Raw genomic sequence first — 49461 nt, 5'->3', positions numbered from 1 at the left:
GGGACGACAGGCATAAGACGGTTCCTGTAAGAAGGCGTTTTTCCTTCTGAAAGGAAACGGCTTATGACCCCGAGTCCCTAGGAGCCGCAACAAGACAAGCTTGTGACCTCGAGGGGGGTAGGCGCTGGAGCTAGACAGTTACCTAAGTTCAAAGTTGTACTTTCTTACAATTTAGAAAAGCGCAAAACGCCCTTATGCGCTTAAAGTTTATTCCTTCTTTTCATTAAAATAACCCCAAAAGCAGGTGCACCGATTAAGGCTGTAATCACACCGATCGGAAGCTCGGCAGGGGCAATGATCGTCCGTGAAACCAGATCGGCAATAATAAGGAAACCTGCTCCCACCAGAATGGATAGCGGCAGCAAATGCCTATGATCCGGCCCCCATAACATCCTGGCCAGATGGGGAATCACAAGTCCGACAAACCCGATCGTTCCAGACACAGCAACAGCCGCACCGGTTAAGATGGAGCCTGCTATCAGGACCATCATCTTTCTCTTCTGAACGTCCACCCCGATATGCCGGGCCTTTTCCTCTCCGAAGCTCATAGCATTAAGCTCTTTGCTGTTCACTAACAGAAGAACCGCACCTATCACAAAGAAGGGAAGGATAATGTTAATATACGCCCAGCCTCTCATCGACACACTTCCAAGAAGCCAGCCGATGATCTGTCTTAGCTCTTCACCAGTCAGAGCAATCATCAGAGAAATTAGAGCGCCAAGAAAAGAACTGAAGATAATGCCCGTTAAAATAATCGTTTCCACTTTCATGGATCTTTCAATATTTCTCGCAAATAGCAGAACGGCAAAAATGGTTAAAAAGGAAAAAAAGATGCTGAATAAAGGCAGCGTAAACATTCCTGCAAAGGGAATGGATAAGCCAAAGAACAAGGTTAAAACTGCACCGAGTGAAGCCCCGGAAGAAACTCCAATGGTATATGGATCTGCCAGCGGGTTTCTTAATAAACCTTGAAAGGCGGCTCCCGCAATGGCAAGAGACGCCCCAACCAAGCCTGCCAGCAATACGCGCGGAAGCCTGATGTCCATAATGATATTTGCATGCATGCTATCTGTGTTTTCCAATGAAACAAAGGGAAAAATCTCAGCGCTTATTACTCTGATGATCGTCATGGGATGAATGGACACTGTTCCAATTGAAATCCCCATCAGCATGGCACAAAGCAGGAAAGCTGCTGCTGTTACATAAGCCAGTAATTTATTATTTAAATACGTCCGGATATACTGCTTTTGCAAGTTCTTCGACTCCTTCAATAATACGAGGGCCAGAGCGGGTTACCATATCGGAATCAACATCGGCAACCTGCTTATTTTTCACTGCGGTAATATCCTGCCAGCCATCCCGGCTTAAGACATTGCCGACAGCATCTTCAGTGTAATAGCCATGAGTTGTGATGATCACGTCCGGATTTCGTTCGATAATCGCTTCCGGATCCATCTTCGGCCATCCTTCTTCCGAAATAATATTTTCCGCGTTGATGGCACTCAGCATTTCGTCCATAAATGTCTCAGTGCCTGCTGCATAGATTTCTGGAGCAGGTGAAACTTCAACCATTACCGATTTGCGGTCCTCTTCTTTTATCCCATTCGCTTTTGTTTTGATTTCCTCAAGCTGGCTCTTCATGTCTGACACAAGTGTTTCTGCTTTTTCTTTCTCTCCCGCTGCCGTTCCAATCATTTCAATGGATTCAAAAACCTGATCAAAGCTCTTCGCGTCATTGACAACAAGGACGGTCACACCCGCATCCTTTAATTGCTGAAGACCTGCTTCCGAACTTTGTGCGCTTGAAGCATGGGCAAGAACAAGGTCGGGGTTTAAAGAGATCACTTTCTCTACATTAAATTCCAAGCCTCCAACCTTTTCCTTTTCTGCGGCTTCTGGCGGGTAGTTATCAAAGTCGGAGACCCCAACCACTTCTTCTCCCAGCCCCAACTCGAATGCTATTTCAGTGTTACTTGGAATCACGGAAACGATTCTTTCAGGCTTGGCTTCAATGACCACTTCATTATCCAGCGCGTCATTTATCGTTACAGGAAATGCAGCATTCTGCCCTTCCTCAGCCTTTTTCTCTTCTTTTGGCTGTTCAGCACTCCCGCCGCAGCCTGCAAGCAATCCTGCAGCAAACAGCATAGTTAATAAAAATGCATAAAACTTTCTCATTCTCAGCAATCCTCCTAGAACTTTCGACAGAATTCGGGTGGTGCCTGTCACCACCGTTTTAAAATAAAAAAACATCCCCTCGAACGGCAAGGAGATGTTGGTATGGTCATTTAAAAAATGCAGAATAGATGGCCGGACCAAACACCTCCCTATCCTCGTAGGTTTATGGGTGCTTAAGAATCAGGCAGGTCTCCTGGCTCATGGTCAATGCGTTCTGCTCCTTCCCATACTTGGGTGTACAGTGGATTTGCAGACAGCTACCATTTACAGTGGCGGGACCGCGCTGGAATTTCACCAGCTTCCCTATTAAGTCTTCAAAAGAGCTTGCTTTAAAGCCCTTTTGAGAAGACACCTGTTCTATTGCGGTTATAAAATTTTCTATTTCCGATTATACACCATCCCGCAGAAAAAGTAATAGAAATTTGCTGAATGTTGTAAAAAAGTTCAGAATTCTAACGCGAGTATATTTTCCATTCCCGTGTCTTCTTATCGAACACAATCTTCGCCTCACATGGCTCTTTCACTATGGCTTCATACTCATCATACATATCATCCATATTCGCAAAATCACCAATAATCCAAATAGGAATCTCAATCCTGACCCGATTCTGTTCAATATCCTTAATGGAAAGGACCGCTCCTTCTTTCATAAGGGGCTTTAATGAAAGCAGGACATCTCTGGTGATTGGAGGATACGTCTTTTTCTTTTTAATGCCAAGGAGCGTTTTTTCTACCTTCATCTGTCCCATTTTCCCGGGGATCACTTCTCCAAGCATACGGTAAAAATCGTTCAGATCGCGGTAATATGTGCGGTTAAACCAGCCATCATCATGAGCAAGGTACACATACCGGTTGCTCAGATAATTGTAAAAAGGCAGCTTAAGATGTTCTTTGACATGGCCGAGATAAAGAAGTTCCGCAATGGTCTGGCCGGGAAGCTCATTCACCGCTTCCTCTTCCTCGAAGTCGATCCAGCAAAAATCGCCATAGCCGTATACATCATCCCCAACCAGCCTGCCCAGCTTGTCCCTTGATACATAATCGAACATCGTGTGAGTATTAAAGTCCCCATGTTCAAAACGATGCTTTAACAGCAGCAGATTATTAATAGAATCTGAAAGAGTCTGGGCAAACTCTGCAAACTCAATTCCATAAGTCATCACATACTGATCCTGTTCATTAAGGTGGATGTAGATGAGATCACGAATAGTTTGATTCCTTCTTTTCAATGACGAAACCCCCGAACCGTAGCCTAATTGATAAAAGACAGCTTCTTATGAAACTGTCTGCCAAACTTCCAGTATTTTATCCTCTTATTGTAGCAAAAATATCTGAAAATATCTTTCCAGATGAGAAAAAATTTTTAATCCGTTTTTTTTGAAAATACAGGAAACCAACATCATAATATATTCGTCTAACTAGTGAAATCTCTTTCTCCATTGTAAGGTTAATTTTTCCTTTGATAGGATAAAGTGAAACTTCAATCAGCAGGGAGTGCTTTTCTCCCGGCTGATTGTTAGTTGAGGCCCACAGGAAGTGGGTCACAAAGACGTTGCCACAGGATGTGGCGTTTTTAGTCTTTGTTCTTCTTTTCGGGCCTTTACGGGCAGTTTGACCCCCACTTATTCTCCCTTGATTCATCTGATTCTAGATGTGGGGTCTTACTGCCCGTTAGACTGCGATAAAAATGTAAAAAGGTAAAGAAACCAGGTGTATATAATGAACCAGAATAATAGATTCTCAGACCGATTCGATTGGACGTTATGCTTTCTTCTGCTGCTGTTTTTTCTCATCAGCTGCATTGCGATTTACAGCGGACAATCCTCCAATCAATATGATGGGAATTTTGTTATCTCACAAATCAAAAATTATATTGTAGGTGCCGTCATTGTAGGGATTGTCATGTATTTTGACAGCGAGCAAATCCGGAGACTCACATGGCTGCTATACGGTTTAGGCATCCTATTGCTTATCGGGCTATTCATTGCACCGGAAAGCATTGCACCAGAGCGCAAAGGGGCTACATTGTGGTATATCATTCCCGGACTCGGTTCAGTGCAGCCTTCAGAATTTGTAAAGGTGTTCCTTATTATTGCCCTCAGCAAAATCATCGCTGACCACCATCTGAAGTATCAGGCTAAGACAGCCGGAACGGACTTTTATCTCCTAATTAAACTAGGGGCAGCCACATTGCCTCCATTAGGATTGATTATTATCGAAGACCTGGGTACTGCCCTTGTCATCATCGCGATATTAGCAGGAATCATCCTGGTATCCGGAATCACCTGGAAAATTCTTGTTCCGATTTATGGAATCCTGGGTGCTTTAGCAGGAACGGTTCTATACCTGGTGATCATAGCACCGGAGATTTTAGAGAAATACCTTGGGATTGACCCCTATCAGTTCAGCAGAATTTATTCCTGGCTTGATCCGGTCAATCATAAGCAGGGGGCCGGTATGCAGCTGTATAATTCCATGCTCGCTATCGGCTCGGGATTAATTTCCGGTAAAGGCTTTACCGACAGGCAGGTATATGTGCCGGATGCCCACACTGATTTTATCTTTAGCGTCATTGGCGAAGAGTATGGCTTCTTCGGCGCCAGTGTCGTAATCAGCCTTTTCTTTCTGCTTATCTATCATTTAACGAAAACCGGCCTTGAGACGTCTGATCCTTTTAATACCTATATTTGCGTAGGGGTCATCAGCATGATCACCTTCCATGTTTTTCAAAATATCGGAATGACCATTCAGGTTCTGCCAATCACCGGCATTCCGCTGCCGTTTATCAGCTACGGCGGAAGCTCACTTATGGGAAACATGATGGCCATGGGACTGATATTCAGCATTCGCTACCATCATAGAACCTATATGTTCTCAACCGATTCAAATTATGTTGCAAAATAATTCCAGCCGCGTATAATAACAGTAATATATTTAGTGTCTATGATGAAGAGAGTAGCAAAGGGCTCTTTCCTATAAGCGAGACAGGGCCGGTGCAAGCCTGTCGGAAATCCTATTTGTGAAGCGCACTTCGGAGATGCATAGCTGAAAGAAAAGTAGGCTGTGCCGGGTAAGGAGTCCCGTTACCAAATCCCTAAAGGAATGTGTTCTACTAATATGAAACGTCCTTTCGCAAGAGGTCCTTTGGACAATCAGAGTGGTACCGCGGGCAGATTCAGCTCGTCTCTATATTTATATAGAGGCGGGCTTTTTTATTTTTCAGGGGGTGTGTGTTTTAAATGATGGATTTCAAAGCAATATTCGCAGCACAGCTGGCATCTGTGCTGAATGGGCATCTTTCTGAGGAAGCCATTTCAGACTTAATCGAAACGCCAAAGAATCCGGTACATGGTGATCTTGCTTTTCCCTGTTTCACACTGGCAAAAGCATTCAGGAAATCCCCTGCCTCCATTGCAGAAGAGACCGCTTTCCAGATAAAAGGATCGTATATTGAAAGAGCTGAAGCTGCCGGGCCATACATTAATATCTTTTTTTCCAAAGGTGCTGCAGGTGCAATCATACTGGAAAAAATCCTGAAAGAAGGAAAGGAATTTGGACTGCTGAAGGATGGTGCAGGCAAAACAGCCGTGCTTGATTTCTCTTCGCCCAACATCGCAAAGCCTTTTTCCATGGGTCATCTGCGATCAACCGTCATTGGAAATGCCCTCGGAAACCTCGCCGAAAAATGCGGTTATACAGCGGTCAGAATTAACCACTTAGGCGACTGGGGCACACAATTCGGCAAGCTGATCACCGCTTATAAAAAGTGGGGGAATCCGGATAAAGTGAAGGAACATCCGATCAGGGAGCTGCTCAGCCTTTATATACGGTTCCATGCAGAAGCAGAGGCAGATCCATCCCTTGAAGATGAGGCACGTTCCTGGTTCAAAGAGCTTGAAAACGGAAATAAAGAAGCACAAGCCCTCTGGAATTGGTTTAGAGATGAATCATTGAAAGAATTTCAGAGGGTTTATGACAGGCTTGGCATCCATTTCAACTCATACAATGGGGAAGCTTTTTATAACGATAAAATGAAACCCGTCATAGATGAGCTGATGGCAAAAGATCTGCTGGCTGAGTCTGATGGTGCAGAGGTCGTTCAGCTGCCTGATGAAGACCTGCCTCCATGCCTAATCAAAAAATCCGACGGAGCGACTCTTTATGCAACACGCGATCTGGCTGCGGCTTTTTACAGAAGGGAAAACTATCAATTTGATCACTCCCTATATATTGTCGGCCAGGAACAAAGCATCCATTTCAGGCAGGTCAAAAGCGTGATCAAAAAGATGGGCTATGAGTGGGCGGACAGTATGAAACATGTTCCGTTCGGCCTCTACTTAAAAGATGGAAAAAAGATGTCTACCAGAAAAGGAAGAGTCATCCTTCTGGAGGAGGTTCTGGATGAAGCAGTTCTTCTCGCAAAGAACAGTATCGAGGCTAAAAATCCCGGTCTGGAAAATAAAAATGAAGTCGCTGAAGCAGTCGGCATCGGAGCCATTTTGTTCCATGATCTGAAAAATGACCGCATGAACAATATTGAATTTTCACTTGAAGATATGCTGACATTTGAAGGAGAGACAGGTCCTTATCTGCAATATACCAATGCACGGGCCTATTCCCTGCTCCGCAAGGCAGATGATATACCATCTGCCGCAAGCGGGCTATCCGATCCTTACAGCTGGGAAATTATTAAGCTGCTCTATCAATATCCTGAGAAAATCAGACAATCTTATCGGCAGCTTTCCCCTTCCGTTTTCGCTAAATTTCTGATTGATGTTGCCCAGGCTTTCAATAAATATTACGGACAGGTAAGAATACTGGAGAAGGATGCCGGCATCCAGGCAAGACTTGCCCTCGTCAAAGCAGTCACCATTGTTCTTACAGATGGAATGCAGACACTCGGCATGAAGGTGCCCCGGCAAATGTAAAAGGAGAAGCCGTTATGGCCTCTCCCTTTTTGCCTTTGTCCGGGCTTTGGCTTTCTGCATTTTCACAAGGCTTCTTACCAGAAATCCGCCGACAAAAATGGCCATCAGCACTAAACCGGTATAATTCAAATGTATTAATTTCAGAATCACACTGGCGACTGTCGCCATATATAAGGCACCAAGCATATAAGTAATCTCTTCGTTCTCAAAATAGGAGGTAAGTTTCGCACCAAACTGTGAGCCAATGAGCCCTCCTCCTACGAGTGAAAGGCCAATCCAATAATCAATGCTGACAGTGGAAACGTAGGACAGGAAGCCTGCGGATACGATTAACATGACAGCAAACAAGCTGGTCCCTACCGCATTTTTCGGCATCATCCCTAAATAGGCGACCGATAAAGGCACCATAATAAAACCGCCGCCCACCCCTAATGTAGTAGAAACAAATCCTGCAAAAAATCCAATCAGCACCATCTTCACAATGGAAGGCGAATGTTCAGAAGAGTGAACAGCATTGGCTGATTTTTCCCTTCTTTTCAGCATGCTCAAAGCAAAATAAGACAGCAATATGATATAAAAAACGGGCACGGCCCACGTGTCCCAGCCTTTATTCTCAAGAAACAGAACAAATGGATGGGCGGCCTGAGTAGCTGCCATTCCGCTTAATCCAAGTATCAGCCCCTGCTTAAGCCTTATATTCTTCAGCCTGATATGAGCGGAGATGCCTGAAAGGGACGTCCCAATCGAAAACAGTAAACTCGTGGTGATCGCTTCTACTGGAGAAAAACCAAAAAGCATAAGCGTTGGAGTAAGAATGAATCCCCCGCCTACCCCAAAAAACCCCGAGAGCACACTGATAAGCGCTCCGAGAATAATAAAGAAAACATATTCCATTTATATTCCTCACTAACTGTCTCTGCTATTAATCCGTACTATATCACTTTACCATAATTGGCAACGGTTATACTGTTGTTCTTTATTTATAATAATTATAAATAAGTATTGATTATAATTTAGTATTTGTTATAATTAGTATATAAATTACTTAGGGGGAATTACGATGGAAAAATTATATGATGCATTAAACGTACAAATAGCTAACTGGAGTGTCCTATATACGAAATTGCACCGCTACCACTGGTTTGTAAAAGGCCCTCTTTTCTTTACCCTTCATGAAAAGTTCGAAGAATTATATAATGAAGCGGCGGAAGTTGTAGATGAGGCAGCGGAACGCCTGCTTGCAATCGGCGGTTTACCTGCAGCAAGCTTGAAGGAATTCCTAAGCATTACGACTCTTGAAGAATCTAATGGGGAAAAGAAAGCAGAAGACATGGTTGCTGCTCTTGCTTCGGATTATAAACATATTAAGGAACAATTAATCTCTTTAGCCCAGCTTGCAGAGGAACGGGAAGATCAAGTGACAGCCGATTTCGCCATCGGGTTAATGGAAAAATTGGATACGCATATTTGGATGCTGCAAGCCTACTTAGGAGAATAATCGATTTTGGCAAGAGAGTCAGTGAGAATGATCACTGGCTCTTATTTTTGTGCTGAAAAAATTTTTGCCCTTTGGACACTCTAAGGTGTTATGATTTATCTGATTGCTTCATTTTTATTTCGGAAAGGAGTCTCCATAATGGCAAACTTAAAATATTCATTCTTTATTTTTCTCGGCGCATGCAGTTACGGCGTTCTGGCATCCATTGTTAAACTGGGACTTCAGGCCGGCCACTCTGTTCCCGAACTGACCGGAAGCCAATATTTAATTGGGCTCCTTTTATTATTGCTTTCTTTCCCATTTATCAAAAGAACGAAAATCACCCTTACACAAGCAGCAGCTTTGTTATTGACCGGTGCCTCCTTAAGCTTAACGGGCATTCTGTATGGAATGAGCCTTGATCGGAACCCGGCCTCCATCGCTGTTGTTCTTTTATTTCAGTTCACCTGGATTGGAATTCTTTTTGAAGCATTATATGAAAGAAAGATGCCCAGCAAAGCAAAAATCATTTCTTCGATCCTGCTTATTATAGGAACGGTATTTGCAAGCAACCTGATTAATTCCGGGTCACATGCTATTCAAGCAGATGGCCTGATTTATGGCTTATTATCTGCGGTTACATTTGCCGTGTTCATTTTTGCAAGCGGTAAAGCAGGCAAAGGAATTCCAACCATACAGAGGAGCATCTTCATCACATTTGGCGGACTTCTTCTGGTTGCAGCTGTTTCAGGTCCCGTCTTAATAAGCGGCGGCATTCAGCTTGGGGGCCTATGGAAATTCGGACTGCTGATGGCATTGTTTGGCGCTATTTTCCCTATTGTCTTCTTTGCAATCGGTTCACCCCACTTAGATTCAGGGCTTGCCACAATTGTAGGCTCTGCCGAACTTCCGGCAGCTGTTGCTGCCGCTATGCTGATCCTTGGGGAAAGGATATCAGAAGCACAGACTTTCGGGATTGTGCTGATCCTGATTGGAATCAGCATACCGCAGTTTTCATTTAGAAAAGCAGCAAAGGATCGTTTGAGCACGTAGGATTTTTTATGGCGGGATTCGCTGGGTACCGCCTGGGGCGGCGACCTGCTTGACGAAAGGAGGCTTTGGATGTCATTCCAGGGTCTTTTTTCTTTGTAAGCCGGTGTTTTGCGGTGGGTTATTGCTGGTGAAGCTGGGTTCGGACTTTGGCTTGGTCTTTTCTGCTTTCTGTGTCTATAGTTGGTCCGGGTTCTGACTCTGGCGCTCCTCTTTCTGCTTTCTGTGTCCGAAGTTGGACCCGGGTTCTGACTCTAACTCGCTCTTTTCTCCTTTCTGTGTCCGAAGTTGGACCGGGTTCTGACTCTGACTGGCTCTTTTCTCCTTTCTGTGTCTGAAGCTGACCCGGGTTCTGACTCTGACTGGCTCTTTTCTCCTTTCTGTGTCCGAAGTTGGGCCGTGTTCTGACTCTAACTGGCTCTTTTCTCCTTTCTGTGTCTGAAGCTGATCCAGGTTCTGACTCTGGCGCTCCTTCTTCTGCTCTCTCTGTCCAAAGTTGAATCGTACTTTTTATTTTCCAGGCTTTTTCTCTTCACAAAATCAAACAACTTCAGTAAACTATTAATACCTATAAAACCAATGAGAAAGGTCGGAAAATAGATGGCAAATACACCCGTTTCGATTCCCCGTCCGCTCGTAAGAACCAATCAATGGTCAATCGTATTAAGTGTTTTAGCTTCGTGGTTTACCGGAGAAGCCTGGATTCTCGCCATTCCCCTGCTTGCAGGTACAATGGGCCTATTGTTCGGTTTCAATCCGATTATGCGTACAGCAAGGTATTTTCTTAGAAAAAGTCCTTCTGAGTACATTCCCGAAGACTGGGAGCAGCAGCAATTTAATCAGGTGATTGCCGTTGCCTGTCTCGCACTTGGGCTGATCAGCTTTCTGCTGGGATGGACAGCTGCAGGGTATGTTTTTACAGCTATGGTCGCTCTTTCAGCATTTATTGCCATTCTGGGATTTTGCATCGGCTGTTTTATCCGCTTTCAGCTTAACCAATATAAATACCGAAAATCGTAAGGCAGCCATCGAGGCTGTCTTTTTCTTTTCCTTTTTCACCCAGCTAGTTTCAAAGGACTTTTTAAGGGGTACATATTTCATAAGTAAAATATTCTGAGGTGAAAAAATGAAAACTGCCAGTAAGTTTCTTTTAACAAAAGAAGATATGACTAACCCCGAAGTTGTGCCTGAGTGGGTTATTCAAGAATATAAAACATTTCATGATACAGTTACAGATAAAACCTTCCCGTGCTATTTTGGAATGACTGCCGAAATGCGCGGCGAATTGAGATATGCCTATATTACAAAGGAAGACTGGTCTAATTTGCCAGGGGCTCTTGAATCCTTTATCGAGCTCTTTGACGCACCAAAGCTTATTCGTCATGGCCTATTTGTATTTGTGGAGCCGGAAAAAGATGAAAAGCCGCTTGAGCATTATAGAGAAAATTTCTGGAATATCCTTCAGTATTTGCATAAGGTTGATACTAAACCGTGGCCGAAGGATTATCCGACAGATCCGGACCATCATTTATGGGCGTTTTCTTTTGCGGAGGAGCCATTCTTTGTGTTTGGCAATGCACCTGCATATAAGCAGAGAAAGACGAGGGATCTGGGCAATAGCCTTGTGCTCGGATTCCAGCCGCGCCGCATTTTTGAAGGTCTCGAAGGCACCACGAAAGGCGGCGTCATGTCCAGGGAAAAAGTAAGGGAACGTGTTGAAAAATGGGATGGCCTCCCTACCCATCCAAACATCAGCCACTATGGGGATCCCGAACACCGTGAGTGGAAACAATACTTCATCGGTGATGACGTTAAGCCAATTGAAGGGAAATGCCCTTTTCATCATAAATAATATGGCAGTCTCGGTGCAAAAACTGCACACATAAACAAGGAACCGTTCTAAGTGAGCGGTTCCTTATTTATGTGTCATATATTGATTAATGCGGCTGCCGATTGCGGACAGTACTTCTTTGCCGGCTGCCTGATTTTGGAGCCTGTCCACAAGTACTGCAGCACAGACTGTTTTTCCTTTATGGGTAAATATGGCGCAATCATGCTCTATGCCGGGAAGTTCTCCTGTTTTATTGGCAACCATAACCTTTTCCTCGTCTATCGTGTTGGCTAGTTTATTTTTAAACTGCTGGTTTTCCAATATATACAGTGCTTTTTCAGTATACTTCCCTGATAAAAGCTTTTGCTCTGCCAATGCCTTTAGCCCATACGCCATATCCCTGGCAGTCGTGGTGTTGTCAATGCCGTTTTTCAGTGCTTCAAAATCCATCATCTTTCTGTTTAATGATGTATGATCAAACCCCAGACTTTTGAAAAGCTGATTGATTTTCTCTATACCGAGCAGCTCAATGATAAGATTAGTCGCTGTATTATCAGACACAATGATCATTAGTGTCATTAGGTCTGTCACCTTGATCATCAAATCTCTGGCCATGGCTTGCAATACACCCGAACCGCCAACCCGGGCTGAAGCAGTAACTTCCACTTCCTCCTCAAGCTGAAGCAGCCCTTTCTCCGCCTGTGAAAGTCCCGCAAGTAAAATCGGCACCTTTATTAAGCTGGCTGAAGAGAAAACGGCATCGGCATCTTTTTCGATGAAACCATCCTCAGTATGGATATATACGGCAACGCGGCCTTCACAGCAGCTGGCCAATGTAAGAATTTCCGCCTTAAGAGTATGAAAGTCCATTTTATTTCGCAGCCGCTACTTGAGGCCGGTTATGGTCGCCAGTTACTTTTTCATTATATAAATGGCAGGCCACAAAGTGATCCTTCTCAATCTCCTGCCACTCAGGCTTCATGGAAGCACAAGCCTCCATCGCATAAGCACACCGCGTGCGGAATACACAGCCGCTTGGCGGATTCATTGGACTTGGGAGCTCCCCTTCCAAAATGATTCTTTCCCGGTTATCCTCGACATCAGGGTCAGGGATGGGAATCGCCGACAGCAAGGCCTGTGTATAGGGGTGAAGCGGATTTTTATATAAGTTTTCGCTTGTGGTTAATTCCACCAGATGCCCTAAGTACATAACGCCGATTCTGTCGCTGATATGCTTAACCATTGAGAGATCATGGGCGATAAATAAGTAGGTCAGCCCTTTTTTCTTCTGAAGCCCCTTAAGCAGGTTCACCACCTGGGCCTGTACCGATACATCCAGTGCTGAGATCGGCTCGTCAGCAATAATGAATTCCGGGTCCAGCGCAAGAGCACGGGCAATTCCAATTCTTTGCCTCTGTCCGCCGCTGAATTCATGCGGATAACGGTTGGCATGATCGCGGTTAAGACCCACATCCTCCAGGAGCTGATAGACCCGCTCAAGCCGTTCCTTCTTATTCGGATATAACCCATGAACCTCCATGGGCTCGGAAATAATCTCCTGTACGGTAGAACGCGGATTCAAGGAGGCATACGGATCCTGAAAAATCATCTGCATCTTCCTGTGAAAAGCAAACCTCTCTTTTTCAGTCATGTTATGGACATTTTTCCCGTCATACAGGACTTCACCTTCTGTACGGTTATATAAACCAATGATGGTACGCCCTGCAGTTGATTTTCCGCAGCCGGATTCACCGACAATCCCGAATGTTTCTCCCTGTTTGATATGAAAGGAGACATCATCAACAGCCTTCAGGGTTTGTCCTTTTCCCATTGAAAAATGCTTTTTAAGATTGTTGACCTGTAAAAGTGCTTCTTTTGCCATGTTTATTCCCCCGTCTCTTGCCAGTAACGTCTAGCTGCACATAGTTCCTTTTCATAGATGGTATCTTTCAAGTCGATAATTTCGATGTTTTTACCGGTATTAGGAGAATGAAGCAGCTTGCCATCACCATAATAGATGCCTACATGATGGAGTTTGCCTTTTCCTTCTTCATAAGCAAAGAATAATAGGTCCCCGGGTTCAATGGCGTCCAGTTCGACCGGTTTCCCTGCTTCCGCCTGATCATGGGCATCACGGGGAATGATCACTCCATTTGCTTTGCACATCGAATAGCTGAACCCTGAACAGTCATATCCATAGCTGCTCATGCCGCCCCATAGATAGGGAAGGCCTATAAATTGTTCACCCGCAGCAATGATGTCTCTGCCGCTGCCTTTCCGTATAGCCCCTATTGATTCAATGACCTTTACGTCAGCAGATTTCAAGAATCCTTCTCCTTCAGGTGTCTGCACCCGGATCCACTCCGCTTCTTCTTGTAAGACCGGAAGTACAGTTTGATAACTTAGAAGTAGTTCGGGCTCTCTGTCAATCGAATAGAGTGTTGCTTTTTTGTTCTGGATGACAGCAGCTTTTTCACTATCAAGCTTCCAATCTTCATTCTGAGTCAGCTGGGCCTTCGGCAACCAGCCGGGGTATCCTTTCTCGTCCTTTGAAGAAGGCTGGCTCGGGACTACAACATGTACCCATCCATCTCTCTCCTCTAATACAATCACTTCTTCTCCGTATAGTACTTGTGATTGCACCAGATTCCCGTCGCAAAGCTCCAGCCGGGGCTCATAGGTTAACTTTTTAAGCCAAGCGTCCAGATTAACTGGATTAGTAATGGCTTCAGTGTCCATTTCTCTTGATGAATCACTTGCTGTCCACAAGGTCGCAGCCGGAACCGAAACCAGCCATTTCTGCTTAGTTGCCAAACCGAATTCCTCCTTTTTAAAATTGTCAGGATGTCAATTCCTGCTTGTTCACTGCCAATGATACATTTCTAATGCCAAGGCCAGGTTCAGATGGCAGGGTAATTTTGCGGCCGGAATAGCGGATTCCGCCTTCCACAATTTCTTTTGCCATCATCAATGGGGCGTCAAAATCAAAGCGGGTTATATTCTTTTTGCTGGCTGCAAAATGGGCTGCGGCCGTAATGCCGATCTTGGTTTCAATCATGCTGCCTACCATGCATTCCATCCCGCATACTTCAGCGAGCTGATTAATGATCTGCGCCTGATAGATGCCCCCTGATTTCATCAGCTTGATATTAATCAGGTCAGCACTTCGCGTTTTAATGACTTCAAATGCCTGCTTCGGAGTAAAGACACTTTCGTCTGCCATAATCGGTGTATCAACCGCATCGGTCACCTGCTTAAGGCCCTCTATATCCCATGCCTTCACAGGCTGTTCGACAAGCTCAATGTTCAAGTCCAGCGCTTCCATTTTCCGGATGGCATAAATAGCATCCTTTGGTTTCCAGCCCTGATTGGCATCCAGGCGGATTTTAATTTTCGATCCTACTCGGGTGCGGATCTCCCGTATTCTCTCTATATCTGTTAAAATATCATCCTTGCCTACCTTTACCTTAAGAACATCGAAGCCTTGCTGAACATAGGAAACGGCATCTTCTCCCATTTCCTCAGGGCCATTGACGCTTACTGTATAATCCGTTTCCACTTCATTCTTATGTCCGCCCAAAAATTGGTAAAGAGGCAGTTTGCATTGCTGTGCAAGACAATCGTATAAAGCCATATCCACCGCTGCCTTTGCACTCGAATTTCCTATTAAAGCGGACTGAATCCCCTGGAAAATCTCCTCATAGTTTAGAAGACTCTTATTGATCAGCATTGGCTTTAATACATGATGAATGGCTGACTCTATGCTTGATAGGCTGTCCCCGGTGATCACCACAGTGGGTGGTGCTTCCCCCCACCCGGCTATCCCGTTATCACATGTTACTTTTACAACAAGCGTTTCCGCTGTCTCAACTGTTCTCAAAGCTGTTTTAAATGGTTTTTTCAGTGGTACTGCAGCTCTAAATGTTTCGATCGTGTTTATTTTCATCTATACCACCCTTTTACTTAACTCCGCTTTCGATTGTCAGCTTTTTACCGGCTGCATCCAATTCTGCCCTTACACCTAATGGCACAGAAATATGCGGAGAGCAATGGCCGATATGAAAGCCTTTAACAGCAGGCTTATTCACCCTTTTGATATACGTATCCAGCACTTCATCCAGTTCCAGGGAAAGCTCTCTTTCCGGAACACAATTATTAAAGTCCCCAATGATAAAGCCGGCCGCATCCGCAAGCTTCCCGGCCATATGCAGCTGGTTTAGCATGCGGTCGACCGCACGGGGCTCTTCGTTAATGTCTTCAATAAGCACAAGTTTATCTTTTGTATCAATTTCAAATGGTGTTCCGATTGTACTGGCCATAAGAGACAGATTTCCGCCCGTTAAGACACCCGCGGCACGCCCGTTCACCATCGTCTCCAATTCTGAAATTCCTTCTGGATAGTCAAGCGTGACCGGCTCAAATAACTGGTTAAAATATTGCTTGGATAGCGGATCCGCATCCTCTTTGCCAATATCAGAGGCGAGCATCGGCCCATGGAAGGTGACCAATCCTGTCTCTTGGCGAATGGCTGTGTGCAGGAATGTTATATCGCTGTATCCCCAGAAAATTTTCGGGTTTTCTTTTATCAGACTGTAGTCGATTTGGGACGCAATTCTCCCGGTTCCATACCCGCCGCCTGCACAAATGATGGCTTTGACTTCCTTATCCGCAAACATGTTATGTAAATCCGCCAGACGGTCTTCATCCTTCCCGGCCAGGTAACCATATTGATCTGTCACATGCTCGCCCATCTTTACCTTTACACCAAGCTTTTCCAAAAAAGAAAGGGATCGTTTCAGGTTCTCCTGATTGGGCGGGCTTGCCGGTGCTATAATTCCAATCGCATCACCTTTTTTCAGGCGCTGAGGTTTGATTGCCATGCTGTCACATCCTTTTCGTTTTATAGCATTATATGCTCCTGCAGCAAAAGCATTATTTGGGAAATGAAATAATTGTCGAGGATATAAGCTAAATTTCGGGAAAATGCATTATTTTTCGGGAAATAATCTCGAAAAGCGCAATTAAAAGACTTTTTCTGTTCACACTTTTACTTTAAAAAAAGGGATGTTCACACGAACACCCCTTTTCCTGTCACTTTCACATCAAGCCGAAGAAGTATTACTTCTTATCTGCCCATTTAAGCTCCAGGTATCCAACCGGATGGCGGACGATTCCTGAAACAGCATCATTATAGAGATATACCTGGTTGTAGAAATGAATAGGGATAATCGGCATTTCTTCGAATAAGATTTTTTCCGCTTCATACATAAGCTCAAAGCGCTTTGCTTCGTCTGCTTCATTCTTCGCATCCTTGATCAGCTGATCGTACTTTTCATTGCTCCAGCCAGTGCGGTTCATGGAATGTCCTGTCTGGAAGTTTTCAAGGAAGTTGATTGGGTCAGCATAGTCAGCAAGGAATGAGCTTCGTGATAATTGGAATTTAAGCGCTTTTTGTTCTTCAGCGAATACATTCCATTCCATGTTGGCAAGCTTCACTTCAACGCCAAGATTTTCCTTGAACATTTGCTGAAGAGCTTCTGCGATCTTTTTGTGAGAATCACTTGTGCTGTACGTTAATGTAACTTCAGGAAGTGTTTCATAGCCTTCCTCTTCCATTCCTTTTTTAAGAAGGGACTTCGCTTCTTCCAGATTCGTTTGGACAAGATCTCCTGCTGTTTCACGGAAATCCTTGCCATCAGCATCCTTAAATCCATAGGATACAAATCCGTATGCAGGCTTTTCTCCATTCTTGGTTACAAAGTCAACAATTTGCTTTTGGTCTACTGCCATTGCGAAAGCTTTACGGATGTTTTCATTCTGGAATGGCTCCATATTTACGTTAAATCGGTAGAAGTAATCACCAGCCTGGTCTTCAACCTTTGCTTCACCTAATAGCTTTTCACTCAGCTCAGATGGAACAGCCGATACATCAAGCTCTCCGGTTTGATACATCTGGTATTCTGTATTGGTATCGTCAATGATCGCCCAATTAATTTTATCCAGTTTTACATTTTCAGCATCCCAGTACTGATCGTTTTTCTCCATTACAAAGTGGCTGTCATGCTCCCACTCTGTCAGGTTGAAAGGACCGTTGCCCACAAAAGATTCTGCTTCAGCAAACCACTGAGGGTTCTCTGTTGCTACTTTTTCATTGATCGGAAAAAATGCAGGGTTTGTGATTACACTTAAGAAATAAGCCTGCGGACTAACTAAAGTCACTTCAAATGTTTTGTCATCAACGGCTTTTACTTTTACATCATCAGCAGAGCCTTCGCCGTTGTTATAAGCTTCTCCGCCTTCAATGAAGTAGCCTAGGAAAGCTGCTGAGGAACCTGTGTCAGGATTTAAAAGACGCTTCCAGGCAAATTCGAAATCACCTGCTGTTACAGGATCGCCATTTGACCATTTTGCACCCTCACGGATATGAAAGGTGTAAGTCTTTCCATCTTCTGAGATATCCCATTTTTCAGCAATGGCTGCTTCTGGCTCATGATTTTGTCCCAGACGTGTCAAACCTTCCATTAAGTTGTTCAGCGCACTCCAGGAAACAGAGTCAAAGCCGATTGGAGGGTCAAACGAAGTCGGCTCCTGGCCATTGTTCAAATAAAGCACTTTTTCAGCACTTTCTTCTTCTTTCTTGCCATCATCCTTGCTGTCTGTTTCTTTGCCGGCATTTTCATTTGCCGTACAGGCTGCCATAACAAATAGCAGCACACCTGCAAGCAGCAGCGATAAAAACTTTTTCATTCCTTTTTCCCCCTCTTAAAATATATTTCTTTATCTATCAGATGCCTGTCAGACAGCTGATAGAATCATAACTTTCACCGTACCGGGTCCGGCACTGCGAAAGGAAGTACCTACTTTACACCTGCAAGCATTTTCTGTGCCCGCTCATCCTGGAGCCAGCAGTCCACATGATGATCCCGGCTTAAATGCGTTTTATAGGGATAAACCCGGTCACATACTTCCATTGCGTAACCGCAGCGGGCAAAAAATGGGCATCCGGCCGGCGGAGCGAATAAATCCGGCGGCGATCCGCCTATGGGAATAAGATCGGCTCCATCCAGGTCAAGACGCGGAACAGAATTCAGCAGGCCCTTCGTATAGGGATGCTGCGGATTATAGAAGATTTCCCTTCGTTCTCCGGCCTCCACTATTTTTCCTGCATACATCACTGCAATGCGGTCTGCTACTTGAGCGACAACCCCGAGGTCATGGGTGATGATAATGATGGATACTCCAGTTTTCTTCTGGATATCTTTAAATAAATCCAAAATTTGGGCTTGGATCGTTACATCCAGTGCTGTAGTGGGTTCATCGGCAATCAGCACTTCCGGCTCACAGACAAGGGCCATGGCAATCACGATCCGCTGCCTCATCCCGCCGCTGAATTGATGCGGATAATGCTTCAATCTTTCGGATGGATTTGGTATTCCAACTAAATTCAGCATTTCCAGCGCCTTTTTACGGGCATCCGGCCGTGAAATGGTTTCATGCTGCATAATTCCTTCTATAATTTGCTCCCCGATGGTAATCGTAGGATTCAAAGCCGTCATAGGATCCTGAAAGATCATCGAAATGTCTGCGCCGCGGATATCCCGCATTTCAGACTCTTTTAATTTTGTCAGGTCCTTCCCTTTAAAGAGAACAGCGCCACCCGCTATTCTCCCGGGTGGGGATGGGATCAGCCGCATGATGCTCTGGGACGTCACGCTTTTCCCGCAGCCGGATTCACCGACAATCGCCAGGGTTTCCCCCTTGAAGAGATCAAATGATACACCCCTTACAGCCTGGACTTCCCCCCCATAAGTGGTAAATGTGACATGCAGGTCTTTTACTTCAAGTACTTTCTCCATGCTGCTACCTCCTTAACTTCGGATCGAGGGCATCCTGCAATCCGTCTCCAAGCACATTAAATGAAAACATGGTCAGGGAGATGAAAAAGGCAGGGAAGAACAGGCGCCACCAGTGACCTGATAGAATAGTAGACAGCCCATCATTGGCCATGGATCCCCAGCTGGCAAAAGGCGGCTGAATGCCTAATCCCAGAAAGCTCAGGAATGCTTCTGCAAAGATGGCCGATGGCACTGTTAATGTCATCTGTACAATGATAGGGCCCATCGTGTTCGGCAGCAGGTTTTTCTTTATAATCCTCGATGTTTTTGTTCCGAAAGTCTTTGATGCCAGTACAAATTCATAGTTCTTGATCTGCAGAACCTGTCCGCGGACAATCCGGGCCATCCCGACCCAGCCTGTTACGGAAAGTGCGAATATAATGGTGAACAAACCAGGCCCCATTACAACACTGATTAAAATAACAACGAGCAAATATGGGAGTCCATACAGAATTTCGACTACCCTCATCATGGCATTATCTGTTCTGCCGCCTTTATAGCCGGCAATCCCGCCGTAAATGACTCCAATTGCAAAATCAATCATGGCTGCCACGATTCCAACGAATAAGGAAATCCTTGCTCCGTACCATGTTCTTGCGAAAACATCCCGGCCCAATTCATCAGTTCCGAACCAATATTTTGAAGATGGCGGAAGATTCTGATTGGCCAATGACTGCTGTGATACATTATGCGGGGAAATCATCGGGCCGAATATGGCCATAAAGGCTAAAGCAATAAGAAAGAATAGCCCTGCCATCGCCAGTTTATTTTTCAAAAGCCGGCGCCATGCATCCTGCCAATAAGAAAGGCTTGGCCTTACAACTGCTTCCGCTGCATCCTCGTCTTTGGCCTTTGGCACAAACCAGTCATCCGGAATATCGGGTGCAAGGTTGCGGTTATCATGCTGTTTGCGCAGTTCCATTAGCTCGCCTCCTTTTTGTGAAGCTTAATTCTTGGATCTAGAACTCCGTATGCAATGTCCACCAGGAACAGCATTATAATCAAAATCGAGCTGTAGAAAACGGTGGTTCCCATTATGACGGGATAATCACGCGTATTGATGCTTTCTACGAAATACTTTCCCATTCCGGGAATGGCAAATATTTTTTCAATAACAAAGGTGCCTGTCAAAATGCTTGCAGCAAGCGACCCCAATACGGTTACAACAGGCAGAAGGGCATTTCTCAGTGCATGTTTAAAAACAATTTTCACCGGGGCCAGGCCTTTTGCTTTAGCCGTTTTGATATAATCCTGCGTCAGCACCTCCAGCATGCTTGAACGTGTCAGACGGGCGATGATCGCCATGGGACCTGTCGCAAGCGCCAGAGTCGGCAGAATCATATGTTTCGGGCTTGACCAGGTAGCCACCGGGAGGATTGCAAGGTTGACAGCAAGCTGCTGAATTAAGAGTGTGGCAAGCACAAAGTTTGGCACTGATATTCCCAGAACTGCTATGGTCATAGCTAAATAGTCTATAAAGCCATTGTGCCGGAGGGCTGCTATAATTCCGAGGGCGATTCCTGAGAAAACAGCCACAATCAATGTGACAATTCCCAGTTCAAACGACACCGGGAACCCCCTTCCAAGCATTTCATTCACCGTCTGGGAGGACTTTTTAATAGATGGTCCAAAGTCGAATGTTGCAACAGATTTCAAGTACATCCCATATTGGACATACAGCGGTTCGTCCAAATGATAGAATTTCTCCATATTCCGCTGGACCGCTTCGCTGGTGTTTCTTTCTTCATTAAAAGGCGACCCGGGTATGGAGTGCATTAAGAAAAACGTCAGAGTGATAATGAACCAAAGTGTGACGACCATTGCGATGAGGCGTTTTATTATGTATCCAGTCATTCATTAACACTTCCTAACAGAATGTAGTTCTCATGGCCAGCTCAGTCATCACGAGCATAGCCTGGTATGCTTCAAGAATATCCTTAGCCTGATAGCGGACAATGGTTGTATTTTCTTCTATCTCTGCCCCAGGCATCAAAGCAGCCCACTCAGCCTGGCCATAGTTGGCAAATTCAATTTTCAATACAGGGTTTTCCGGCGGCACAAGCGGCTTGACAAGCTCCTTTTTGCTAAGCGCCTCTGCCGCTTTTTCTCTTAAAAGCTGGCCGGCTTTCGCGGGAGTAAGCGATTTCACGGCAGACCGTGATATCGTCTCTTTTACAACAGCTGTTGTCACATTCGGGATTAATTTCTCTGCTTCCAATGCCGCCTGGTCATCACCGGCCACCATTAGAATCGGCACGCCATGATAGCCAGCCACATAAGCATTGAAGCCCATTTCTCCAATGGCATGATCATTGATGTACATATGTCTTACACCGAAAATCATAGAGTGGGACATAACCCCTTTCATGGAAGCTCGCGCATGATATCCAACAAACATGGCTCCGCTAAAGCTTGAATCCAGGCCCTGAACCATTGAATATGGCTTAACATCACCCGTAATCAGCTGTGTCTCAGGGTGCATTCTTTCAATGAGCAGGTTGTTCATTTTGGAGTGGCTGTCATTGACAATCACCTCACTGCAGCCTTCTTCAAAGGCAGCTGTCACCACATGGTTTGCCTCATCAGTCATAATCACCCTGCTGCGTTCATAATTGTGCTTAGATGAGCTGACATGAGTATGATCAGCCAGACCCGTAATTCCCTCCATATCAACTGATAAATAAAGCTTCATTTAAAATCCCCCAAAATATTATATTATTATAGTTTTCTATATTGTATATTATTTTGATATTTTCTGTAAATTGGATCAGCAATTTACTTTCCTTTTAAATTGTTATTCGCCTATCAATGTTGCCCGTTGATTTCCGCTCCAGGATGCTCAGCGAACCGCGGGGCAGGACTTTGAATAAGCTTCCTTGAGTAAAACCGCACGAAGAAAATGCGAATGCATTTTCGAGGATCTCGCACCTTCCGCTACAATCAACTCAGTAATTAAATGCTAAATGCAAAAAATCCAGCTATCGGAGATGTTCTCTGATAGCTGGATTTCATCTGCGGAAAACAGAAAAAGCAGCTTTACTTATTCATAATTTGTGTATATTTTATATGGGCATTTTTAAAGGCAACAATCAGGGCCTTTTGCGAGGAGCCGAAGTAGCGGCTTTCGATTTCTTCTGATACTTTGTCTGCTTCCAGTATGGATTTGCCGACAAATATCGATTTAATAAATAATGAGGTTAAATTAATGGTAGATGAACATTCGGCATCTACAATCTTATCTGTTTCCCTGTCGATCACAAGACCGATAAAGAAGCCATTATATTTTTGCATAATCGGATTGTTCAATGATGTTTTGCTGTCCCCGATGATATAGACGGTATTTTGTCTGTACATGAACTTGCCTCCTGCAGACCGGATATTATATGAGGCGTTTATGAGGTTATCATAAACATTCATTATAATGCATGGCCCGTACCAAAATTGTAATACAACAGAAGGTGTATTACAATCATTTTTCAATACTTTTCTAAATATTTTATCAATTAAATCTGTCCATTACATGCGGATTCAATTACTTTTGGCCTGCAATTCTCATTGCATATTCCAGCAGGTCCTCACCGCTCATAAGCTTGTCTCCCCCACCCTGTGCAAATTGAGGATTCCCGCCGCCTTTGCCGTTAATCTTCTGCAGAAGTTCTGCTGAAAGGCTCTTCATATCAGATTCAGAATCTGCTCCCCTGGCACAGACAAATTGGAGTTTATCGGCGGTTTCATTGATCAGGATCACATCGGCCTTTTCAGATTGGGAGGCGATCAAGCGTGCCAGCTTCTGCAGTTCCTGTATGGATCGCCCCTCAAAGACCTTGCTGATGCAATTTCCCTTTCCGGCTGTGTACATTTCTTTCGCTTCATAAGCTAACAGTGCTTCCTTTGCTGCTTCCAGCTGCTTCTCCAGGTCCTTTCCATTTTCAATCAGGCGGCTGGCCGCTGCAGGCAGGTCCTGCTCTGGTGCATTTAGAAGCTGACTCAGATTCCCGGTAATTTCATGTTTCGTCTGAAGCTGCGTGAGAATCCGGCTGCCGCAGATAAATTGAACGCGGATTTTCTTTTTTTGGCGCTCCCAGTCCAATATTTTTACACCGGCTACCTGGCCGGTTGATGTTGGGTGTGTTCCGCCGCATCCGTTATAATCAAACTCCGGAATGATCACAAGCCGGATATCTTCGCTGACAGACAGCTGCTTACGGAGCGGGAATTGGGAAGCTTCCTCTGCACTCACCCACTTGGATTCAATAGGACGATTCTCAAGTATAATGGCATTAGCCAATCTCTCCGCTTCCTCTGCGTGCACGACAGGCAGTTCACTGATTTCCAAATCAATGGTTAAGGTTTCTTTGCCTAAATGAAAGCTGACTGTTTTATAGCCGTAAAGCTCTTCAAATGCAGCCGATAATATATGCTGTCCGGCATGCTGCTGCATATGGTCAAACCGTCTGTTCCAATCTATTTCTCCTGATACTAGGGAAGAAGGATCCAATTCTCTTTCTAAATAATGACGGATTTCCCCTTCCTCTTCTTCGACATCCACCACTTTTATGCCATTGAGTGTCCCCTCATCATGAGGCTGTCCTCCGCCAGTCGGATAAAAGGCCGTTTCTTTCAGGACGGCATATACTCTTTCCTTGTCGTCTGCCGCCTGATATACAAGTTCTGTTTCAAATGTATTGATATATGGGTCTTCATAATAAAGTTTTTTCATAGAGATCAACCTTCCTTGTGCCTGTTCTATTTTTAAAACTACCGATTATGCAGTTACAGGTCAAGCCATCTATCAGTCAAGGGAAAATTATTAGTAATTTTATCCACGCGGTTTATGAGCGTAATGAAAAAGGTATGTACACCAATAGATAAGCAAAAATTATTAAGGAGGATGATGAACATGGCAACAAACAAGCATGTTGTAGGTGCATACGATACAGAGCAGGAAGCTATTCAAGCGGTTGAAAAGTTAAGAGTGGAAGGGTACCGTCCCGAAGATATCTCCGTAATTAGTAAAAATAAAGACGATGTGGATGCTGTTACAGAAGAAACAGGCACAAAAACGGAAGAGGGATTAGCTGCCGGCGCGGCTACTGGCGGTGTTCTGGGAGGATTAACAGGTCTTCTGGCCGGTGTAGGCGCATTGGCGATTCCTGGAATCGGGCCAATTGTGGCAGCCGGACCAATTGCTGCTACATTAACAGGAGCCGCAGTTGGTGCAGGTGCAGGCGGCATTGCCGGAGCACTTATCGGCATGGGCATTCCGGAAGAAGAGGCACATCGCTATGAAGCAGATGTCAAATCAGGAAAAATCCTTGTGTTAGTCGATCCTGATACAAAGTCTGCAGACTTTACTGATGGCTATACAAATTCGGACCGTTCCGTTTTAGATGGAGACCGGACAACGTACACAAGCACTGATCCTTTGAACCCCGGCGAGCTTGATCGCGGAACAAACGCTTTTAAGGATAACACCAGAAACAGCAGCGGTGTTTGGACAGATGAGAATCTGGATCTAAACCGTCCGCTGAGCGGAAACCCTGAAGATCTGAGCACAAATGACCGCACGGTTTCGGCCTATAACGATGATGTCGATACCCGTAATCGAGATGCATATGATTTTAACAATGTCAGGGAAAACCGCAATAACCCTTATAAAGGATAATGGAAAAAGAGCTATTCCCATGCGGGAGTAGCTCTTTTTAGTTAAATTAGCTTGGCCGCAATTTTCCCCTTAACAGCCCGCTCAGATAAGCGCTTCAGAGCAGAAGAAACTTCCTCGAGAGCAATTACTTCTTCAAGAAGCGGACTTATCTTCTTTTCTTGGATTAATTTCAGCATCTCATCCCCCATCACCGAGAGATCTGTCTGTTCAGCCAGGTTATTGGATTGATGAGCACTCCCAAGAGCAACCATATGAAAAGATAGTGGATGGGCAAAGGAAACGGCCTGTGAAAAATCAGGCTGTCCTGCTATAAAAGCCAGCTGGCCATTAAATGCTAAAGCTTTCAGTGACTTAGTGGCATTGTCTCTGCCTACCGTATCCAGGACGGAATGAACACCTTTTCCTTCCGTGATTTCCAGGGTTTTTTCAACAAAGTCATCCCTTTTATAATCTATAGGATAATCAGCTCCAAGGCTTTTCACATATTCATGATTATGGGAAGATGCCGTAGTAAGAACGGTTAAACCTGCAAGTTTGGCCAGCTGAACAGCAAATCCGCCTACACCGCCTGCACCTGCATGAATTAATATGGTTTGTCCTTTTTGAATGCGGAGCTTGCGAAAAAGCGATTGATAAGCTGTATACCCGGCACACGGCAAAGCTGCTGCCTCTTCAAAAGATATAGAGTCAGGAATGCGCGAGACGGTATGTGCGGTCGTTACTGCATATTCTGCAAAGTTTCCCTTTTTGGTTAAATCGCTATGGTAAACAACTCTGTCTCCAGGCTGCCATCCTTGTACGCCTTCGCCGACTTCTTCAATAATACCTGCCGCGTCCACTCCAAGAATATGAGGATATTGCCAATTTGGATTGCCGCCAGTCGCTGTTTTATAATCCACAGGGTTCAAACCAGCCGCATGTACTTTAACCAGAATTTCTCCTTTTTGAGGCTGTGGTTTTTCGGCTTCCCCGATTTTCATCTCTTCCCATAAGCCTTTTCCTTCTAATAATAAAGCTTTCACGTTACTCCTCCTTTAATAAGCACCCTGTGAATAGGTGAGCTCATAACTGTGTGAATAGATTTCCAGCAGGTTTCCAAACGGATCTTCACAGTACACCATTCGATACGGCTTTTCTCCAGGATAGTATTCCCGAATTGGCATTCTCTGTTTTCCGCCATGCTTCACAATTTTCTCAACAAGCCCTTCGACATCCGGGTCTTGCACACAAAAATGAAAAATGCCTGTCTTCCAGAACTCGAAGTTATTTTCAGGGTCCTCATTATTCGGAAATTCAAATAGTTCAATTCCCACTTTATCAGAGGTAGACAGGTGGGCAATTTTAAAGCTTCCCCAGCCTGGACCAAACACATCTGTGCACATCTGGCCGATGGGGCTGTTATCTTCAATTACCTCAGAAGGCTCCATGATGACATACCATCCGAGCACCTCCTGATAAAAATGAACAGCTTTAGTGATATCCGGCACGGAAAGTCCTATATGCGAAAACGAACGAGGATATGGATTCTTCATTTTTTCATCTCCTTATAAAGAATAGTAATTAGTATAGTATCCCTGCTTATGGTTTGTTAAGCAGGCACTTTTAAGTAACCGTTGATTACTCCCTATCCGCCTTTCATAAATTCCATATTTTTCAGGTTTGTCCCTCTTATTTTTCAAAGTTATACTTAAATGTAATGGAATGGAAAATATGAATTCTAGCGGGGGGATATGATAATGAGAAGAGTGTTGCCGGCACAAATTATTTCTCATAGTCAATTTGGTTATAGGAAGCTGCCATCAAGTGTTCGATGCGAGTGCCCAAAATGCAGCAAACCAAGCCTTTTTACGATTAAAGCAAATTATAATCATACAAGCAAATCCAGCATACTTTCCCATGGAAATTGTTCGGCCTGTAAAAAGGAATCCGTTTTTATCATGATACTCAATCAGGATGACCAATCAAGCGACGAGACGATTCTTTATATCTATGATCCTAATTCAGCGAAGGAGCTCCTGACTCAGCTGGAGAAAATAAAGGAAGTGCCGAATGACCTGACACGCGCCTACCGATCAGCTTTAAATGTCAGCTATTCCAAAGATACAATTGCAACAGCTGTTATGTCCAAGCGGGTCCTCGAGAGTATCCTGAAAAATTTTCTTGGTGAAGAGGTCAAAGGGCAAAACCTTTCCAAGCAATTTGAACTGCTGCCAAAACATGTTGATTTAGCAAGGCCCCTGCAGTCTTTAAGCCAGCTGGCACAGCCAGGCAGCGCCTTTTACGAGATGCTTGATCTTGAAAAGGATATTGATCTGGATATGGCCTCCCTATTGATGGAGCTTTTAGAGAGTTTAATAGAGTACTTATTTGTCCTGCCAAATAAAATTGAAATGCTGCAGCAAAAACTAAATCAAAAACTTCACTGATCCCATATTTAACCCCCTTATCTTCGCTGATTAAGGGGGGTCATCTTAATTATTCCACTGTTTTCTTACCTGTTCTTCAGCCTTCTTTAGAATTTCCTCTTCACGTGCTTCTTTATTTGTGATGATATTAGTCTGATACTTCATTCCTTCATAATCGATTGTGACGGTTATCTCTTTCATATTCCATAATCCTTTCTGGCTTTTTTACTATATTAATACCATCAAAAATGCATTTTAAAACTTCTTTGTCTCTGACACCCTAAAATATAGCACTTAAAATACTTTTAAATTTCTGAATATATTTTTTGTGTTACATTGTCATTACTTCAATCCCCTTTCGTGTTGTCTTATAATGTATTTCCGGCTTTTTAACCATTTTTAATAGGCGAATAGGTTCATGTGTCTTCACGTCATCAGCTTTATATTACAAACACTGATGACAAATACCCCCACAACTTTACAAGTCATTAAAATGAAGGACATTTGAATCATTTTGTCTGTTGCATAAAACGCTTTCTCATTCAGCAGTAATCGTTTCCATCCTTTTGTCATAGCAAGGGGCGGGTATTATCCCCCACCTTGATATTCCTGTATATACAAGTATTGACCTTTCTTTCATCAGAGAGCTAAAGTAAATATCGCTATAAAAATAAATGATTGAGGTGTCAATATGAGCAAAGCGTTACAATCGCTAAGAGTGCTATTTATTGCAGCCCTTGCAATGGTTATCGCACTTTCAGCAAGCCTGCCTTCTGCCTTGGCAGCTGTCACACAGCCGGAAGCAGATACTCCGCTTAATAAGGAGAATTTACAGAAACTATCTGTAAAAAATATCAAAAAATTGGATAATGGATTTCAATTTGATTTAGGTGAATTTAACGCCTATATCAGAATTTATTCTAAAGATCTTGTAAAAGTATCTATTCTAAAGGATGGACAGCAAGAAGAAGATTCTCCTGCCATTCAGAAAAAAGACTGGAAAACTCCCCGCTTCACTGCCCAGGATGGAAAAGAATTCACGATCTCAACTGAAGAATTAACCATCAAAATTAAAAAATCTCCTTTCGGAATTAAGTTTCTGGATAAGAAGGGAAATGTCATTAACGAAGATTACTTAGAAAATGGAGCTTCTGCCGGTTATGAAGATGGCAAGCCCTACGTCTTTAAGAAAACTCAAAAAGGCGAAAACTTCTACGGATTTGGCGAGCAAGCTGGATTAAATCTGAACCAGCGCGGAGAAAGCATCGGAATGTGGAATACAGATGCTTACGCCTATACGAAAGATACGAAATATCTTTACACGGCCATTCCTTTCTTTATGGGATTAAAAGATAAAAAAGCATACGGTATTCTTTTTGATAATACATACCGTTCTTACTATGAAATGGCCAGTGAATCGGATGATTACTACTATTTTTATGCAAACGGCGGGCCTCTAACTTATTACTTTATGTATGGGCCTGAAATTTCAAACGTATTGGATGTTTATACAGAATTAACGGGTAAAATGGACCTTCCCGCAAAGTGGACTTTAGGTCTTCATCAAAGTAAATGGGGCTATACAGCAGATGAGATTGTTGATGTAGCATCCACATACCGCGAAAAAAACATCCCGCTCGATACGATGCATTTTGATATTGATTATATGCAGGAGTATCGTGTCTTTACTTGGGATCAGAAGTACAAGGATGCCCTTCAGAAGCTGAAAGCAATGAAAGGATTCCATGCAATTGCAATTAACGACCCTGCAGTCAAACAGGATGAAAACTACCGAATCTATCAAGAAGGTACACAGAATGATTACTGGGGCAAGAATGCCGATGGCACAAACTTTATCGGGCCGGTATGGCCTGGTGATTCCGCATTCCCTGATTTCTCAAAAGAGGAAGTGCGTAATTGGTGGGCAAAAAACCATAACGTTCTTTTTGATGCAGGAATTGACGGCATCTGGAATGATATGAACGAGCCGGCTGTATTTGTAGATGGCGGCGAATATAACCACACAATGCCGCTGGATACTTATTTCGGCTTTGAAAATGATAAACTTCTTCACACAGAGTATCACAACCTATATGGCCATGACGAAGCAGAAGCTACGTATAATGCCTGGGATATGTATAAGCCGAATGAACGTCCATTCGTCCTGACTCGCGATATGTATGCGGGCTCACAGCGTTATGCAGCTCTATGGACTGGTGATAATGTAAGTAACTGGGAACATCTGCAAATGTCTCTTCCAATGAATATGAATATTGGTTTATCCGGTGTTTCTTTTGTCGGAAATGATATCGGCGGATTTGCTTCACGCCCTGACAGTGAGCTATATACCCGCTGGATCCAAGTTGGAGCCTTTCTTCCATTCTCCCGCATCCATTATGATTCAGATGCGAAAGCAGAAGTTAAGCAAGGACAGGAACCATGGGCATTCGGAACTGAAGTGGAGGGCATTGCCAAGAAATATATCGAAATGCGCTATCAGTTAATGCCTTACCTGTATAATGCATTCAAAGATTCTTCCGAAACAGGAAAACCTGTACAGCAGCCATTGGTTTATCAATACCAGCAAGATGAAAACACATACGATATCAGCGACCAATTTATGTTTGGTGATTCCCTGATGCTTGCTCCTGTTGTCACAAAAGGACAAACAAGCCGTCAAGTATACCTTCCGGCAGGTGAAACATGGGTAGACTTCTGGACAAAGGAAGAATTCAAGGGCGGCCAGACCATTACCGTAAATGCACCGCTTGAGCAATTACCGATATTTGTTAAAAAGGATTCTATGATCCCAACACGGGAAGTTCAGCAATATACTGGTGAAAAAGAATTAACAAACCTTGTACTGGACACTTATCTGGATCAAGAAGCAACATACAGCTTTTATGAAGATGATGGCAAATCATTGGACCACCGTGATGGTGAATTTAATGTAACAGACTTTAACATCGTGAAAAAACGAAACAAAATTGAATTCTCTCAAACGATGAGCTCCAATCAATTTGATTCAGCTATTGCACAGTATACTCTTAAGCTTAATAATGAAAAGGCGCCAAAGAAAGTTCATGCTGCCGGCAATAAATACAAGTCAGCAAAATCTCTTGATGAGATGACAAAAACGAAGCGTTCTTTCTTCTATGAAGAAAAAACCAAAACACTCTATGTCAATATTCCTGCAGAGGAAAACAAGAAGGTTCAAGTTAAATTTTAATATCTTTACATGGGGCTAATCAGATTCTGATTAGTCCCTTCCTTATTAATGGAGGTGAACTTGATGTCAAAGATTAAATGGGCTGTGCTGCTGATATTGATTATGCTGACAGCAGCCTCCGTCTTTATATACCTGGAGAGTGCTGACACCGATAAGACCCGTACCAGCATAAACACCGCACCCGGGAATCTTTTCAGCAGCCTCCATACCGACCAGACACGGTACAATCCAGGAGATGAGGTACGCTTCACTCTAAAAATTCAACAATCAAATGGAAAACTAAAGGTCTCTTATTTCCACTTAGATGAAAAGATCGGAGAAGAGGAGATTTCTGCAGCGAAAACAGGCGAGCTATCATGGAGCTGGCAGCCGCCTGATGAGGACTATAAAGGCTATCTGGCAGAAGTTGAAATGGTAAAAGAAGACTATAAACAATCTGAAACGATAGCTGTAGATGTTTCCAGTGACTGGAGCAAGTTTCCCCGCTATGGATTTCTTTCCGATTTTGGCGAGATCCCGATCGAAGAAATGGAAGACGTCATTTCGCGGTTAAATCGATATCATATAAACGGATTGCAGTTTTACGATTGGCACTATGAGCATCAGGAGCCGCTAAAAATGGAAAATGGCTCTCCTGCCGGTCATTGGCAGGACGTCGCTAACCGTGAAGTCTCGTTTAATACCATTAAGCAATATATTGATCTGGCACACCAAAAAAATATGAAAGCGATGAGCTATAATTTGCTTTACGGTTCTTTTGAAAATAGAGGACTTCCGCAGGAATGGCTATTGTTCAAAGATCCCAATCAAACACTAATCGATGCCCATCCCCTTCCAGATGATTGGAAAAGCAATATCATGATAATGAATCCCACAAATCCATGGTGGCAGGATTATATCATCGAGAAGCATCACAATGTATACGAGCATCTTCCTTTTGATGGCTGGCACATTGACCAGCTGGGAAACCGCGGGGAGGTGTACAATGAATGGGGAGATCCTATTTCCATTTCAGACAGCTTTCAGCCTTTTTTGGAAAAAATAAAACAGCAGCTTCCGGAAAAGACGGCTGTCGTGAATGCTGTCAATCAGTATGGCCAGTCATCAATTGCAAGTGCTTCCCCAGCCTTTCTTTATACAGAAGTCTGGGATGAATATAAATACTATGCCGATTTAAAGAAAATACTGGATGAAAATGCTTCGCTCTCAAGCCGCTTTCAAAGCTCAGTGCTGGCCGCTTATATGAATTATGACCATTCCAATCAAACAGGAGAATTTAACGAAGCGGGAATATTGCTCACAAACTCAGTTATTTTTGCTAATGGAGGAGCTCATCTTGAGCTCGGCGAGCATATGCTCTCCAAAGAATATTTCCCTCATAATCAATTGAGTCTATCGGGTAAATTAAAGAGAAAATTAATCCGATATTATGACTTTCTTACAGCCTATGAGAATCTGTTAAGAGATCATGTCAGTTCTTCAAGCATTGACATAACCTCACTTGATGAAATGCCTTTATCGAAAGACGAACCAAAACAAGGGCAGGTTTGGGTGCTGGCAAAACAGGCCGAGAACAGAAAAGTTGTTCATTTTATTAATTTTCTTGAGGCAACATCAATGGAATGGCGGGATACAAATGCCAGTCAGCCCCTTCCCTCCAAAAGGTCCAGCCTCCGCTTTCAAATAAAAAATGAAAGGAATATTGTGAAACTCTGGTTTACCACACCGGACTATCCATCAATAAAACCAATCAGCATTCCATTTAAGAGGGCAGGAGATACCATTACATTTACCCTTCCTTCCCTAACCTACTGGGATATGCTAGTCATAGAATATAAATAGAAAATAAGCTGGCTGTGCTAAAATGCCAGCTTATTTCTCTTTTGCATACTGTTTTACTAATACTGCAAGCCTCTCTTTCATTTCCTCTTCCGTTACAACCAGACTGTGGCTGAACATTTTTGTTTTAAGGATAAGTTCGTAGCCTTCATTTACTTCCGGAGAAAATCCATAGTATTTATGATTTAAATCTATTTTTTTGAACTGGAAGGACTTCAGGTTTTTCCATGGAACAAACCTGCTTCCGCTTATAAAGCCGTCATCATAGACAGCAAAGACATTCAGGAGATCTTTGGCATTGATTAAAGGGATGAACAGAAGATAGAGATAGGTCCAGCTGAAATTCATAGTATATTTACCGACTATAAACATAGCGATTAGAAATGCCAGCATGACAGCATACATAGTGAGCCCCAGCTTGTTTTTGGAGATAACAGGGCTATCCGAAGTTTTTTGGGGGAATTTCCTTACTGCACTCAGGTCTTTCTTATCTGAAGGAATAAGGGCAGTTTTCTTCATTTTGGTTATAAGGATAATGTAGTGATAGCTGAAATAGATAACAATGAACAGAAATATGACCTCGAATAGCAGTTTCATCGCACCCGCCTCCTTAATCATCTTTACGATTCTAAATAGGAAAAGTTTCATCACTGAAAAAATATGATTGTGCAAACAAACTAATTTGAATATAATCTAATTAGATATATATCTAATCGTTAACTTCCGCCGACAAATTAGATAACTATCGAATCACTTTCCACTGAGGTGCATTAACATGACAAATTGGACTGTATGGAAACAGGAGAAAAATTATCAAAAGCTCTTTTGGGCTGGTGTCATTAATGGAATTGGAAATCGATTTACACAGGTTGCACTGCTTGCGCTACTCTACCATGTAACCGGCTCTGGAGTCGCAATCGGCCTTTTATTCGCCATTCGCATGGCACCCTTTTTCTTCATTGCTCCAATAGGGGGCATGCTCGCAGACCGCTTTTCCAAGAAAGCCATTCTGGTGACAGTGGACCTGCTGAGAGTGCCGGCCGTCCTCTGCCTTCTTTTCGTAAGGGAACCCGGGGATCTATGGATTGTTTACACAAGTGCACTCCTGATCTCAATGGGCGAAGCCATCTATTCACCGGCAAGAATGTCTGCGATACCTGCCCTTGTAAAATCAGATAGGCTTATATATGTAAATGCGATTGAACAAATTATGATCGGTTCCGTCCTCATTATTGGATCAAGCACCGGCGGGATCCTCGCCTACTTTCTTGGGAACCATGCTGCTTTTATGATTAACGGCCTTACCTTTCTGTTATCAGCGTATCTGATCTCCAGAATGGTTTTCCCGTCAGTTTCCGAGGAACATAGGAGGAAACCGGGGACATCGGCAGCCATTTCACCAGGGAAACTGATTCTTGGCTCTTCCGCACTGATTGCCTTTTTTATTATGATGCTGACCATGCCGCTCGCCAATGGCATAGACAATATTCTTGTCAGTATATACGGGCTGGAAGTTTTTGATATGGGTGAGTTGGGTGTGGGATTTATGTATGGCGCACTGGGAATTGGCCTTATTCTAAGCTCCTTTTTTTCTCATATGATGAAGCGCGGCCTCCTTGCACTTGCGATCATCTTTATCGCATTAGAAGGCGCCGGCCATGTTTTACTGAGTCTCGCGCCAAGCTTTTACGCAGCCCTTTTCACTGTCGTGCTGATCACCTTTGCGGGCGGAATCGGCAACATCTGCCTGGATACCGTGATGATGAAATTCATACCCCGATCCAGGCAGGGAACCTTTTTCGGTTTAATGGAGATGATCTCCAACCTTTCCCTGGCTGTCTCCATGGGTACAGCAGGATTTCTGCTTGAGATATTTGCTCCAAGGACCCTTAGCCTGATCATTGGCCTGGCATATCTTATTTTTGCTGTTATGTATGTACTTTTATTTGCAAGAGTCGATCTTGTAAAAGAAAAGAGGGAGTTTATCAGGGGGATTTAGCTGAATAAAGAGAAAAGCCCTGCAGGCATTCATCTATCCTGCAGGGCTTTCTATTAGTTTTCTTCGATTTCTCTGCGGTTTTTCTTAAACATTTTCGATAATACTTCATACACAATCGGCACAATGATCAGAGTCAATAGTGTCGAGCTTGCCAGACCGCCGATAACGGTAACCGCAAGGCCTTTGGAGATAAGCCCTCCACCGCCGCCGGAGCCGATGGCCAGTGGAATTAAGGCGCCAATTGTCGCAATGGCTGTCATCAGGATAGGGCGAAGGCGGGTTGCTCCCGCTTCCAGTACGGCTTCCCTCATGACCAGGCCGTCACGTTCCATATGGATGATCCGGTCCACCAGAACGATGGCATTGGTTACGACGATACCAATTAGCATGAGCATTCCCATCATGACCGATACAGAAATGGTTTCACCGGCAATTAATAAGCCAACAAACGAACCAATCACGGCAAATGGAAGGGAGAAGAGAATCGCAAATGGCGCCACTCCTTCACGGAATGTGACAACCAGAATAAAGTACACAATCGCGATCGCAGCAAGCATCGCAGCGCCCAGCTGTGTGAATGTCTCATTCATATCCGCCTGAACGCCGGCTACACCAACTGTTACACCTTTCGGCAGATCCAATTTATCAATCGCGTCATCTGCTGCAGAAGTAGCCTTTGAGATGTCATCGCCTTTCACACTGCCTGATACGGTTGCGTAGTACTCACCTTTACTGCGGGCAAGCGTGTTATGTGTCGTGCCCTCTTCCACTGTGACCAGCTCGGAAAGAGGCATCGTTGTACCCATTGCTGTCGGTACTTGAGTCTTCAGAATATCATCAATGGATTTCGGCTGTTCCGCCTTCTCCTGCTGGACGATGACTTCAAGGGTTTCACCATCTTTTTCAATCGTTGTCAGAACATCCTTGGTGTTTGAAGGATTCAGCATCATGACAATTTGCCCCGCTGTCAGACCGTACTGCAGCAGTTCATCCTGCTCCACATTGAAGGTATACTCAACAAAGGCATCTTCTGCACTTGAAGAAACATCCTCCAATTCTTTATTTTCCTTCAGCACATCTTCGACCATTTTGACAGCATCATTCAGCTTATCTAAATCTTCACTGTAGAATGTGTAGCTGACGTCATTGGTTGAACCGGACATAGAGGTGAAGCTCTGGCTTTTCCACTCACCAGATTGTCCGATATTAAACACATAATCTTCTATTTCTTCACGGACTTCAGGGAAATTATCCATTTCAGGGTCAAAGATCAGGTACATTAAGGCACCGCCTGCACCTCCGCCCATCATGGCAGTCATTTGGTCCGCTTCCTCGGTTACAGATATTTGAACAATGTCAATATCATCACGTTTAAGCATTTTTTCTTCTACTGCTTCAACGTTCTTTAATGTTTCTTCTTTCAATTCTCCAGCTTCAGGTGTGTACGTTAAGTACATCACTTTTTCTTCTTCGCTGCCCATAAAGCTGAATCCGATCAAAGGTGTCAGCGCTAAGCTTCCCGCCAGCAGGACAACGGCAATGATGGAAGTAATAATCTTATGATTAAGAGTCTTCTCAAGTATGCCTTTATACCATTTTGACAGCTTTCCAGCCTCTTTATGGCTTCCTTCCGTTTTTTCACTATATAATTTCTTTTTGAACAAGAAATGAGATAGTGCCGGAACAATGGTAATCGCTACAAGAAGTGAAGCACCAAGCGCGAAAGTCATGGTCAAAGCGAATGGCGTAAACAGCTCGCCGACCATTCCCCCGACAAAAATGAGCGGTGCGAATACAGCAACGGTTACCAATGTCGAGGAGAGGATTGGCTTGAACATTTCAATCGTAGCTTCTCGAATAAGTGCGCGCCCTGTCAGTTTTTCTTCCTTCAGATGAAGGCGGCGGTAAATATTTTCAACGACTACAATTGAGTCATCAATAACACGGCCAATGGCAACCGTAACGGCTCCCAACGTCATTATGTTCAGCGTAATATCCATCCAGTGAAGCAATAGCAGCGCCATAAAAATCGAAACTGGAATCGATACGATCGAGATGATCGTTGATTTAAAATCACGCAGGAACAGCAAAATAATCAAGACTGCAATCAGCCCGCCGAACACGGCCTTTTCAATCATAGTTGAAACGGAATCTTCAATCGGCTTACCTTGGTCAAGTGAAAGATCTATGACAAGGCCATCAATCTTTTCCTTTTCTTCCTTGATTAATTCTTTGACATTGTTGACTACTTCAACAGTGTTAGCCTGCTGTTCTTTGACGATTTGAATGGCAATGGCATCATCACCATTTGTACGTGATACAGATTGCACTCTGCCGACCGTATCAATCTCGGCAATGTCACTAAGCTTCACAAAAGGTGACTGGTTTTGTGCGGTTGGTGTTACCGGGATGAGCATGTTCTTTAATTCATCCTCGGTCATGAACTTGCCGTCCACTGCGACAGCCTGCTCACCTTCTTCAAATTCGTAAAGTCCCAATGATACAGCCATGTTGCTTGCCTGAATCATTTCCTTTACTTTATCTTCGGTGAGCTCAAGCTCAGCCAATTTTTCTTCGTTGTATGTGAGCTGCACTTCTTCCACATGCTGGCCCGTGATGGTCGCTGATGCTACACCATCAATTTTTTCAAGTTTTGGCAGTATGATATCTTCTACTGTTGAAGTTAACTCCACAATATCCTCTGATTTGCTGCTTACACTCAGCGCAGCAACCGGCATCATGTTCATGCTGATGGCCGTAATGGTCGGTTCCTGTGCTCCTTCCGGCAGCTCCACTGCATCCAGAGCCGATTGAAGAGCACGTTTGGCTTCGTCCATATCAATACCATATTCATATTCCACTTGGATATTCGACATGTTAGAATATGAATTTGAGTAAACAGATTTAACATCTTCAAGGCCTTCGACGGCTTTTTCGATTGGGATGGACACATCATCCATCACTTTTTCAGGAGTTGCCCCCGGATATACGTCCATTACCATTAAGTAAGGAATTGAGACATCCGGAATAGTCTCCATATTCATCCGTGTACCTGAATAAATGCCAGATACCGTGATAATAATTGTTAACAGCCAGACTGCAAGTTTATTCTGCAGGACAAAATTCACTAACCCTTTCACTTGTGCACCTACCCTAAATTGACTTATTAGACTCAATTACATATAATAATGACCAGGTGGTCATTTGTCAATCAAAAAGGAGTGACATTCTTACATGAGCAAGAAGCAATTAATTATGGAAAGCGCTTTAGAACTCTTTGCCAAGCAAGGGTTTGAAGCTACCTCTGTTCAGCAGATCACCGTTCACTCCGGTATTTCCAAAGGAGCTTTCTACTTATCATTCAAATCAAAAGATGAATTAATCATGGCTTTGATCGATCAGTTTATGGATCAGTTTGTCTCAGATATTGACCGAATAGTCAAAGATCCGAATAATACAGGCGGAGAGCTTTTAAGGAAGTTTTATTACACCACTTTCCACTCCTTTCAAAAGCATTCTGACTTCGCCAAGATTTTTATTAAGGAACAAGCGCATACGTTTAATGAAGAGCTGCTATCAAAGGGGCGCCACTTTGACCAATTAATTGATGATATCACCCTATCAATGCTGGACCAGCTATATGGTGAGACTGTCCAGCATACAAAATATGATTTAATTTATTGCATCAAAGGCTTCATGCATGTGTACTCTCATTTATTTTTATTTTTCAATATACCTTTGGATTTGGACCTTCTGTGCCGGTCACTCGTTGAAAAAACGGACCTGCTGGCAAAGCACTCAGAAATCCCGTTTATAACAGACGAGCTCTATGACACGTTCAGGAAGGCCGGACATGAAGAGATGACAGACGGTCAAATGATTGAAATCATGGCGCAGAAAATAGAGGAACTAGAAGATTCGATTGAAAAGGAATCCCTCATCCTATTAAAGAAGGATGTACAGGACCGCAGCTTGAGTCCAGCTATTGTACAAGGGCTGATTGCAAATATCCAAAACTGCCCTCAAAGCAGATGGATTGCTTATTTGCTTTTAAATTACTACGATTTATAGACAATAAAAGGCAGAATGCTTCATCGAGCATTCTGCTTTTGTGTTTTGTAAGCCTTTATTTAATTACTTTTGAGATTGTCAGTCCATCACCAATAGGAATAAGCACCGATTCCAATTGAGGATGGTCAGCAACTGTTTTATTAAATTTTTTCATGAATTCAGTATGACGTCCAGGTTCAGCACTCCCGTCTGCTACACTGCCTCTTGCCTCCTCCTCCTCTTCTTAAAATGTAAAGATTAAAGGTCACTTCCGGCTAAAATATGGACCGCACCAGCCTGTTTCATGGGTTACTATATAAGTCCAATTAAACTTTTTATCTACTACGTAAATATCCTCTTCATCTGCAAAGTCCCTGGCTGTTAAAAGTGAAGTATTTTCAAGGATAAGAGCATCATCCGAATGCTGATAAAAAACGTAACAAGACATCTTCACTTCTTTATTAAACGCTATATCAGCCTGTTCCTCCTTTAAGCATTCCCTTCTCTCATAACTAAATAAGTGCCATAAGTAGCCACAAAAGCCATCTTCATCGTCATAAAAATAAATGGACTTCTTTTCTTTATCACTGAGATGGTTAGCAAAACTTTCTTCCCATTGCTTTCTCAGGTATGCTCCCCATTTAGTTATTTCTTTTACTTTTACTTTTTTACTTCTCAGAGAATCTGCAAATTCCATTGTATAATCCAATCTAACACCCACTTGTAATAATGATAATTTCTATAATTATTGATTAAAAAAGCCTAATACACTTAATATTAAACACCAAAATGAATCATGCACTGCTCTTCCTCTATTGCTTGTATGATTTTTGAAGCAAGTTCCTTAAGCTCATCAGATTTCTTAAAATACTCTGCTGACGTGACAATATCATAAAATAATGATAACGACTCAGGTGGAATAAGGGTAATCCCGTAATAGGCTAAACCGAATTCTGAACGACTAAATGAATGATAATAGGTCTTCATGGCAGATAAATAGTTATCAAGACTTTTTATACTATCATCATTAACAGAAACACAATTGTATTTGTGTGGTTCATATTGAATGTAGTCTTTCTGCTTATCTAAATCATCAAGTATCCCAAATTCATGTACACAAGGCATATTATTCTCCCTTCATAATAAAACATATTGTTCAACTAATCTTTCTACTGTCGTTTAATGGGTTGTTCCCTAATTTACTTCTTTATTCTCCTGTTTTTTGTCAGAATCCTGCTTCCCCGCTTTGGACAAAAAAAAACGAGGAAAACTGGAGGCAATCCTCCAATTTCCACTCGTTTTAGGGAACATCTTATTTGATGAAATATCCCCTTACTCCACAGTAACCGACTTAGCCAGGTTACGCGGCTTATCTACGTCACACTCGCGGTGCAGGGCAGCAAAGTAAGAGATTAATTGTAATGGTATTACAGAGATAAGAGGTGTTAATAGCTCGTTCACTTCCGGAATGATAAAGCTGTCTTCTTCTGTTTCCAGCCCTTTCATGGAAATGATGCAAGGGTTTGCTCCGCGGGCAACAACCTCTTTGACGTTGCCGCGAATGCTTAGGTTAACACTTTCTTGAGTTGCCAGGGCAATGATTGGCGTACCGTTCTCGATTAGAGCAATAGTTCCGTGCTTTAATTCTCCGCCTGCAAAGCCTTCAGCTTGAATATATGAGATTTCTTTCAGTTTAAGTGCACCTTCAAGGCCAACATAGAAGTCGATTCCACGGCCAATGAAGAACGCATTGCGAGTAGTGGAAAGGAATTTGCGTGCAATGTCTTCGAACTCTTCCTTCGCATCACAAAGAACTTCCATGGCATTCGCAACGATGCCGAGCTCCTGTACAAGGTTGAAGTCCAGCTCCAATCCGCGGCTCTTCGCAGTTACTTCTGCAAGAATAGATAATACAGCAATCTGGGCTGTATATGCCTTTGTAGAAGCAACGGCAATTTCAGGACCTGCATGAAGCAATAATGTGTAATCCGCTTCACGGGATAGAGTTGAACCTGGAACGTTTGTAATGGTTAACGCCTTATGGCCCATTTCCTTAATATTCACAAGCACGGCACGGCTGTCTGCTGTTTCACCGCTCTGAGAGATAAAGATAAATAACGGCTTCTCTGAAAGCAATGGCATATTGTAGCCAAACTCACTTGAAATGTGAACTTCAACTGGAATTTTTGCGATTTTTTCAATAAACTGCTTTCCAACAAGTCCTGCATGATAAGAAGTACCTGCAGCAATGATATAAATGCGGTCCGCATCGTTCATCGCGTCAACGATTTCCTGATCAATCGTCAGCTCGTCTTGATCATTTTGATACTTCTGGATGATTTTGCGCATCACTAAAGGCTGCTCATCGATCTCTTTCAGCATGTAGTGAGGGTATGTTCCCTTTTCAATGTCGCTTGCATCCAATTCAGCTGTATATGGATCACGGCTGATAGCCTCACCATTCAGTGTCTGAATTTGAACAGCATCTTTTGTGACAATAACGATTTCTTTGTCCATCAGTTCAACATACTGATCTGTAACCTGCAGCATCGCCATTGCATCAGAAGCGACTACATTGAAAGTTTCGCCTAATCCAACCAGAAGCGGGCTCTTGTTTTTCGCTACAAAAATCGTTTCATTGTTTTCTGCATCCAAAAGAGCAATTGCATAAGAGCCTTTTAAAAGTGTCAGCGTTTTACGGAACGCTTCTTCAGTGCTTAATCCCTCGCTCACGAATAAGTCAATCAGCTGAACGATGATTTCTGTATCTGTATCACTTTGAAGAGCTACTCCCTGCAAATATTCGCGCTTTAAGATGTCATAGTTCTCAATTACGCCATTATGAACAAGCGTAAAACGGCCGGAATTGCTTTGATGAGGGTGAGCATTGACTGTGCTTGGCACACCGTGAGTTGCCCAGCGGGTGTGTCCAATTCCCGTGTTTGCCATTACATCTTCATCAACAATACTGCGAAGGTCCGCAATACGGCCTTTTTCCTTGAAAACCTGAACTCCGTTATCGTTCATAACTGCGATTCCTGCTGAATCATAGCCTCTATATTCAAGCTTTTCCAAGCCTTTTAATAAAATTTCCTTTGAATCTAAGTTTCCGATATATCCAACGATTCCACACATACTTCTTTTCCTCCTAATAATGAAGGGGCAAGAAGCCTTTTCGGGGCAGTCCTGCCCCTTATCTCTGTTTTTTTTATATACGCTGCTCTGAGGGGCATAACAGCCTCTTAGAAGAGCGCTTCTTAAATTTAGCATTCCCTTCTCTTTGTCCATTCAGTTGCCTGAATGTTTTAAAGAAGAAATCATCGGTTGTGCTTTCAACCGGGAGGCATCCGCCGAACATTCGATAAACCTCCTCCTCGTCAACTAATCCATACGTCCAGGATCAGTTCAGGCGCTTTAAATTACTATTCTCTCTCACTATCCACCTTTCTCTTCTTGAATAAGGATGTCCTGTATTCTTAAATACAAAAACAGGATTATCATACATCAAAGTCAGACTTCCGTCAACAAATAGGGATATAGAAAAGATGGAAGCTGCCATATATAAAAATATGCATAAGGGAGCTCAGGAGTTCCCTTATGCATATGAATTGTGCTTTTTACTCTTTTAATCCCATTTCACTCTCAACAACAGCAGCAATGCGCTCTACATATGAAGCACATAGTTCACCTGTTGGCGCTTCTGCCATGACACGGACCAGCGGCTCTGTTCCGGAAGGACGGACAAGAATGCGGCCGTTTCCGTTCATTTCTTCTTCAACCTGTGCAATGACTGCTTTCACTTTTTCATTGTCTGTCACATGATGCTTGTCTGTTACACGGATATTCACAAGCTTCTGCGGGAATTTCTTCATTTCGTTTGCAAGCTCAGATAATGGCTTTTTAGTTACCTTCATAATGTTCACAAGCTGAAGCCCAGTCAAAAGTCCATCTCCTGTAGTGATGTAGTCAAGGAAAATAATATGTCCTGACTGTTCTCCGCCAAGGTTATAGCCATTCTTCTTCATTTCTTCCACAACATAGCGGTCACCTACAGCTGTCTGCACACTTTCGACCCCGTTGGCTTCCAGTCCTTTATAGAAACCAAGATTGCTCATGACAGTAGAAACGACTGTGTTCTGCTTAAGTCTTCCCTGTTCTTTCATGTATTTTCCGCAAATATACATGATTTGGTCTCCATCCACAATATCGCCATTTTCATCAATAGCGATCAAACGGTCTCCGTCTCCGTCAAAAGCCAAACCAACATCTGCTTCTCTTTCCTTTACAAAGGCAGATAGTGCCTCAGGATGAGTAGATCCGACTCCTGCATTGATATTTAAGCCATTAGGAGATGCGCCCATCATGGATAGATCTGCATCAAGGTCAGCAAATAAGTGCGTTGCAAGCGGCGAAGTAGCTCCATGCGCGCAATCAAGCGCAATGTGAATGCCGGAGAAATCTTCATCAACTGTCTGCTTTAAGTATTGAAGATATTTCTGTCCGCCTTCAAAGTAATCATTTACCTGCCCCAGGCTTCCTCCGACTGGTCTTGGAAGCTGATCTTCTGCCATATCCATTAATTCCTCAATTTCCGCTTCCTGATCATCGGAAAGCTTAAACCCATCCGGGCCAAAGAACTTGATTCCGTTATCTTCAACCGGATTATGAGAAGCAGAAATCATGACTCCAGCCTCTGCCCCCAATGCTTTTGTTAAATACGCAACACCAGGCGTTGAAATGACTCCAAGGCGCATAACTTCTGCTCCAATTGATAATAGCCCTGCTACAAGTGCGCCTTCCAGCATATGGCCTGATATACGGGTATCCCGGCCGATTAATACTTTCGGACGATCATGGTCTTTCGTTAATACATAACCTCCAAAACGGCCCAGCTTAAAGGCCAGCTCCGGTGTCAATTCACTATTTGCAACTCCGCGTACTCCATCTGTACCGAAATATTTACCCATTTTATAATCGCTCCTTCTAACTTTAAAAACTATACTAAGCTTCTTCTTTTTTTGTTATCGTTATGGTCGCTTTACCTGCATCAGGCTTTATATCCACACCTGAAGGGCCGTCTACATTGATTGGCACCTCATGGTCACCTTCTCCAAGGTCTGCCAGGCTCAAATACAGATTAAAATCGTCCGCTTTGAGATCCTGAACTCTGCTGCTTTTCCCGGTAACCGTAATACTTGTCCTTCCGGAAGCAGGAGTTTTAAGGGCCGCTTCATATTCTTCTGATAAGCCGGCTAAGTTAATGGCAAGGCTGGAAAAGGTCTTGGTTACCTCCTGATCCTGTGCCTGTGCCTGTGTTTCTTCGGCAGGCTCCTCTGTGTTTTCCTCTTCTTCTTTTCCTGCATTTTCCTCAGTGCTGACGTCAATGGACGCCTTCACTGTTTTAGGATCTACTGCTGAAATGCCATCCGGAATAATAACCGGCAGGGTTAGCACAGTATCTTTCTCAATCTTGCTGACATCTACCTCTACCCTGACACTTTCAGTTTCATTCAAAATATCTTCCCGGCCCGTTATAGAAGCCTCATTAACATCAAGTTTAATCGAATTAATGGTTACCCCATCTTGCGTTTCCCCGTTCCGGACGATCGTAACCGGCACCGTCTTGCTTAACTGCTTAACCGGAACTGTTACCCGAATGGCCTGAGGCTCCACAATGACATCAAGCTTATTCATCTCACGGTCCAATACCCTGACTGTTGCATCATCAGCGATTGTCTCGGTTATAGGACCCTTGACATCAAGAGTTGCTTTAACAAAACTGATCCGCTCGATTACTTCTTTGGCTCCCGTGATTTTAACCGTCTTTGGTTCTGCAGATGCCGCTTCAGCCGTATAGCCCTCACCAAGAAGGCTGTTATTAAATTCTGCATCCACTTTAAATTCCTGGGTGACTTTTTCGTGGACGGTCACATCTGCATATTGAGGATTAATGGTCACATCCAGTTTATCTGAGATATCACGAATCTTAATTTCTACTCTTTGCGAGCCAATTTCTGCATCTGTCAAATCTACATATACTTCAAAGTTCTGCTGTTTTTTCGCTGACTCAAGGTGACTTTTTGGGCCCTCCAAACTCAAATCAACTGTATCCGGTGTACCGGTTACGACCAGGTTTTCCGTATCATAATAGCTTTTCACCGGGACATCTTCAATAATGGCTGAATCCTGCTGGCCCGGAACATTTATTTCCTTTAATTCCTTATCTGCATCATACACAGAGTCAAAAAGAAAAAGGGCAAGAATCAAGGCAACAATCTTCATAAACCAGCGGGTGTCTACCATTTTATCAATTAACTTATCCATTCTTTTTCCCCCTCCAGTTCCAAAGACCTGAAGAAGTCTGCTTTATTTTCTGCTGAACAAGCAATTCACTTGAAAGCATATCTTTAAATGCCTCAGCCTTTAAGTCACGGTGCAGCTCCCCGTTTTTGGTTAAGGAAACACTTCCTGTTTCCTCAGAAACGATAATGGTAATGCTGTCAGTTACTTCACTTATGCCTAAAGCAGCCCTATGTCTGGTGCCCAGTTCTTTTGAAATGAAAGGACTTTCTGACAAAGGCAAATAACAGGCTGCTGCCGCCACACAATTCTTTTGAATAATAACGGCCCCATCATGCAGCGGTGTATTCGGTATAAATATATTAATCAGGAGCTCAGATGAAATTCTGGAATCCAGCCCAATACCGGTTTCAATATAATCGTTCAGCCCTGTTTCCCGCTCAACTGAAATTAGCGCACCAATGCGCCGTTTAGCCATATAATCTACAGCCTTCGCAATAGACTCGACCAGTTTCTCCTGATTTTCCTCCTCCTGATTAGCAGTCCTTGAGAAGAACCTTCCTCTTCCCAATTGCTCCAGTGCTCTTCGCAGCTCTGGCTGGAAAATGATTATGATGGCCAGAAATCCCCATAAAAGCACTTGCTCCATCATCCATCCTAATGTTTGCAGATGGAACTTGTCGCTTGCTACTTTAACCAGGATAATGACAAAAATCCCCTTCAGCAATTGGACAGCCTTTGTTCCTTTAACAATCATTATGAGTTTATAGATGACGTACCAGACAAGGAGAATGTCTATTGTATTAGCCAACAATTTCAAAATAGAGAAATCCGCAAACGACATTATCCTTCCTCCAAATATATATTTCAAAAGCAAAAATGCCTAATGTTCCTTTATGTAACTTTCATATTATATCATATTCATCGCTAATTCCAATTTTGAAACAGCATATGCCATCTGGAAAATTCAGCATTGTCATTTGCATACTAAGAATCCCTGCTTTATAGCAGGGATTCTCTATATTATTGACTACTTTTCTTTGTCTGTCTCTCCGGTTTCAAAGACATTTACAGCATCCTTAGCTGCCGTTTTGATGTGATACCACAGCCATTCGAATATGGCATCAACCTCTTCGATTTCTCCAGTAACCTTGCCGGCCGAAGCCATATACTGCTGGCCATTGATGACCGTAACATTCCCCTCGATCTCGCCCTGAATTTCCAAGTCGCCGTTCTTAACCACTACATCACCTTTTACCACTTCACCTTCAGGTACAATCACCTTATCGTTTTGCACCACAAGGTTCGGCTGCTTAGAAACGGATAATTGGTGATCCTGATCCCAGGAAGAGGCGAGGCTTCCCATCATCAGAACAAGAAAGAGTGACGCCGCCGTTAAAAGCGGATGATGCCTGAACCAGCGCTGAACCCCGACTTTCCGTTTTTCTTTTGGCAATTTCGCCATAACATTTGCCGTGAAATTTTCAGGTGCCTGTATATGTGAAGTGCTTTGGACTAAAGCGATCGTTTTCTTTAATTCATGGAAATGAGTTTGACACTCCACGCAGGTTTGCAGATGTGCCCTTAATTCCTTCTCATGTTCGGCTGAGATCTCTTCATCTAGGTACTCGTGCATATAAACAACCATTTCTGCTGGACATTTCAAAGTTCTCACCCTCTTTATTAAACATATCTTAATTGATTTCTAAGAGCTTCCCGGCCCCGGTGAATCCGGGTCTTTACGGTTCCCAATGGAAGATCGAGTGTTTCACTGATCTCGTTCAGCGATAATTCTTCAATATATTTTAAAACAATAACCGAACGATATTTCTCAGGAAGCTTCGAGATTTCTCTTTGGATTGTTTCCTGCAGTTCCAAGCTTTCTACATCATCCTCCGGCAGCCTCGCATCTGAAGCGATTTGAGAATACATGTTCAGTCCATCCGTTCCGGCGACCTCTGCATCCAGATAATAATCAGGTTTCTTTTTTCTGATTCTGTCTATACAAAGGTTAGTGGCAATCCGATAGAGCCATGTGGAAAATTTCAAGTCAATATTAAAGCTGGCAATATTTACATAAGCTCTTAAGAAGGCCTCTTGAGCGATATCCTCCGCCTCATGCCTGTTTCCCAGCATTCTGTAGCAAATCTGAAAAACTTTATCTTTGTATATTTCAACAACTTCAGCATAAGCATCCTGGTCGCCTTTTAATACTTGCTTTATCCTCTTCTTTACGATTGTCTCCATTTTTTTACCTCCGCTCCAGTGCGGCTAATCGATAATACGAATCGATAGCGGAAAAGGTTTCGTTTTAATTAAAAAAACATTCAATTTCTATATTAGCAAATTTTTACTTATTCTGGTTTAATTTTTTTCTTTTAGGGTATAAAAGTACTAAATTTATTGAAAAGGGTTGGTTACGGTGTGTGTTAAGGAATTATTGAGAGATATTGAGGACTGCCGGACAAGAATGATTCAATTAGCAGCTTCCGGATCTTTTACAGATCACATGGTAGTTGATGTCAGCATTAAACTCGATGAACTTCTAAATAAATATTATACACTTACAGCAAAAAAATGAGCAGAACTTGTCTATGTTCTGCTCATTTTTATTTTCCTTTATTATAGAAGCTTCTCGCCAAATAGTGAACCCATAAGCGCAACTGCTACAGTAGCTGTTTTGTTCTTGTCATCCAAAATAGGATTAACCTCTACAAATTCAGCCGATGTAATGATTTGTGCTTCTGCAAGCATCTCCATGGCCAAGTGGCTTTCACGGTAGCTGATGCCGCCAATAACCGGAGTTCCAACACCTGGTGCATCATGCGGATCCAGCCCATCTAAATCAAGAGACAGATGAACACCATCTGCATTTCTCTCTTTTAAATATGTAATAGACTCTTCCATAACCTTTGTCATTCCAAGTCGGTCAATTTCATGCATGGTGTACACTTTAATGCCCTTTTCCTTAATAAGCTCCCGTTCTCCTTCATCCAATGACCTTGCCCCAATAATAACAATATTCTCGGGCTTAACCTTTGGACCATATCCCCCAACATTGGTTAAAAGCGGATGGCCCATACCCAGGCTTACAGCAAGCGGCATGCCATGAATGTTTCCTGAAGGTGACGTCTCAGCAGTATTTAAATCCCCATGGGCATCATACCAGATTACCCCAAGATTCGTATAGTGCTTTGATACCCCTGCCAATGTTCCAATCGCGATGCTATGGTCGCCTCCGAGCACTAATGGAAAAGAACCGTCTTTTATGGCGTGATCAACTTTTTCTGCAAGCATTTCTGTTTTTTCAGCAATAAGGTGTAAGTTTCGAAGATTTGAATTTGGATCGATTTGAACCTCCGGACGGCCGATAGCAATATCGCCTTGATCATGGATTTCTTCAAATAAACATTTTAAACGTTCATTCACTCCGGCATACCGAATCGCACTTGGCCCCATATCCACACCGCGTCTCATCTGGCCAAGATCCATCGGCATCCCAATTATCGATAATTTCTGTCTATTCATAATACAAGTCCTCCCTTTCCCTTCATATATACATTTTAACCGCTTTCAAACACATGACTCAACTCGACAAAATTGTGTATATATATACGGCTGCCTGGGGTGAAGGTCCTATTTTTCCGATATTTATAAAAAAAAAATCCTTAAACCACACGGATTTAAGGATTGGTATATTATGTATGCTGGTGGAGCCTAGCGGGATCGAACCGCTGACCTCCTGCGTGCAAAGCAGGCGCTCTCCCAGCTGAGCTAAGGCCCCATTTGGAGCGGAAGACGGGATTCGAACCCGCGACCCCCACCTTGGCAAGGTGATGTTCTACCACTGAACTACTTCCGCAGCATATTTGTATTTACAAGTAAGACCTTCAGGATTCGATTCCCAAGGTCTCCGTTTTTCTATAAAGTGAGCCATGAAGGACTCGAACCTTCGACCCTCTGATTAAAAGTCAGATGCTCTACCGACTGAGCTAATGGCTCATGATGAGTGATGTTTCCTAAAGCCTGATTCTGCTGAGTCAGATGTTCCAAAACACTGCGTGTTTTGTCACAGATTGCTATTCGGGTGAAGTAACTCACTGATGCTGCAATCTGCTCTACCGACTGAGCTAATGGCTCGTTCTCAAACAAATGGTGCCGGCGAGAGGACTTGAACCCCCAACCTACTGATTACAAGTCAGTTGCTCTACCAATTGAGCTACACCGGCAAATATGGTGGAGGATGACGGGATCGAACCGCCGACCCTCTGCTTGTAAGGCAGATGCTCTCCCAGCTGAGCTAATCCTCCATTATGGTGACCCCTACGGGATTCGAACCCGTGTTACCGCCGTGAAAGGGCGGTGTCTTAACCGCTTGACCAAGGGGCCTAGTATTCTAGTTGTCTACATTAAGAGAGCTTCCAACCGGGCTCGAACCGGTGACCTCTTCCTTACCATGGAAGTGCTCTACCTGCTGAGCTATGGAAGCAGCAGCTCATAATTCCCATAAGGGGCTTTATGAAAATGGCTCCGCAGGCAGGATTCGAACCTGCGACCGTTCGGTTAACAGCCGAATGCTCTACCACTGAGCTACTGCGGAAAAGTGGTATTATAA

Annotated in this window: 43 protein-coding genes, 8 tRNA genes, 1 pseudogene, 1 riboswitch and 1 other annotated feature; of the genes and pseudogenes, 13 read left to right on the top strand and 39 right to left on the bottom strand. The window is 43.4% G+C overall.

The features are described 5' to 3' along the window. Positions 1-200: 200 nt before the first annotated feature. From BK139_RS20875 to BK139_RS24160, 3 genes are all read right to left on the bottom strand, one after another. A complete protein-coding gene (locus tag BK139_RS20875; protein ID WP_076262620.1) occupies positions 201-1253 on the bottom strand; it encodes a FecCD family ABC transporter permease in 1053 nt (350 codons plus the stop codon). Continuing rightward, a complete protein-coding gene (locus BK139_RS20870; RefSeq protein WP_076262618.1) occupies positions 1219-2178 on the bottom strand; it encodes an ABC transporter substrate-binding protein in 960 nt (319 codons plus the stop codon). The genes BK139_RS20875 and BK139_RS20870 overlap by 35 nt, the downstream gene beginning before the upstream one ends. A gap of 166 nt (positions 2179-2344) precedes the next feature. Beyond that, positions 2345-2549: riboswitch (cobalamin riboswitch) on the bottom strand. Between the two features lie 81 nt (positions 2550-2630). Continuing rightward, positions 2631-3407 carry a hypothetical protein gene (locus tag BK139_RS24160; RefSeq protein ID WP_076262616.1) on the bottom strand — a complete coding sequence of 259 codons (777 nt, stop codon included), beginning with the start codon at positions 3405-3407 and terminating at the stop codon, positions 2631-2633. 490 nt (positions 3408-3897) lie between these two features. Between BK139_RS24160 and BK139_RS20860 the strand changes: the two genes are divergently transcribed. Beyond that, complete coding sequence (locus tag BK139_RS20860; RefSeq protein WP_076262614.1) at positions 3898-5082, top strand: FtsW/RodA/SpoVE family cell cycle protein; 1185 nt, start codon at positions 3898-3900, stop codon at positions 5080-5082. 30 nt (positions 5083-5112) lie between these two features. Continuing rightward, positions 5113-5369: a binding site (T-box leader), on the top strand. A gap of 51 nt (positions 5370-5420) precedes the next feature. Further along, complete coding sequence (gene argS, locus BK139_RS20855) at positions 5421-7106, top strand: arginine--tRNA ligase (protein ID WP_076262626.1); 1686 nt, start codon at positions 5421-5423, stop codon at positions 7104-7106. A 12-nt stretch (positions 7107-7118) separates the two neighbouring features. On the opposite strand, the gene BK139_RS20850 is transcribed toward argS, so the two are convergent. After that, positions 7119-8000: a sulfite exporter TauE/SafE family protein gene (locus tag BK139_RS20850; RefSeq protein WP_076262612.1), complete on the bottom strand. Its 882-nt coding sequence runs from the start codon at positions 7998-8000 to the stop codon at positions 7119-7121. Positions 8001-8166: 166 nt separating this feature from the next. On the opposite strand from BK139_RS20850, the gene BK139_RS20845 reads away from it, so the two are divergent. From BK139_RS20845 to BK139_RS20830, 4 genes are all read left to right on the top strand, one after another. Continuing rightward, positions 8167-8604, top strand: coding sequence for a Dps family protein (locus tag BK139_RS20845; RefSeq protein WP_076262610.1), 438 nt, complete (start codon positions 8167-8169; stop codon positions 8602-8604). A gap of 138 nt (positions 8605-8742) precedes the next feature. Next, positions 8743-9636 carry an EamA family transporter gene (locus BK139_RS20840; protein WP_076262608.1) on the top strand — a complete coding sequence of 298 codons (894 nt, stop codon included), beginning with the start codon at positions 8743-8745 and terminating at the stop codon, positions 9634-9636. 597 nt (positions 9637-10233) lie between these two features. Further along, positions 10234-10653, top strand: a complete 420-nt coding sequence (locus BK139_RS20835; protein ID WP_076262606.1) for a DUF4395 domain-containing protein — start codon at positions 10234-10236, stop codon at positions 10651-10653. A 106-nt stretch (positions 10654-10759) separates the two neighbouring features. After that, a complete protein-coding gene (locus BK139_RS20830) occupies positions 10760-11485 on the top strand; it encodes a YqcI/YcgG family protein (protein ID WP_076262604.1) in 726 nt (241 codons plus the stop codon). A gap of 63 nt (positions 11486-11548) precedes the next feature. Here the strand turns inward: BK139_RS20830 and BK139_RS20825 are convergent, their stop codons facing one another. The 12 genes from BK139_RS20825 to BK139_RS20770 form a co-directional block, all read right to left on the bottom strand. Continuing rightward, entirely contained in the window at positions 11549-12334 is a 786-nt protein-coding gene (locus BK139_RS20825; RefSeq protein ID WP_076262602.1) for a serine hydrolase, read from the bottom strand. Between the two features lies 1 nt (position 12335). Further along, a complete protein-coding gene (locus tag BK139_RS20820) occupies positions 12336-13346 on the bottom strand; it encodes an ABC transporter ATP-binding protein (protein WP_076262600.1) in 1011 nt (336 codons plus the stop codon). Positions 13347-13348: 2 nt separating this feature from the next. Beyond that, positions 13349-14278: a C40 family peptidase gene (locus BK139_RS20815; protein ID WP_076262598.1), complete on the bottom strand. Its 930-nt coding sequence runs from the start codon at positions 14276-14278 to the stop codon at positions 13349-13351. A 25-nt stretch (positions 14279-14303) separates the two neighbouring features. Continuing rightward, positions 14304-15410, bottom strand: coding sequence for a dipeptide epimerase (locus BK139_RS20810; RefSeq protein ID WP_035331882.1), 1107 nt, complete (start codon positions 15408-15410; stop codon positions 14304-14306). A 13-nt stretch (positions 15411-15423) separates the two neighbouring features. Next, the gene (locus BK139_RS20805) at positions 15424-16344 is read right to left on the bottom strand and encodes a S66 peptidase family protein (RefSeq protein WP_076262595.1); all 921 of its coding nucleotides are present in this window, start codon (positions 16342-16344) and stop codon (positions 15424-15426) included. 238 nt (positions 16345-16582) lie between these two features. Next, a complete protein-coding gene (locus BK139_RS20800) occupies positions 16583-18211 on the bottom strand; it encodes a peptide ABC transporter substrate-binding protein (RefSeq protein WP_076262593.1) in 1629 nt (542 codons plus the stop codon). A gap of 110 nt (positions 18212-18321) precedes the next feature. Continuing rightward, the gene (locus BK139_RS20795; RefSeq protein ID WP_076262591.1) at positions 18322-19320 is read right to left on the bottom strand and encodes an ABC transporter ATP-binding protein; all 999 of its coding nucleotides are present in this window, start codon (positions 19318-19320) and stop codon (positions 18322-18324) included. A gap of 4 nt (positions 19321-19324) precedes the next feature. Then, positions 19325-20281 carry an ABC transporter permease gene (locus BK139_RS20790; protein WP_076262589.1) on the bottom strand — a complete coding sequence of 319 codons (957 nt, stop codon included), beginning with the start codon at positions 20279-20281 and terminating at the stop codon, positions 19325-19327. Next, entirely contained in the window at positions 20281-21213 is a 933-nt protein-coding gene (locus tag BK139_RS20785; protein WP_076262587.1) for an ABC transporter permease, read from the bottom strand. The genes BK139_RS20790 and BK139_RS20785 overlap by 1 nt, the downstream gene beginning before the upstream one ends. 13 nt (positions 21214-21226) lie before the next feature. Next, positions 21227-22051 (bottom strand): M55 family metallopeptidase, encoded by an 825-nt coding sequence (locus BK139_RS20780; protein WP_076262585.1) that lies wholly within the window; start codon positions 22049-22051, stop codon positions 21227-21229. A 344-nt stretch (positions 22052-22395) separates the two neighbouring features. Then, the gene (locus tag BK139_RS20775) at positions 22396-22713 is read right to left on the bottom strand and encodes a DUF3870 domain-containing protein (protein ID WP_076262583.1); all 318 of its coding nucleotides are present in this window, start codon (positions 22711-22713) and stop codon (positions 22396-22398) included. Between the two features lie 178 nt (positions 22714-22891). Beyond that, positions 22892-24079 carry an alanyl-tRNA editing protein gene (locus BK139_RS20770; protein ID WP_076262581.1) on the bottom strand — a complete coding sequence of 396 codons (1188 nt, stop codon included), beginning with the start codon at positions 24077-24079 and terminating at the stop codon, positions 22892-22894. Positions 24080-24259: 180 nt separating this feature from the next. Between BK139_RS20770 and BK139_RS20765 the strand changes: the two genes are divergently transcribed. After that, positions 24260-25024, top strand: coding sequence for a general stress protein (locus BK139_RS20765; protein WP_076262579.1), 765 nt, complete (start codon positions 24260-24262; stop codon positions 25022-25024). A gap of 41 nt (positions 25025-25065) precedes the next feature. Here the strand turns inward: BK139_RS20765 and BK139_RS20760 are convergent, their stop codons facing one another. Further along, positions 25066-26046 carry a zinc-binding dehydrogenase gene (locus BK139_RS20760; RefSeq protein ID WP_076262577.1) on the bottom strand — a complete coding sequence of 327 codons (981 nt, stop codon included), beginning with the start codon at positions 26044-26046 and terminating at the stop codon, positions 25066-25068. A gap of 12 nt (positions 26047-26058) precedes the next feature. Beyond that, positions 26059-26556: a lactoylglutathione lyase family protein gene (locus BK139_RS20755; RefSeq protein WP_076262575.1), complete on the bottom strand. Its 498-nt coding sequence runs from the start codon at positions 26554-26556 to the stop codon at positions 26059-26061. Between the two features lie 204 nt (positions 26557-26760). Here BK139_RS20755 and BK139_RS20750 point away from each other — a divergent pair, with 204 nt between their 5' ends. Continuing rightward, positions 26761-27450 carry a hypothetical protein gene (locus BK139_RS20750; protein ID WP_076262573.1) on the top strand — a complete coding sequence of 230 codons (690 nt, stop codon included), beginning with the start codon at positions 26761-26763 and terminating at the stop codon, positions 27448-27450. A 45-nt stretch (positions 27451-27495) separates the two neighbouring features. On the opposite strand, the gene BK139_RS20745 is transcribed toward BK139_RS20750, so the two are convergent. Further along, on the bottom strand, positions 27496-27630 hold the full coding sequence (locus BK139_RS20745; protein WP_076262571.1) for a BA3454 family stress response protein: 135 nt from the start codon (positions 27628-27630) through the stop codon (positions 27496-27498). Positions 27631-28120: 490 nt separating this feature from the next. On the opposite strand from BK139_RS20745, the gene BK139_RS20740 reads away from it, so the two are divergent. Next, positions 28121-30658, top strand: coding sequence for a glycoside hydrolase family 31 protein (locus tag BK139_RS20740; protein ID WP_076262569.1), 2538 nt, complete (start codon positions 28121-28123; stop codon positions 30656-30658). Between the two features lie 63 nt (positions 30659-30721). Next, positions 30722-32500 carry a glycoside hydrolase family 66 protein gene (locus BK139_RS20735; RefSeq protein WP_076262567.1) on the top strand — a complete coding sequence of 593 codons (1779 nt, stop codon included), beginning with the start codon at positions 30722-30724 and terminating at the stop codon, positions 32498-32500. Positions 32501-32530: 30 nt separating this feature from the next. Here the strand turns inward: BK139_RS20735 and BK139_RS20730 are convergent, their stop codons facing one another. After that, entirely contained in the window at positions 32531-33094 is a 564-nt protein-coding gene (locus tag BK139_RS20730) for a hypothetical protein (protein WP_076262565.1), read from the bottom strand. Positions 33095-33272: 178 nt separating this feature from the next. Here BK139_RS20730 and BK139_RS20725 point away from each other — a divergent pair, with 178 nt between their 5' ends. Continuing rightward, entirely contained in the window at positions 33273-34496 is a 1224-nt protein-coding gene (locus tag BK139_RS20725; RefSeq protein ID WP_076262563.1) for an MFS transporter, read from the top strand. A 53-nt stretch (positions 34497-34549) separates the two neighbouring features. On the opposite strand, the gene BK139_RS20720 is transcribed toward BK139_RS20725, so the two are convergent. Next, on the bottom strand, positions 34550-37636 hold the full coding sequence (locus BK139_RS20720) for an efflux RND transporter permease subunit (protein WP_076262561.1): 3087 nt from the start codon (positions 37634-37636) through the stop codon (positions 34550-34552). Between the two features lie 94 nt (positions 37637-37730). Between BK139_RS20720 and BK139_RS20715 the strand changes: the two genes are divergently transcribed. Next, the gene (locus BK139_RS20715; RefSeq protein ID WP_076262558.1) at positions 37731-38567 is read left to right on the top strand and encodes a TetR/AcrR family transcriptional regulator; all 837 of its coding nucleotides are present in this window, start codon (positions 37731-37733) and stop codon (positions 38565-38567) included. 55 nt (positions 38568-38622) lie between these two features. Here BK139_RS20715 and BK139_RS20710 read toward each other — a convergent pair. From BK139_RS20710 to sigW, 9 genes and pseudogenes are all read right to left on the bottom strand, one after another. Beyond that, a pseudogene (locus tag BK139_RS20710) lies at positions 38623-38775 on the bottom strand (O-methyltransferase); the annotation flags it as partial. A gap of 36 nt (positions 38776-38811) precedes the next feature. Beyond that, positions 38812-39243: a DUF4275 family protein gene (locus tag BK139_RS20705; protein WP_076262623.1), complete on the bottom strand. Its 432-nt coding sequence runs from the start codon at positions 39241-39243 to the stop codon at positions 38812-38814. A gap of 80 nt (positions 39244-39323) precedes the next feature. Continuing rightward, the gene (locus BK139_RS20700; protein WP_076262555.1) at positions 39324-39671 is read right to left on the bottom strand and encodes a short-chain dehydrogenase; all 348 of its coding nucleotides are present in this window, start codon (positions 39669-39671) and stop codon (positions 39324-39326) included. A gap of 207 nt (positions 39672-39878) precedes the next feature. Continuing rightward, positions 39879-41681, bottom strand: a complete 1803-nt coding sequence (gene glmS, locus BK139_RS20695; protein WP_076262552.1) for a glutamine--fructose-6-phosphate transaminase (isomerizing) — start codon at positions 41679-41681, stop codon at positions 39879-39881. Between the two features lie 482 nt (positions 41682-42163). Then, on the bottom strand, positions 42164-43513 hold the full coding sequence (gene glmM / locus BK139_RS20690) for a phosphoglucosamine mutase (protein ID WP_076262550.1): 1350 nt from the start codon (positions 43511-43513) through the stop codon (positions 42164-42166). Between the two features lie 34 nt (positions 43514-43547). Next, entirely contained in the window at positions 43548-44870 is a 1323-nt protein-coding gene (locus BK139_RS20685) for a CdaR family protein (protein ID WP_076262548.1), read from the bottom strand. Next, complete coding sequence (gene cdaA / locus BK139_RS20680; protein WP_076262545.1) at positions 44863-45690, bottom strand: diadenylate cyclase CdaA; 828 nt, start codon at positions 45688-45690, stop codon at positions 44863-44865. Before cdaA ends, BK139_RS20685 begins: the two co-directional genes overlap by 8 nt. A 186-nt stretch (positions 45691-45876) precedes the next feature. Beyond that, complete coding sequence (locus BK139_RS20675; RefSeq protein ID WP_076262542.1) at positions 45877-46512, bottom strand: anti-sigma factor family protein; 636 nt, start codon at positions 46510-46512, stop codon at positions 45877-45879. Between the two features lie 17 nt (positions 46513-46529). Then, positions 46530-47093, bottom strand: a complete 564-nt coding sequence (gene sigW / locus BK139_RS20670; RefSeq protein ID WP_061794087.1) for an RNA polymerase sigma factor SigW — start codon at positions 47091-47093, stop codon at positions 46530-46532. A gap of 175 nt (positions 47094-47268) precedes the next feature. On the opposite strand from sigW, the gene BK139_RS20665 reads away from it, so the two are divergent. Beyond that, entirely contained in the window at positions 47269-47427 is a 159-nt protein-coding gene (locus BK139_RS20665) for an aspartyl-phosphate phosphatase Spo0E family protein (protein ID WP_076262539.1), read from the top strand. Positions 47428-47468: 41 nt separating this feature from the next. Here BK139_RS20665 and rocF read toward each other — a convergent pair whose 3' ends face one another. The 9 genes from rocF to BK139_RS20620 all read right to left on the bottom strand — a co-directional run bounded on the left by rocF (position 47469) and on the right by BK139_RS20620 (position 49446). Further along, on the bottom strand, positions 47469-48374 hold the full coding sequence (gene rocF, locus BK139_RS20660; RefSeq protein ID WP_076262537.1) for an arginase: 906 nt from the start codon (positions 48372-48374) through the stop codon (positions 47469-47471). A 180-nt stretch (positions 48375-48554) separates the two neighbouring features. Beyond that, a tRNA-Ala gene (locus BK139_RS20655) sits at positions 48555-48630 on the bottom strand. A gap of 3 nt (positions 48631-48633) precedes the next feature. Further along, a tRNA-Gly gene (locus BK139_RS20650) sits at positions 48634-48708 on the bottom strand. A 67-nt stretch (positions 48709-48775) separates the two neighbouring features. Continuing rightward, positions 48776-48848, bottom strand: a tRNA-Lys gene (locus BK139_RS20645). A gap of 151 nt (positions 48849-48999) precedes the next feature. Next, positions 49000-49075: transfer RNA gene (locus BK139_RS20640), tRNA-Thr, on the bottom strand. Between the two features lie 5 nt (positions 49076-49080). Beyond that, positions 49081-49156: transfer RNA gene (locus BK139_RS20635), tRNA-Val, on the bottom strand. 4 nt (positions 49157-49160) lie between these two features. Next, positions 49161-49235: transfer RNA gene (locus tag BK139_RS20630), tRNA-Glu, on the bottom strand. Positions 49236-49262: 27 nt separating this feature from the next. Continuing rightward, positions 49263-49335, bottom strand: a tRNA-Thr gene (locus BK139_RS20625). 36 nt (positions 49336-49371) lie between these two features. Then, positions 49372-49446, bottom strand: a tRNA-Asn gene (locus BK139_RS20620). Positions 49447-49461: the final 15 nt, after the last annotated feature.

This window comes from Paenibacillus sp. FSL R5-0490 (assembly GCF_001956215.1).
Taxonomy (GTDB): Bacteria; Bacillota; Bacilli; order Bacillales; family Cytobacillaceae; genus Cytobacillus.
Note: the sequence above shows the minus strand (reverse complement) of the source record. Positions and strands in the feature narration are given on the sequence as shown.

Coding starts and splice junctions, on each gene's coding strand:
- BK139_RS20835 (WP_076262606.1), top strand. CDS start 10,234: ATGGCAAATACACCCGTTTCGATTCCCCGTCCGCTCGTAAGAACCAAT.
- BK139_RS20805 (WP_076262595.1), bottom strand. CDS start 16,344: ATGGCAATCAAACCTCAGCGCCTGAAAAAAGGTGATGCGATTGGAATT.
- BK139_RS20705 (WP_076262623.1), bottom strand. CDS start 39,243: ATGGAATTTGCAGATTCTCTGAGAAGTAAAAAAGTAAAAGTAAAAGAA.
- BK139_RS20725 (WP_076262563.1), top strand. CDS start 33,273: ATGACAAATTGGACTGTATGGAAACAGGAGAAAAATTATCAAAAGCTC.
- BK139_RS20845 (WP_076262610.1), top strand. CDS start 8,167: ATGGAAAAATTATATGATGCATTAAACGTACAAATAGCTAACTGGAGT.
- BK139_RS20740 (WP_076262569.1), top strand. CDS start 28,121: ATGAGCAAAGCGTTACAATCGCTAAGAGTGCTATTTATTGCAGCCCTT.
- BK139_RS20860 (WP_076262614.1), top strand. CDS start 3,898: ATGAACCAGAATAATAGATTCTCAGACCGATTCGATTGGACGTTATGC.
- BK139_RS20825 (WP_076262602.1), bottom strand. CDS start 12,334: ATGGACTTTCATACTCTTAAGGCGGAAATTCTTACATTGGCCAGCTGC.
- BK139_RS20750 (WP_076262573.1), top strand. CDS start 26,761: ATGAGAAGAGTGTTGCCGGCACAAATTATTTCTCATAGTCAATTTGGT.
- sigW (WP_061794087.1), bottom strand. CDS start 47,093: ATGGAGACAATCGTAAAGAAGAGGATAAAGCAAGTATTAAAAGGCGAC.
- BK139_RS20730 (WP_076262565.1), bottom strand. CDS start 33,094: ATGAAACTGCTATTCGAGGTCATATTTCTGTTCATTGTTATCTATTTC.
- glmS (WP_076262552.1), bottom strand. CDS start 41,681: ATGTGTGGAATCGTTGGATATATCGGAAACTTAGATTCAAAGGAAATT.
- BK139_RS20755 (WP_076262575.1), bottom strand. CDS start 26,556: ATGAAGAATCCATATCCTCGTTCGTTTTCGCATATAGGACTTTCCGTG.
- BK139_RS20770 (WP_076262581.1), bottom strand. CDS start 24,079: ATGAAAAAACTTTATTATGAAGACCCATATATCAATACATTTGAAACA.
- BK139_RS20745 (WP_076262571.1), bottom strand. CDS start 27,630: ATGAAAGAGATAACCGTCACAATCGATTATGAAGGAATGAAGTATCAG.
- rocF (WP_076262537.1), bottom strand. CDS start 48,374: ATGAATAGACAGAAATTATCGATAATTGGGATGCCGATGGATCTTGGC.
- argS (WP_076262626.1), top strand. CDS start 5,421: ATGGATTTCAAAGCAATATTCGCAGCACAGCTGGCATCTGTGCTGAAT.
- BK139_RS20840 (WP_076262608.1), top strand. CDS start 8,743: ATGGCAAACTTAAAATATTCATTCTTTATTTTTCTCGGCGCATGCAGT.
- BK139_RS20810 (WP_035331882.1), bottom strand. CDS start 15,410: ATGAAAATAAACACGATCGAAACATTTAGAGCTGCAGTACCACTGAAA.
- BK139_RS20785 (WP_076262587.1), bottom strand. CDS start 21,213: ATGACTGGATACATAATAAAACGCCTCATCGCAATGGTCGTCACACTT.
- BK139_RS20780 (WP_076262585.1), bottom strand. CDS start 22,051: ATGAAGCTTTATTTATCAGTTGATATGGAGGGAATTACGGGTCTGGCT.
- BK139_RS20700 (WP_076262555.1), bottom strand. CDS start 39,671: ATGCCTTGTGTACATGAATTTGGGATACTTGATGATTTAGATAAGCAG.
- BK139_RS20850 (WP_076262612.1), bottom strand. CDS start 8,000: ATGGAATATGTTTTCTTTATTATTCTCGGAGCGCTTATCAGTGTGCTC.
- BK139_RS20870 (WP_076262618.1), bottom strand. CDS start 2,178: ATGAGAAAGTTTTATGCATTTTTATTAACTATGCTGTTTGCTGCAGGA.
- cdaA (WP_076262545.1), bottom strand. CDS start 45,690: ATGTCGTTTGCGGATTTCTCTATTTTGAAATTGTTGGCTAATACAATA.
- BK139_RS20685 (WP_076262548.1), bottom strand. CDS start 44,870: ATGGATAAGTTAATTGATAAAATGGTAGACACCCGCTGGTTTATGAAG.
- BK139_RS20790 (WP_076262589.1), bottom strand. CDS start 20,281: ATGGAACTGCGCAAACAGCATGATAACCGCAACCTTGCACCCGATATT.
- BK139_RS20795 (WP_076262591.1), bottom strand. CDS start 19,320: ATGGAGAAAGTACTTGAAGTAAAAGACCTGCATGTCACATTTACCACT.
- BK139_RS20830 (WP_076262604.1), top strand. CDS start 10,760: ATGAAAACTGCCAGTAAGTTTCTTTTAACAAAAGAAGATATGACTAAC.
- glmM (WP_076262550.1), bottom strand. CDS start 43,513: ATGGGTAAATATTTCGGTACAGATGGAGTACGCGGAGTTGCAAATAGT.
- BK139_RS20735 (WP_076262567.1), top strand. CDS start 30,722: ATGTCAAAGATTAAATGGGCTGTGCTGCTGATATTGATTATGCTGACA.
- BK139_RS20715 (WP_076262558.1), top strand. CDS start 37,731: ATGAGCAAGAAGCAATTAATTATGGAAAGCGCTTTAGAACTCTTTGCC.
- BK139_RS20775 (WP_076262583.1), bottom strand. CDS start 22,713: ATGTACAGACAAAATACCGTCTATATCATCGGGGACAGCAAAACATCA.
- BK139_RS20765 (WP_076262579.1), top strand. CDS start 24,260: ATGGCAACAAACAAGCATGTTGTAGGTGCATACGATACAGAGCAGGAA.
- BK139_RS20800 (WP_076262593.1), bottom strand. CDS start 18,211: ATGAAAAAGTTTTTATCGCTGCTGCTTGCAGGTGTGCTGCTATTTGTT.
- BK139_RS20820 (WP_076262600.1), bottom strand. CDS start 13,346: ATGGCAAAAGAAGCACTTTTACAGGTCAACAATCTTAAAAAGCATTTT.